51 protein-coding genes (2 of these 51 running past the window's edge) are annotated in these 57671 nt (G+C 28.6%); 38 read left to right on the top strand and 13 right to left on the bottom strand.

From position 1 onward, the window contains the following. The 37 genes from KQI68_RS04460 to KQI68_RS04280 form a co-directional block, all read left to right on the top strand. Positions 1-1782 carry the 3' portion of a penicillin-binding transpeptidase domain-containing protein gene (locus tag KQI68_RS04460; RefSeq protein WP_216548940.1) on the top strand. Its footprint begins 621 nt before the window's first position, so the window shows 1782 of its 2403 coding nt (coding positions 622-2403); the start codon falls outside the window, past its left edge; its stop codon occupies positions 1780-1782. Positions 1783-1794: 12 nt separating this feature from the next. Next, positions 1795-2745: a phospho-N-acetylmuramoyl-pentapeptide-transferase gene (gene mraY, locus KQI68_RS04455; RefSeq protein ID WP_216548939.1), complete on the top strand. Its 951-nt coding sequence runs from the start codon at positions 1795-1797 to the stop codon at positions 2743-2745. Positions 2746-2753: 8 nt separating this feature from the next. After that, positions 2754-4085 carry a UDP-N-acetylmuramoyl-L-alanine--D-glutamate ligase gene (gene murD / locus KQI68_RS04450; protein WP_216548938.1) on the top strand — a complete coding sequence of 444 codons (1332 nt, stop codon included), beginning with the start codon at positions 2754-2756 and terminating at the stop codon, positions 4083-4085. Then, positions 4075-5187 (top strand): FtsW/RodA/SpoVE family cell cycle protein, encoded by a 1113-nt coding sequence (locus KQI68_RS04445; RefSeq protein WP_216548937.1) that lies wholly within the window; start codon positions 4075-4077, stop codon positions 5185-5187. The genes murD and KQI68_RS04445 overlap by 11 nt, the downstream gene beginning before the upstream one ends. A gap of 169 nt (positions 5188-5356) precedes the next feature. Continuing rightward, positions 5357-6436 (top strand): undecaprenyldiphospho-muramoylpentapeptide beta-N-acetylglucosaminyltransferase, encoded by a 1080-nt coding sequence (gene murG / locus KQI68_RS04440; protein ID WP_216548936.1) that lies wholly within the window; start codon positions 5357-5359, stop codon positions 6434-6436. 4 nt (positions 6437-6440) lie between these two features. After that, the gene (locus KQI68_RS04435) at positions 6441-7280 is read left to right on the top strand and encodes a cell division protein FtsQ/DivIB (protein WP_216548935.1); all 840 of its coding nucleotides are present in this window, start codon (positions 6441-6443) and stop codon (positions 7278-7280) included. Positions 7281-7394: 114 nt separating this feature from the next. Continuing rightward, the gene (ftsZ, locus tag KQI68_RS04430; RefSeq protein WP_216548934.1) at positions 7395-8489 is read left to right on the top strand and encodes a cell division protein FtsZ; all 1095 of its coding nucleotides are present in this window, start codon (positions 7395-7397) and stop codon (positions 8487-8489) included. A gap of 195 nt (positions 8490-8684) precedes the next feature. After that, a complete protein-coding gene (gene rpsB, locus KQI68_RS04425) occupies positions 8685-9476 on the top strand; it encodes a 30S ribosomal protein S2 (protein ID WP_216548933.1) in 792 nt (263 codons plus the stop codon). A gap of 72 nt (positions 9477-9548) precedes the next feature. Then, positions 9549-10193 carry a translation elongation factor Ts gene (tsf, locus tag KQI68_RS04420; protein WP_216548932.1) on the top strand — a complete coding sequence of 215 codons (645 nt, stop codon included), beginning with the start codon at positions 9549-9551 and terminating at the stop codon, positions 10191-10193. Positions 10194-10209: 16 nt separating this feature from the next. Next, a complete protein-coding gene (pyrH, locus tag KQI68_RS04415) occupies positions 10210-10914 on the top strand; it encodes a UMP kinase (protein WP_216548931.1) in 705 nt (234 codons plus the stop codon). A gap of 9 nt (positions 10915-10923) precedes the next feature. Further along, a complete protein-coding gene (gene frr, locus KQI68_RS04410) occupies positions 10924-11481 on the top strand; it encodes a ribosome recycling factor (protein ID WP_216548930.1) in 558 nt (185 codons plus the stop codon). A 47-nt stretch (positions 11482-11528) separates the two neighbouring features. Further along, a complete protein-coding gene (gene uppS, locus KQI68_RS04405; protein ID WP_216548929.1) occupies positions 11529-12254 on the top strand; it encodes an undecaprenyl pyrophosphate synthase in 726 nt (241 codons plus the stop codon). Then, on the top strand, positions 12255-13037 hold the full coding sequence (locus KQI68_RS04400) for a phosphatidate cytidylyltransferase (protein WP_216548928.1): 783 nt from the start codon (positions 12255-12257) through the stop codon (positions 13035-13037). 11 nt (positions 13038-13048) lie between these two features. Next, on the top strand, positions 13049-14056 hold the full coding sequence (rseP, locus tag KQI68_RS04395) for an RIP metalloprotease RseP (protein ID WP_216548927.1): 1008 nt from the start codon (positions 13049-13051) through the stop codon (positions 14054-14056). Further along, entirely contained in the window at positions 14056-15111 is a 1056-nt protein-coding gene (ispG, locus tag KQI68_RS04390; protein WP_216548926.1) for a flavodoxin-dependent (E)-4-hydroxy-3-methylbut-2-enyl-diphosphate synthase, read from the top strand. The genes rseP and ispG overlap by 1 nt, the downstream gene beginning before the upstream one ends. Before the next feature lie 4 nt (positions 15112-15115). Further along, positions 15116-19363: a PolC-type DNA polymerase III gene (locus KQI68_RS04385; RefSeq protein WP_216548925.1), complete on the top strand. Its 4248-nt coding sequence runs from the start codon at positions 15116-15118 to the stop codon at positions 19361-19363. Between the two features lie 105 nt (positions 19364-19468). Continuing rightward, on the top strand, positions 19469-19930 hold the full coding sequence (locus KQI68_RS04380; protein ID WP_216548924.1) for a ribosome maturation factor RimP: 462 nt from the start codon (positions 19469-19471) through the stop codon (positions 19928-19930). 11 nt (positions 19931-19941) lie between these two features. Further along, positions 19942-21198 carry a transcription termination factor NusA gene (gene nusA, locus KQI68_RS04375; RefSeq protein ID WP_216548923.1) on the top strand — a complete coding sequence of 419 codons (1257 nt, stop codon included), beginning with the start codon at positions 19942-19944 and terminating at the stop codon, positions 21196-21198. Between the two features lie 29 nt (positions 21199-21227). Beyond that, positions 21228-21491 carry an RNase P modulator RnpM gene (gene rnpM / locus KQI68_RS04370; RefSeq protein WP_216548922.1) on the top strand — a complete coding sequence of 88 codons (264 nt, stop codon included), beginning with the start codon at positions 21228-21230 and terminating at the stop codon, positions 21489-21491. Positions 21492-21518: 27 nt separating this feature from the next. Then, positions 21519-23780: a translation initiation factor IF-2 gene (gene infB, locus KQI68_RS04365; protein ID WP_216548921.1), complete on the top strand. Its 2262-nt coding sequence runs from the start codon at positions 21519-21521 to the stop codon at positions 23778-23780. Beyond that, positions 23780-24142 carry a 30S ribosome-binding factor RbfA gene (rbfA, locus tag KQI68_RS04360; protein WP_216548920.1) on the top strand — a complete coding sequence of 121 codons (363 nt, stop codon included), beginning with the start codon at positions 23780-23782 and terminating at the stop codon, positions 24140-24142. Before infB ends, rbfA begins: the two co-directional genes overlap by 1 nt. Beyond that, on the top strand, positions 24120-25103 hold the full coding sequence (locus tag KQI68_RS04355) for a DHH family phosphoesterase (protein ID WP_216548919.1): 984 nt from the start codon (positions 24120-24122) through the stop codon (positions 25101-25103). The genes rbfA and KQI68_RS04355 overlap by 23 nt, the downstream gene beginning before the upstream one ends. A gap of 1 nt (position 25104) precedes the next feature. Further along, positions 25105-25992, top strand: a complete 888-nt coding sequence (gene truB, locus KQI68_RS04350; RefSeq protein WP_216548918.1) for a tRNA pseudouridine(55) synthase TruB — start codon at positions 25105-25107, stop codon at positions 25990-25992. Then, positions 25989-26897: a bifunctional riboflavin kinase/FAD synthetase gene (locus KQI68_RS04345; RefSeq protein ID WP_216548917.1), complete on the top strand. Its 909-nt coding sequence runs from the start codon at positions 25989-25991 to the stop codon at positions 26895-26897. Before truB ends, KQI68_RS04345 begins: the two co-directional genes overlap by 4 nt. Before the next feature lie 113 nt (positions 26898-27010). Beyond that, positions 27011-27277, top strand: a complete 267-nt coding sequence (gene rpsO, locus KQI68_RS04340) for a 30S ribosomal protein S15 (protein ID WP_216548916.1) — start codon at positions 27011-27013, stop codon at positions 27275-27277. 43 nt (positions 27278-27320) lie between these two features. Continuing rightward, complete coding sequence (locus KQI68_RS04335) at positions 27321-29432, top strand: polyribonucleotide nucleotidyltransferase (RefSeq protein WP_216548915.1); 2112 nt, start codon at positions 27321-27323, stop codon at positions 29430-29432. A gap of 56 nt (positions 29433-29488) precedes the next feature. Next, entirely contained in the window at positions 29489-29920 is a 432-nt protein-coding gene (gene dut, locus KQI68_RS04330; protein ID WP_216548914.1) for a dUTP diphosphatase, read from the top strand. A 39-nt stretch (positions 29921-29959) separates the two neighbouring features. Next, positions 29960-32317, top strand: a complete 2358-nt coding sequence (locus KQI68_RS04325) for an FtsK/SpoIIIE family DNA translocase (protein ID WP_216548913.1) — start codon at positions 29960-29962, stop codon at positions 32315-32317. Then, entirely contained in the window at positions 32310-33626 is a 1317-nt protein-coding gene (rimO, locus tag KQI68_RS04320; protein WP_216548912.1) for a 30S ribosomal protein S12 methylthiotransferase RimO, read from the top strand. The genes KQI68_RS04325 and rimO overlap by 8 nt, the downstream gene beginning before the upstream one ends. Further along, on the top strand, positions 33623-34156 hold the full coding sequence (gene pgsA, locus KQI68_RS04315; RefSeq protein WP_216548911.1) for a CDP-diacylglycerol--glycerol-3-phosphate 3-phosphatidyltransferase: 534 nt from the start codon (positions 33623-33625) through the stop codon (positions 34154-34156). Before rimO ends, pgsA begins: the two co-directional genes overlap by 4 nt. Before the next feature lie 8 nt (positions 34157-34164). After that, positions 34165-35391 (top strand): competence/damage-inducible protein A, encoded by a 1227-nt coding sequence (locus KQI68_RS04310; protein ID WP_216548910.1) that lies wholly within the window; start codon positions 34165-34167, stop codon positions 35389-35391. Positions 35392-35400: 9 nt separating this feature from the next. After that, complete coding sequence (gene recA, locus KQI68_RS04305; protein ID WP_216548909.1) at positions 35401-36468, top strand: recombinase RecA; 1068 nt, start codon at positions 35401-35403, stop codon at positions 36466-36468. Positions 36469-36483: 15 nt separating this feature from the next. Next, the gene (locus tag KQI68_RS04300) at positions 36484-37461 is read left to right on the top strand and encodes a metallophosphoesterase family protein (RefSeq protein ID WP_216548908.1); all 978 of its coding nucleotides are present in this window, start codon (positions 36484-36486) and stop codon (positions 37459-37461) included. Next, positions 37458-38909, top strand: a complete 1452-nt coding sequence (locus tag KQI68_RS04295) for an AAA family ATPase (RefSeq protein WP_216548907.1) — start codon at positions 37458-37460, stop codon at positions 38907-38909. The genes KQI68_RS04300 and KQI68_RS04295 overlap by 4 nt, the downstream gene beginning before the upstream one ends. Beyond that, positions 38910-39143 carry a hypothetical protein gene (locus tag KQI68_RS04290; RefSeq protein WP_216548906.1) on the top strand — a complete coding sequence of 78 codons (234 nt, stop codon included), beginning with the start codon at positions 38910-38912 and terminating at the stop codon, positions 39141-39143. A gap of 4 nt (positions 39144-39147) precedes the next feature. Further along, positions 39148-39795, top strand: a complete 648-nt coding sequence (locus KQI68_RS04285; protein ID WP_216548905.1) for an ATPase — start codon at positions 39148-39150, stop codon at positions 39793-39795. Between the two features lie 128 nt (positions 39796-39923). Then, positions 39924-40241 carry a YerC/YecD family TrpR-related protein gene (locus KQI68_RS04280; protein WP_216548904.1) on the top strand — a complete coding sequence of 106 codons (318 nt, stop codon included), beginning with the start codon at positions 39924-39926 and terminating at the stop codon, positions 40239-40241. Between the two features lie 9 nt (positions 40242-40250). Here KQI68_RS04280 and KQI68_RS04275 read toward each other — a convergent pair whose 3' ends face one another. The 4 genes from KQI68_RS04275 to KQI68_RS04260 form a co-directional block, all read right to left on the bottom strand. Further along, positions 40251-41972, bottom strand: a complete 1722-nt coding sequence (locus tag KQI68_RS04275) for an Rqc2 family fibronectin-binding protein (protein WP_216548903.1) — start codon at positions 41970-41972, stop codon at positions 40251-40253. A 451-nt stretch (positions 41973-42423) separates the two neighbouring features. Continuing rightward, entirely contained in the window at positions 42424-43401 is a 978-nt protein-coding gene (locus KQI68_RS04270; protein WP_216548902.1) for a tyrosine recombinase XerC, read from the bottom strand. Positions 43402-43457: 56 nt separating this feature from the next. Continuing rightward, a complete protein-coding gene (gene rny / locus KQI68_RS04265; protein WP_246541256.1) occupies positions 43458-44984 on the bottom strand; it encodes a ribonuclease Y in 1527 nt (508 codons plus the stop codon). Between the two features lie 132 nt (positions 44985-45116). Beyond that, complete coding sequence (locus KQI68_RS04260; protein WP_216548900.1) at positions 45117-45413, bottom strand: LysM peptidoglycan-binding domain-containing protein; 297 nt, start codon at positions 45411-45413, stop codon at positions 45117-45119. Positions 45414-45602: 189 nt separating this feature from the next. Between KQI68_RS04260 and lexA the strand changes: the two genes are divergently transcribed. Next, on the top strand, positions 45603-46223 hold the full coding sequence (gene lexA / locus KQI68_RS04255; RefSeq protein WP_216548899.1) for a transcriptional repressor LexA: 621 nt from the start codon (positions 45603-45605) through the stop codon (positions 46221-46223). A gap of 63 nt (positions 46224-46286) precedes the next feature. Here the strand turns inward: lexA and KQI68_RS04250 are convergent, their stop codons facing one another. From KQI68_RS04250 to KQI68_RS04210, 9 genes are all read right to left on the bottom strand, one after another. After that, entirely contained in the window at positions 46287-47582 is a 1296-nt protein-coding gene (locus KQI68_RS04250) for a methionine gamma-lyase family protein (RefSeq protein WP_216548898.1), read from the bottom strand. Beyond that, on the bottom strand, positions 47569-48483 hold the full coding sequence (miaA, locus tag KQI68_RS04245) for a tRNA (adenosine(37)-N6)-dimethylallyltransferase MiaA (RefSeq protein WP_216548897.1): 915 nt from the start codon (positions 48481-48483) through the stop codon (positions 47569-47571). Before miaA ends, KQI68_RS04250 begins: the two co-directional genes overlap by 14 nt. Beyond that, positions 48484-50346 carry a DNA mismatch repair endonuclease MutL gene (gene mutL / locus KQI68_RS04240; protein ID WP_216548896.1) on the bottom strand — a complete coding sequence of 621 codons (1863 nt, stop codon included), beginning with the start codon at positions 50344-50346 and terminating at the stop codon, positions 48484-48486. Further along, a complete protein-coding gene (gene mutS, locus KQI68_RS04235) occupies positions 50343-52961 on the bottom strand; it encodes a DNA mismatch repair protein MutS (protein ID WP_216548895.1) in 2619 nt (872 codons plus the stop codon). Before mutS ends, mutL begins: the two co-directional genes overlap by 4 nt. After that, positions 52951-54354 carry a tRNA (N6-isopentenyl adenosine(37)-C2)-methylthiotransferase MiaB gene (gene miaB / locus KQI68_RS04230; RefSeq protein WP_425516609.1) on the bottom strand — a complete coding sequence of 468 codons (1404 nt, stop codon included), beginning with the start codon at positions 54352-54354 and terminating at the stop codon, positions 52951-52953. Before miaB ends, mutS begins: the two co-directional genes overlap by 11 nt. A gap of 67 nt (positions 54355-54421) precedes the next feature. Beyond that, entirely contained in the window at positions 54422-55807 is a 1386-nt protein-coding gene (locus KQI68_RS04225; protein WP_216548893.1) for an NAD(P)/FAD-dependent oxidoreductase, read from the bottom strand. Between the two features lie 13 nt (positions 55808-55820). Next, positions 55821-56717 carry an RluA family pseudouridine synthase gene (locus tag KQI68_RS04220; RefSeq protein ID WP_216548892.1) on the bottom strand — a complete coding sequence of 299 codons (897 nt, stop codon included), beginning with the start codon at positions 56715-56717 and terminating at the stop codon, positions 55821-55823. Beyond that, a complete protein-coding gene (gene lspA / locus KQI68_RS04215) occupies positions 56704-57183 on the bottom strand; it encodes a signal peptidase II (RefSeq protein WP_216548891.1) in 480 nt (159 codons plus the stop codon). Before lspA ends, KQI68_RS04220 begins: the two co-directional genes overlap by 14 nt. Before the next feature lie 8 nt (positions 57184-57191). Further along, positions 57192-57671, bottom strand: partial view of a YlmH family RNA-binding protein gene (locus KQI68_RS04210; protein WP_216548890.1) — the 3' portion only. Its footprint extends 309 nt past the window's final position; the window shows 480 of its 789 coding nt (coding positions 310-789); the start codon falls outside the window, past its right edge; its stop codon occupies positions 57192-57194.

Here is a 57671-nt window from a genome sequence, read left to right as displayed (position 1 = left end):
ATTGGTTTTACCAACGATGAAAACATGGGACAATATGGAATAGAGGCAAGTTATGATGAGGAACTTACAGGAATTCCTGGAAAAAACGTGTCATTAAAAGACAATGCATCTAATAAAATTCCATTAACAGACGAAGAAACCTATGCTCCCAAAGAAGGCTATTCAATAGTTTTATCTATTGATGCAAATATTCAACAATTTGCAGAGACTGCTGCTGAAAATGCAAAGAAAGAAAACAAAGCCGATAAAGTTTCTATAATTGTCCAGGATACAATGACTGGCGAAATAATTGCCATGACAACAAAAGATGACTACAACTTGAATGATCCTAAGAAGCCAATTAATGAAGAGCAAGAAAAAAATTGGGACGAATATACTGACGAAGAAAAAACTAAAATTTGGTATGATAATTGGAGAGATTTTAATATAAATGATCAGTATGAACCAGGTTCTACATTTAAAGTTATCACAACTGCTGCAGCAATTGAACAAAATGTAGCACAACCCGATAGTATTTTTACTTGTAATGGAAGTATGAGGGTAGGAGATAGAACCTTAACTTGTACATCTCATACTAGAGGACCAAAGACTTTAGCAAAAGCCATTGAAGAGTCTTGTAATATGACTCTAATTCAAGTGGGGAATGAACTTGGTAAAGAGGAACTTTTGAGATATATTAAAGCATTTGGATTTGGCAAAAAGACTGGAATAGAATTATATGGAGAGTCTACAGGAATAATTCCTAGGAGTGCAGATGAAATTAGTGCAGTAAATCTTGCAACTATGTCTTACGGACACTCCATCGCGGTTTCTCCAATTCAACTTGTAAATGCTGTGAGTGCAATTTGTAATGGTGGCTATTTAAACAAACCAACGATTTTTAAAGAAGCAATTGATGCAAATGGAAATATAATTGAAAAGAATAAAACTCAACTTAGAAGAAGAGTAATATCACAAGAAACTTCTGAAAAAATGAAGTACATGATGAAAAAAGTTGTAGAAAATGGTACTGGTAAGCTTGCAGCTGTAGACGGTTACCAAGTTGGAGGAAAATCAGGTACTGCAAATATTGCAACACCAACAGGGTATTTAGATGCATATAATTCTTCCTTTGTTGGAGTAGCGCCACTTAATGATCCTAGACTTACAGTTTTAGTAGTTATAAATAATCCTAAAAATGGAATTCTTGGTGGAGCTGTTGCTGCACCTGTAGTTTCAGAGGTATTAAATAAGTCTTTAAATTATTTAAAGATTCAAAAAACAGAAGAAATTAAATCTGAAGAAAATTATGTAACAGTTCCAGAAGTTGAGGGACTACTTTTAGAAGATGCTGGAAGAAAAATTTTAAATAACAAATTAAAATTTAACATCAACACTGATAAGGGTTTAGATTATGCAGTTGTTACAAATCAAAATCCTTCAGCGGGATCCTATGTACTTGAGGACTCAATTATAGATTTAGCGGTAAATGATAATTTAGGTGCTGAAAAAGTCATGCCTAATTTAAGTAAGATGACTAGAAAAGAAGTTGAATCTATTTTAAATTACATGAATTTGGAGTATAATATCAAAGGAAATGGCGACTTTATATCGCAAGCGCCTAAAGCTGGTACAAAGGTAGATAGTTCAACAAGAGTAACAGTTAATTATGCTAATAATGACGATAATTTGAAAAAAGAACCCACTGAAGAAAAAAATATTGTTTCAAATAATGAAGATAGAAGCACAAAAAATAATAATGTAAATAAAAATAAAGATAAAGATAAAGATAATAAAAATTAAGCTGGAGATATAATGATTTATTTTATAAATATAATAATTGGATTAATACTTTCTATAATCTTAGGGAGGGTATTTATTCCCTTACTTAGAAAATTACATGCGGGCCAAAGCATTAGAGAAGATGGGCCTAAATCACATTTAGTTAAAAGTGGAACACCTACCATAGGTGGAATAATTTTTCTTAGTTCTGTTTTGATTACCATATTAATTACAGGAAATTTTAAAATTTCCGTTTTTATGATTTTATTTTCTACTTTTGCCTTTGGGGCCATAGGTTTTATAGATGATTATATCAAAGTGGTTAAAAAGAGAAACTTAGGTTTAAGAGCTTATCAAAAATTATTTTTACAAATAATAGCTTCTGTAATCCTAATAATTTATCAGTCAAATTCAAAAAACATGTCAACTGATTTATATATTCCATTTCTAAAGGATTATATTAATATAGGATTACTCTACATTCCATTTATAATATTTGTTGTAGTTGGAACTGTTAATTCTGTTAATCTAACTGACGGGCTAGATGGTTTATCATCAAGTGTTACAATTATTTGTTTATTGTTTTTTACAATTTGCTCAGTTAAGTTTAATAGACCAGAGATTGCAATATTTTGTTTAGCTTTATCAGGAGCACTAATTGGATTTTTATTTTATAATAAATATCCAGCAAAAGTTTTTATGGGAGATACTGGTTCACTAGCTCTTGGAGGAGCAATATCAGCAATTGCAATTTTATTGAATATTCCACTAATTTTACCAATTGCTGGAGGAATTTATTTTATTGAAACTCTATCAGTTATTATTCAGGTAATTAGCTTCAAAACAACAGGGAAGAGAGTTTTCTTAATGTCACCACTTCATCATCATTTTGAACATAAAGGTTGGCATGAGACAAAGATAGTTGCAGTATTTTCAATTGTTGAAATTATTCTTTGCATAATTTCATATATAATTTTATTTTAGGTGATAGAATGTTAAAAAATAAAAATGTTCTAATTTTTGGATTTGGTATAACAGGAAAATCTGCTCTAAAGTTTTTAAACGACTTTCCATGCAAGATTTATGTTTATGATAAAAATTTAGATTTAGAAAATATAGAAACTGAAGAAGATTTTATAATATTTAAAGAAGAAGATTTAAAAAATATTGATTTAATAGTAAAGAGTCCTGGAATTTATCCTGATCATGAAATTTTAGAAAAAGCTAGAGAATTAAATATTAATATTATTTCCGATATTGAGCTTGCATATAGAAATTTAAAGACAGATAAGATAGTTGCTATAACAGGAACTAATGGAAAGACCACTACAACTACATTAGTTGGAGATATTTTACAGAGAAAAAATAAAACTTATGTAGTAGGTAATATTGGTAAGGGAATTCTTGAAATTACTAATGAAGCTAGCATTGATGACTTCGTAGTAATTGAAGCTTCATCCTTCCAACTTGAAGATACAATTGAGTTTAAACCAAATATAGCACTTCTTACATATGTAACTAGTGATCACTTAGATTGGCATAAAAGTGTTGAAAATTATGTAAATGCTAAGTTTAAAATTTTTGCAAATCAAGATGAAAATGATTATGCAATTTTAAATTACGAAGATAAAGATTTGGCAGCAAAACACAATATTAGGAGCAAAATTTATTATTTCTCAACAGAAGATGTCAATGAAAATGGTGCATATTTAAAAGATAATAAAATATTTTTTAGAGATGAAGGAGAAATTTCTGAAATAATTGATACAAATGAAATTAAAATCCCAGGAATTCACAACATAAAAAATATAATGGGATCAATAATTATCGCTAAATTATTTGGAATTGAAGACGAAATAATTAGAAATAGCATATCTAATTTTACTGGTGTTGAGCACAGAATTGAATTTGTAAGAAATATAAATGGAATTAAATATTATAATGATTCTAAAGGAACAAATCCTGACTCAACTGAAGTTGCAATACAAGCTATGGACGGAGAAGTAATATTAATTGCTGGAGGATATGACAAGGGAGCTAATTTTGATGAATTGATTGAAAAGTCAAAGGAAAAATTAGATTCTGTTGTTTTATTTGGTGAAACAGCTGATAAGATTGCAAGCTCTTGTAAGAAAAATGGAATCGAGTTTTTTGTAGTGGAAAATTTACAAAAGGCAATTGAGCTTGTTAATAATTTTGCAAAAAAAGGAGAAGATGTTTTATTCTCTCCAGCTTGTGCATCATGGGATATGTACAATGATTATGAAGAAAGAGGAAGACATTTCAAAAATCTAGTCAGAGAGTTGAAAAATAATGAAGCTTAAAAATAGGATTCAAAATGTTGATCTAGTGCTACTTGTGGCTACAATTTTATTAATTATTATTGGCCTTGTAGCAGTTACATCTGCATCTTTTCCAACAGCAAAAAAATATAATTTTAGCAGTTTGCACTATTTAATTAGGCAATCTGCATTTTTAATAATTGGAATAATTGCTACATTCTTTATACTTAGAATACCTAAAGGGGTAATCTATAAAAATATAACTTGGATATTTCCTATAAGTATTTTATTAATAATCTTATTATGGACACCACTTGGCAAAGGTGTAAAAGGTCAAGTTAGATGGCTTGAAGTCCCTATATTAAAATTTAGATTCCAACCATCTGATATTTTAAAAATTTCAGCAATTGTATTTTTTGCAAAATATTTATCAAAAAATATCAAAAGATTGAAAGAAATGCCAGTATTTTTAGGTGCAATTGCAATAATGGGAATTTCAGTTGGACCAATAATGATAAAGGACTTTTCCACTGCAGTGGTAATTGGTTTTGCAATGTTTGTAATGCTTGTAGCAGCAGGTCTTAATAAAAAGCAATTTTTGATAATTTTAGTTTTAGGAGTTATTCTTGTAGCTTTAGTATTATTTGATCCAGATAATAGATTTAGATTGTTCAGAATTTTTGGACTATTTTCAGATTCAACTGATTATCAATCTGCAGATTTATATCAAGCAAGACAATCATTGTATGCTTTTGCTCTAGGAGGATATTCTGGAGTAGGATTATTTAGATCAAGGCAAAAATACACAAACCTTCCAGAAGCTTATACAGATTTTATTTTTTCTGTAATAGCAGAAGAATTTGGATTTATAGGAAGTTTATTTATTGTAATTTTATTTATGACATATATTTATAGAGGATTTATTATTGCATATAAAGCTACTAATTTTTTTGATAAGTTTGTAGCAGTAGGGCTTTCAAGTTATATCGGTATACAAGCATTCTTTAATATGGGAGTAGGTGTTAAACTTCTTCCTGTTACTGGAATTACACTTCCATTTATATCTTATGGAGGTACTGCTCTTGTAATTGCAATTATTTCTACAGCAATGTTATTAAAAATCTCAAAACAAAGCAGAGTTTAAAATATAAAAAGCACAATTTATTTTGTGCTTTTTTTGGATTCAATATAAAAACAATTGTATATAAAATGAAAGTATAACTTAGTATGTAGCTATTTGTCATTTGAACTAAAACTGTGTATAATACCTAATAGTAACATTAATAATGATATTAATAAAGGGGATTTAGTAAATGAAATATATTTTATCAGGTGGGGGGACTGGTGGACATATTTATCCAGCTCTCGCAATTGGTGATGAATTAAAAAAAGAAGACAAAGATGCAGAGATTCTCTATGTTGGGAAAAAAGGATCTTTAGAGGAAGAGCTTGCAAATAAATACGGATATGAATTCAGAGGAATTGATATATCAGGTCTTCCAAGAAGAAAGCTAAACAGAGATACAGTTATTACCTTTTTTAATTTATTAAAGGGAATTAATGAATGTAGCAAAATTATAAATGAATTTAAACCTGATATTGTAATCGGAACAGGTGGATATGTATGTGCGCCAATTGTATTTAAAGCTCAACAAAAAAAGATTAAGACGGCAATTCAAGAACAAAATGCTTATCCTGGAAAGACTAATAAAATACTAGCTAGAAAAGCAGATTACGTTTTTATAAACTTTTTAGAAGCAAAAAAATATTTGAACAATAAAAATATTATATTTACTGGAAATCCTATTAGAGAAGTATTCTCACATATAGATAAAGAAAAATCTAGAGAGCAATTAGGTATTAAAAATGAAGAAAAATTTGTATTCTCCTTTGGAGGTAGTGGAGGACAAGAATCCACAAATGATGCAATAATAGAAATAATAAACTCTGGAGAAGATATACCATTTAAATTAACTCATGTTACGGGAAGAGATCATTACGAAGACTTTATGAAAAGAGTAAAAGAAATACCTGAAAATGTAGAGATACTTGATTATACACATAGAGTTTCAGATTATCTATCAAGTGCTGATTTAGTCATAGCTTCTTCTTCAGCTATGACTCTTGCAGAAATTTCAGCAGTTGGAATAGCATCAATTTTGATTCCAAAGGCATACACTGCAGGAAATCATCAATTTTTTAACGCAAAAAGCTACAGTAATATGGGAGCAAGTTCTGTCATTGAAGAAAAGGACTTTAATGGCAAAGCTCTTCTTGAAAGCATAAATAAGATTTTAAATAATGACAAAGAAAGAAGTTTGATGGCTGACAACTCTAAGAAAATGGCAAGTCCTGACGCCGTTTCTAAAATTGTAGAAATATTATTAAAGTGATTTTATGGAAAAGCATAGAAAACCTAGAAGAAAACTAAATAAAAGAAAGAGATATTTTAGAATCTTCTCGAGATTTTTTATGCTTTTTCTTTTTACTTACCTAATTATATTTGCATTGAGAAATTCAAATATTTTTAATATTTCAAATGTAATAGTAGAAGGTAATAATAAAGTTAGCATAAGTGAAATAAAAAAGGCTGCGGGAATCGAGAGAGGCAATAAATATTTTGAAGTTGCTAAAAAAGATAGAATTTCAAATATAAAAAACATTCCTTACATAAAAGATGCAGATATTAAATACAGTCTTGGTGGAGATGTGAAGATAATTGTTAAAGAAAGAACGCCTTACTATCAAATTGAATCAAGTGAGTATTTATTAGTTGATGAGGAATTTAGAATTCTTGAAAATAGCGATTCAAAATCAGAAAATTTAATTAATCTCATTGGATTAAATGTTGAAGATCCTCAACCTGGAAAATATATTTTAAATTTCAAAGAAGATGAAGAAAAGAAAAATCTCTTAATAGAACTAAAAAATCCAGATTACAAACTTCAAGGAAATATAAAAGATATAGAGCTTCTTGACTCAATAGCAACTTTTGTAACAATAGATGGAATAAAAATTGAATTTGGATCTTATTCAAATATTTCTTATAAATTAAAAATGCTTTCTCTTATTCTTGAAGATATTAAAAATACGGATAAGAATGCATTAACAATTCAAATGGAAAAGGGAGAAAATCCAATTTTAATAACTGATGACAGTGAAAAAAATAAATCATCAGATGATAAAAATGATGACAAAGATAAAAGATATGTAGAAAAGTCAAAAGAAAATGTTTAAAATAAGCTTATGTCATATTTAGAAGCTTTATATATTGACTATTTGGCTAATTTTCTATAAAATAAGAGTAATAGATATAAAAATAATTAAATTTAGTATATGAGGAGGATGTTTATGTTGGAATTCGATATGGACCAAGATGATTTCGCCAAAATCAAAGTTATCGGAGTTGGCGGAGGCGGAAACAATGCTGTAAATAGAATGATTAATGCCGGTGTTAAAGGTGTTGAATTCTTAGTTTGTAATACTGACAAGCAAGCTTTAAAAAATTCACTTGCTGAAGAAAAAATACAAATTGGAGAAAAAGCTACTAAAGGACTTGGTGCTGGAGCTAACCCAGAAGTTGGAGAAGAAGCAGCAGAAGAATCTAGAGACGAAATAAGAGAAGCCCTTGAAGGTGCTGACATGGTATTTATTACAGCAGGAATGGGTGGTGGAACTGGTACAGGAGCAGCTCCTATTATAGCTGATGTTGCTAAAGAATTAGGATTACTTACTGTAGGTGTAGTTACTAAACCATTTACATTTGAAGGACGTAAAAGAGCTCAATCTGCTGAAAAGGGAATAAATGCTCTTAAAGGGAAAGTTGACACACTTGTTATAATTCCAAATGATAGACTTCTAAGCATTGCTGATAAAAAGACTAGCTTCTCACAAGCTTTTGAAATGGCTGACGATATCTTAAAACAAGGTATCCAAGGTATATCTGATTTAATTTCAGTTCCAAACTTAATCAACCTTGACTTTGCCGATGTTAAGACAATTATGTATGACAAAGGCGTTGCACATATGGGTATAGGTCTTGCATCAGGTGATGATAGAGCAACAGAAGCAGCAAAGCTTGCAATTAATTCTCCTCTATTAGAAACGTCAATTGAAGGTGCTAAGTCAGTACTTCTTAACATCACTGCAGGTTCTGATCTAGGAATCTTTGAAGTTAATGAAGCAGCTGATTTAATTAGAGACTGTGTATCTGAAGATGCAAATATCATCTTTGGTGCAGGAATTGATGAATCACTTAAAGATCAAGTTAAGATTACAGTTATAGCAACTGAATTTGATCAATATAAAGATGATAAAAAGAAAAAAGATAATAAGTTCGAGGCTAATAATACTAGAACTCCCATTTCAGAAAATAGAAATGAAGTTGAAGAAGATAATGGAGAACTTAAAATCCCATCTTTTTTAAGAATTAATAGAAATAAATAATTATTTAAGCGGTGTTTAAAGCACCGCTTTTTAAATATATAACTGTGTTAAAAGTATTTATTGAAAAATATTTTTCGCTATGATATACTTTTATCCGGTAACTAATACACACATTTTTGGATAATAAGAGAGTTGCTTATATAGTCCTCTTATTAGGTGAAGAAAATGGAGGAAAAAAACACGGAGGTGGCTTAAATGTCAGTAATATCAATGAAAAACTTATTAGAAGCCGGTGTACACTTTGGACACCAAACTAGAAGATGGAATCCTAAAATGAAGAAATTCATCTTCACAGAAAGAAACGGAATTTATATCATAGATCTTCAAAAAACAGTAAAAAAAGTTGAAGAAGCTTATGATTTTGTAAGAGAAGTTGCAGCAAATAATGGAGAAATCTTATTTGTAGGAACTAAAAAACAAGCTCAAGATGCAATTGAAAAAGAAGCAACTAAATGTGGAATGCCATACATTAACCAAAGATGGTTAGGTGGTCTTTTAACAAACTATAAAACTATCAAAAATAGAATTGATAGACTTTATAAGTTATATGAAATGGAAGAAAATGGAACTTTCGATGTTCTTCCTAAAAAAGAAGTTGCTCAACTTCTTCACGAAAGAGAAAAATTAGAAAAATTCCTTGGTGGAATTAAGGATATGAAGGGTATGCCACAAGCTCTATTTGTAGTAGATCCTAAAAAAGAAAAGATTGCAGTTAAAGAAGCACATATCCTAGGAATTCCTGTAATTGGAATTGTTGATACTAATTGTGATCCTGATGAATTAGATATACCTATTCCTGGAAATGATGATGCTATTAGAGCAGTTAAATTAATCACTGAAACTATTGCTAATGCAGTTATCGAGGGCAATCAAGGTAATCAAATTGAAGATGATGAAAAAGTAAATGATTATGATGAATCTGAACAAGAAGTTTCAGTAGAAGAATCTGAAGAAGAAAACTCTGAAGAAGAAACTACAGAAGAGTAAGATATATTTTGAGAGTTCTAAAGTAATCCTTTATAACTCTCTTTTTTTAAAATAAATGAGGAGTGGATTAATATGGCAATTACAGCAGCACTTATTAAAGAATTAAGAGAAAAAACTGGCGCAGGAATGATGGATTGTAAAAAGGCTTTACAAGAAACTGATGGCAATATGGATAAAGCCATTGACTTTCTAAGAGAAAAGGGACTGGCTTCTGCAGCAAAAAAATCTTCTAGAATAGCATCAGAAGGTATTGTTGAAGCTTATATTCACGGTGGAAGAATTGGAGTTCTTGTAGAAGTTAACTCCGAAACTGACTTTGTTGCAAAAAATGAGGATTTTAAAGCTTTTGTTAAAGATGTAGCTATGCAAATTGCAGCAGTAGCTCCTAAATATGTAACTCGTGATGAAGTTCCAGAAGAAGAATTACAACACGAAAGAGAAGTTTTAACTGAACAAGCTAGAGGAGAAAACAAACCAGAGCACATTATTGAAAAAATGGTTGAAGGTAGACTTGAAAAATTCTATGAAGAAATTGTTCTACTTGATCAAAACTTCATCAAAGATCCAGACAAAAAAGTTGGAGAACTTCTTAATGATTTAATTGCTAAAATTGGTGAAAATATCAAAATTAGAAGATTTGTTAGATACGAAGTTGGAGAAGGTCTAGAAAAAAGAGAAGAAGACTTTGCAGCAGAAGTAGCAGCACAAATTAAATAATTATTAGGAGGAGTAAATGCCAAGCTATAAAAGAATTGTTTTAAAACTTAGTGGTGAAGCATTAGCAGGATCTAATTCTGTAGGAATTGATATGGAGTATATTAATTTAATTGCCACACAAGTTAAAAAAATATATGATCTAGGCGTGGAAACAGGAATAGTAGTTGGAGGCGGAAACTTCTGGAGAGGTCGAGACGAAAACAACATTGACAGAGCTACTTCAGATTATATGGGTATGCTTGGAACTGTTATGAATGCTTTGGCTTTACAAGATTCTTTAGAAAAATTAGGCGTTATTACTCGTGTTCAAACTGCTATTGAAATGAAGCAAGTTGCTGAACCTTATATAAGAAGACGTGCTATTAGACACTTAGAAAAGGGACGTGTTGTTATATTTTCAGCAGGAGTTGGAAATCCTTATTTTTCAACTGATACTGCAGCTGCTCTTAGAGCGGCAGAAATTGACGCAGATGTGATTTTACTTGCTAAAAAAGGCGTTGATGGAATTTATGATTCCGACCCTAAATTCAATGAGAATGCAAAAAAATACGATAATTTAAGTTATAGGGAAATTTTGAATAAAAATTTAAAAATTATGGATGCAACAGCAACTACACTTTGTATGGACAACAACATTCCATTAATTGTTTTTGGAATTGATGAGGAAGATGCAATGTATAAAGTTGTATGCGGCGAAGACATAGGTACTAATGTAAAATAGGAGGATATTATGATATCTGATCTAAAAAAGAATACTGAAAGTAGAATGAAAAAGTCCGTTAGCTCACTTACTGAAACACTTCAATCTATAAGAGCTGGACGTGCTAATACAAGTTTACTTGATAGAGTAACTGTTGATTATTATGGTCAACAAACTCCACTTAACCAAGTTGCTTCTTTATCGGCACCTGAACCAAGACTTTTAGCAATTCAACCATGGGATGTAAACTTAATTCAAGATATTGAAAAGGCTATTTTAAAATCTGATTTAGGTATAACTCCTTCTAATGATGGAAAGATTATTAGACTTGTTATTCCTCAACTAACAGAAGAAAGAAGAAAAGATTTAGCTAAAACTGTTGGTAAAAATGCAGAAGATGCTAAGGTTTCTGTTAGAAATATTAGAAGAGATGCAATGGAGGAAATTAAAAAAGCTGAAAAATCTAAAGAAATTTCTGAAGATGACAAAGTTTCTTACGAAGAAGATATTCAAAAATTAACTGATAAATACATTAAAGAAATTGATGAAGTTCAAGAAGCAAAAGAAAAAGAACTTATGGAAATTTAAATTTTAGCCTTAGATTCGCTCTAAGGCTTTATTTTTTAAGGAGATTTATGAATTATTACGATAAATTAGATTTTGAAAATATTCCATCTCATATTGGAATAATAATGGATGGTAATGGAAGATGGGCAAAAAAGAGAAACTTACCAAGGACTTTTGGTCATAAAGAAGGCACTAAAAGAGTAATAGATATAGTAGAAACTGCCTATAAATTAAATATTAAATCCTTAACTTTATATGCTTTTTCAACAGAAAATTGGAAAAGACCAGAAGATGAAATTTCAAAACTTATGGATTTATTAGCTTATTATATAAAAAATCAACTAGAAAAAATTATTAAAAATAATATAAAAATTAATGTATTGGGAGATTATACTAAATTCCCAAGCTCAATTGTAAAGTTAATAGATAATGCATTGCAGCGAACTGAATCAAATGATAAAATGATATTAAATATTGCACTTAACTATGGAGGACAAACTGAAATAGTTGATGCAACTAAAAAAATTGTTAAAGATATTGGAGATAATAAAATAAGTATAGATGATATCAATACAGAAACTTTCAAGGACTATCTTTATACTAAGGGACAATCTGATTTAGATTTACTTATCAGACCTAGTGGAGAATTTAGAGTTTCAAATTTTTTATTATATCAATTAGCTTATAGTGAATTTTATTTTTCAGACATTCTATGGCCAGATTTTAATGAAAATGAATTCTATAAGGCTATTTATGATTATCAAAACCGCAATAGGAGATTTGGAGGTTTGTAATTGTCAGATTTATATAAAAGAGTTATTACAGGCGTTATTGGAATTTTACTAATTATTTTTATAATTTATCTTGGACTTAGTGCTATTAAAATTTCTATTTTTATATTAACCCTTGAAGCAATTAGAGAACTACATAATGCCTTTATGAAAAAGAATATTAAATTATATTTGCCGACATTATTAATTGGTGCTTTGGCAACATTTTTATTTTCTTATTATGAAATTAAATTAATATATGCAGTTATATTATTTTTTATAATGAATTCTATTTGTCTAATAGTTTCTATAAATTACAGTATAGAAGAATATATGTATACTAATTTTTCTTATTTTTATACAGTATTTTTATTAAATCTTTTAGGAAATATTGACGACATTTATTTAATAATTGCAGCGTTTATTATTTCTTTTTCCACAGATACTTTCGCTTATTTTATCGGATCAATGTTTGGAAAACACAAACTAATCGAAAGAGTAAGTCCCAATAAATCTGTAGAGGGTGCAATAGGTGGAACAATTTCTGCAATTATAATTACATCAATTTATTTTATAATGTTAAATAGATACAATTCAAGCTATTTTATAAACCTGTATTCTGTAATTATAATACTGGCAGCATCAATTTCTGGACAATTTGGAGATTTATTTGCTTCCAAAATAAAAAGATATACAGGTATAAAAGACTATTCTAAACTTCTACCAGGTCATGGTGGCATTTTAGATAGATTTGATTCACTTATTTTTATTAGCCCTTTTGTATATCTTTTGTATTTCTTTATTTAGATGGAGGAATAATGATAACTTTAATAAGTTCCTTAATGGTTTTTCTACTTGTTGTTATGATTCATGAATTTGGTCACTTTTCGATGGCTAAATTATCTGGAATACAAGTAAATGAATTTTCCATTGGAATGGGACCTAAAATTTTGCAAAAAGAAACAGATGAAACTAAATATAGTTTAAGAGCCCTACCTATTGGCGGATATGTGGCGATGGAAGGAGAAGAAGAACATTCTGAAAATCCAAGGTCTTTTAATAATGCAAGTATATTAAAGAGAATGGCAGTTGTACTTGCAGGAGCATCAATGAATTTTATTTTGGGATTTTTGGCATTTACTTTAATATTTTCTATAATAGGATATCCTTCTAATTTTGTTAATGAAGTAATTGCTGGTTCGCCTGCGGAAATTGCTGGAATTAGAAGTGGAGATATAATTTTAGAAACATCAAATCAAAAAGTAAAAGATTTGCATGATTTAAATCAAATAATTCAAAATGCTAAAAATAATAGTATTGAATTAAAAATTAAAAGAGATGATGAAATTATTAATCTAAAATTAACTCCTGAATTTTCAAAAGAAAACAATAGATACTTAATAGGAATTAATACTGAACTCAAACATTCTATTTTCAAATCTATTCAGTATGGTTTTACAAGAACAATCGATATGATAAAAGTAATTCTTCAGAGCTTAAAAATGATGTTTTCAGGTTCTTTTAAAATGGAATATTTATCAGGACCTGTTGGAGTTGTTCAAGTTATTGGACAAGAATCATCTAAAGGATTTCTAAATTTCTTGCAAATTCTAGGGCTTATTTCTATAAATCTAGGAGTATTTAATTTATTACCGATACCTGCACTTGATGGTGGAAAGTTTTTCTTTTTATTAATTGAAGCTATTATAGGAAGACCCATTGATGAAAGAATAGAACAAAGAATAACACTAATAGGAATTTCACTTCTCATAAGTTTAATGATTTATGTTACAATTTTTAATGATATTGGAAGGTTGTTCAAATAATGATTAATAGAAAATTAACGAAAAAAGTAAAAGTTGGCAATGTTGAAGTCGGAGGTAATTCTCCTATTACAGTTCAATCAATGACTAATACAAATACTAAAGATGTAAAATCTACTGTTTCACAAATTAAAAGACTTGAAGAAGCAGGATGTGAAATCATTAGAATGGCAGTTAATGATTTAGAAGATGCAAAAGCTCTAAGAGAGATTAAAAAAGAGATTAGAATCCCAATTATTTCAGACATCCAATTTGATTATAAACTTGCTTTAGCTGCATGTGAAAATGATAGTGATGCAATTAGACTAAATCCAGGAAACATTGGAGCAGAGTGGAAAATTAAAGAGGTTGTAGAAGCTTGCAAGTTTTACAATTTACCAATTAGGGTTGGAGTAAATTCTGGATCTATTAAGCAGGAATTTTTAGACAAGTACAATGGAGTTAATGAAAACTCAATTACTTACAGTGGACTTGAAGAAGTTGAAATCTTAGAAAAATATAATTTTAAAGATATTGCAGTTTCTCTTAAAGCATCGAATGTCAATTTAACAATAGCAAGTTATAGAAAATTTTCAGAACTATCTGATTATCCACTTCATTTAGGAGTTACAGAAGCTGGGACAAATTATAAGGGGACTATTAAATCTGCAATTGGAATAGGAACTTTATTAGCAGAAGGTATTGGAGACACTATTAGGGTTTCTTTAACCTCTGATCCTGTAGATGAAGTTATTGCAGGAAGAGAAATTTTGAAATCTTTAGGACTTAAGACAGAAGGCATTGACATGATTTCATGTCCAACTTGTGCAAGAACTAAAGTTGATTTAATTGAGATAGTTAAAAAGGCAGAAGATAAATTTGAAAAATTAAATGATAATTTAACTATTGCAATTATGGGTTGTGCTGTTAACGGGCCTGGTGAGGCAAGAGAAGCTGATTATGGTATAGCCTGTGGAAATAAAGAAGGCTTAATATTTAAAAAAGGTGAAATTATAAAAAAAGTACCTGAAGAAGTGCTTTTAGAAGAATTACTACAAGTAATTGAAAACGACAGGTGATATTATGATTTTATTAAAGGATATTCTAAATAAACTTAGTATCAATAATTTAAAAATAGATGATAAAGTTGAAATTAAATCTATAAAAAGAAACAAATCTAAAATGGAAGTTCTTATAAAAATTGATTCTAAAACACATTTAGATGATTTTAAAAAAAATGAGATCTGTAAAATTTTCTCAAATAATTTCAATGATTATAAAATTAATATTGAATTTTTAGAATCTTCTCTTTATGAAAGTGAAGATTCTTTAATTTATGAGGAGATACTAAAATACAATCCTTCATCAAAAGCTTGGATAAATGATTTAGAGATAAGTAAAGATTTAAATCTTAAGAAATTAATTTTAAAAATCCCTTCACAAGAAGCTTTTTATAGCTTAACTAGAAATGGATTTAAAAATCATCTAATAGAAAAGCTTAAAATATTTGGAGAATACAATGTAGAGATATTATGCGAAAATGAATCACAAAATGAAACTTGTATAGATGATTATTTAGTTGAAATTGAAAAAGAAGAGCAAGATATCTATATAAGACAAAAGACTGAAGCTCAAAAAAATATTTCAAAAGCTAAAACTGAAAGTGAAAATAATGAAATTTCAAGTTATGGTAGAAAAGATATTGACAATATTACAAATCTAGCTCAAATGGATTTAAATTCTCAAAAAATTACTGTTGAAGTTGATATCTTTAATGTAGAATGTAGAGAACTTAAAAACAAAAATTTTCTAGTATCTCTTTCAGTAACTGATTATACATCTTCTACTTTGGCTAAAATATTTTTAAAACCAGAAAAGTGCAAAGAGTTCTTAAATAGCTTTAAAAATGGAGATCACGTTCTTATCACTGGAAAAGTTAGTTATGATAATTATTCGAGATGCGAAACTATTATGATTGGCTATATAGAAAAACGAGAAAAATTATATAAGTTAGATAATGATGAGGAAAAAAGAGTTGAATTTAGAATTCATTCGAAAATGTCGCAAATGTCGGGTGTTACTTCTTTTGATGATTTTGCAAATAGAGCAAATATGTGGGGGAATAAAGCTTTAGCTATTACCGATACAAATGATGTGCAGGGATTTCCTGAAGCAATGGATGCAGCTAAAAAATATGGATTAAAAATTTTATATGGAGCCGATATTAATTTTGTAGACGACACAGAAAAGATTGTGACATATTATGATTCAAATAAGGAATATAATACTTATGTAGTTTTTGATATTGAAACAACTGGACTTTCTTCTAGAAATGATAAAATTACAGAAATTGGTGCTGTTAAAATTGAAAATGGAATTATCACTGATAGATTTTCAGAACTTATAAATCCTGAAATACCAATTCCTGAAGTAGTTGTTAATTTAACTGGAATAAGTAATGAACTTGTAAGTGATAAACCGACAATTGAAGATATAATACCAAAATTTTATGAGTTTTCAAAAGATGCAGTTTTAGTAGCTCACAATGCTAAGTTCGATATTTCTTTTATAAGAAGAGAATATAAAAATAATAATTTAGAATTCAATCATCCAATTTTAGATACATTAGTTATGGCTAGAGCATTATTATGTGATTTAAAGAGATTTAACCTTGGAACTCTTTGTAAAAATTTAGGGATTTCATTAGTAGGTGCACATAGAGCAGTAAATGATGCAGAAGCTACAGCGGCAATGTTTATAAAACTAATTGAAAAGTTTAAAAAAGATAAAGAATTTAATTTTGATAATTTAAACGAAGAAATTAAAAACATACATTCAGAACGTTTATTTGAAAATTCATTATTATTAATAGTCAAAAATATTACTGGTCTAACTAATTTATACAAATTAATTTCGGCTTCGCATATGAAATTTTATAATTTTACTGCAAAAGTTCCTAGAACACTTTTAGATAATTATAGAGAAGGAATATTAATTGGATCTGGAAATTCTTCATCTGAACTCTTTGATGCTATTTTTAGAAATGTACCACAAGAGGAGTTAGAAAGAATAGCAAATTATTATGATTTCTTAGAAATCCAACCTGTAATGGATAATATATTATCAATTCAAGATGGAAAATATACAATCGAAGATATAAAAGATATAAATAAAAAGATTGTCGAAATTGGAGAAAAATTAAATATTCCAGTTATAGCGGACTCAGACACATATTATCTTGATGAAATTGATGATATAAAAAGAAGGATAGTTCTAAATGGAAAGCCTGGACGACCTGATTCGAGAGCTTTCAGAGAACAAAAATTGTATTTTAAGACGACTGAAGAAATGCTAAAAGAATTTTCTTATTTAGGTGAAGAAAAAAGCTACGAAGTAGTTGTTGAAAATACTAATAAAATTGCAGAATCTTTAGATGATATAAAACCGATTCCTGATGGAACTTTTCCACCAGTTATTGAAGGGTCAGATGAAGATTTGAAACAAATGACTTTTAAAAAAGCTCATGAAATTTATGGAGAAAATCTTCCACAAATTGTTGAAGAAAGATTACAAAAGGAACTTGATTCGATTATTTCAAATGGATATGCTGTTCTTTATATAATTGCTCAAAAACTTGTTAAAAAATCCAATGATGATGGATTTTTAGTTGGATCAAGAGGTTCTGTAGGATCATCATTTGTAGCAACTATGTCAGGTATTACTGAAGTTAATCCACTTCCGCCTCACTATGTTTGCCCAAATTGCAAACATTCAGAATTTACTGAAGATTTGAAATATGGTTCAGGTGTGGACATGCCAGAAAAAGATTGTCCAGAATGCGGAACTCCACTTAGAAAAGATGGACACAATATTCCTTTTGAAGTATTCCTTGGATTTTATGGAGATAAAGAACCTGATATTGATTTAAACTTTGCGGGTGAATATCAACCTGAGGCTCACAAATACACAGAAGAACTTTTTGGAGAAGGATATGTATTTAGAGCAGGTACTATAGGAACTATAGCTGAAAAAACTGCTTATGGTTATGTGAAGAAGTACTTTGAAAATAAGAACATCTCACCAGTAGAAGTCGATAGACTTTCAAAATCTATAATTGGAGTTAAAAGGACAAGTGGTCAGCATCCTGGCGGTGTAATGATTGTACCAAAGAGCAAAAGTATTTTCGATTTTACACCAATTCAATATCCAGCAGATGATCCAAGTTCAGGAGTAATTACAACTCATTTTGATTATAACTTTATACATGGAAAGATTTTAAAACTTGATATCCTAGGTCATGATGGGCCTACAATTATAAAAATGCTTGAAGATTTCACTGGAACAAATGCAAATGATGTAAAGCTAGACGACAAGGAAACTCTTTCGATTTTTAATAGTTCTGATGCTCTTAATTTAGACAAGGAAATTTTTGATACAGACACAGGAACTTTAGGTATACCTGAATTTGGTACAGGATTTGTAATCAGCATGCTTAAAGAAACTAAACCTAAGAACTTTGCAGATTTAGTGAGAATTTCAGGTTTATCACATGGTACAGACGTATGGCTTTCTAATGCACAAGAACTTGTGAACTCTGGAAGGGCAGAGCTATCAGATGTTATTGCAACAAGAGAAGACATAATGGTTTATCTAATAAATGCTGGTGCTGAAAATAAAATGGCATTTGATACAATGGAAAAAGTTAGAAAAGGTAAAGGTCTAACTCCTGAACAAGAAGAGATTATGAATAATTTAGATCTTCCTGAGTGGTATATAGACTCCTGTAAAAAGATAAAGTATATGTTCCCTAAAGCTCATGCCGTTGCTTATGTAATGCTTTCCTTTAGAATTGCCTATTATAAATTAAATTATCCATTGGCATTTTATGCAACTCACTTCAGTATTAAACTAAGTGATTTTAATGGAGAAATAATTTTAGAAGGACCAAGATTTTTGAAGAATAGGCTTGAAGCATTATCACAAATTGAAAAGCCTACACAAAAGGACAAGGGAGAAATAAATGTAAATAGAGTTGCACTTGAAATGTATGCTAGAGGTTTTGAATTCTTAGCGCCAGATTTGTACAAATCAAAAGCATCTAAGTTTACTATAGAAGATGGAAAAATAAGAATGCCTTTAAGAGCTATTCCTGGCATAGGAGAAAACTGTGCAAATTTAATTGAAGAAGAAGCTGAAAAATCAAAGTTCTTATCAATTGAAGATTTTTCTAAGAGAACTAAATCTGGTAATTCTGTTATCTCAATTTTGCAAAAAAATGGACTTTTAAATAATTTAGATGAAACAAATCAAATTTCTTTATTTAACCTATGAGAACTTGTCAAATAGAGAAATTGTGATATAATTTTATATAGAAAGATATTTTAGAGGTAAAGAGTGGGGTTTCCCACTCTTTGTTTTTTAATAGTGAGGTGTTATGTGAATAAAAAAGAATTAAAAAAAGAAATTTACCCACTAGCAGAAGAGGCTGCAAAAGAACTTGGTTATGAAATTGTAGATATTGAATTTCAAAATGGTTCTAAACACGATTTATTGTCAATATTTATCTTTAAAAAGGATGGAATTGATTTAGATGATTGTTCAGAGATGAGTAGAATGATCGAAAAGAAATTAGATGAATTAGATATTTTGAAAAATCCTTATTATCTTGAAATATCTTCACCTGGACTTGATAGACCTTTAAAGACAAAAGATGATTATAGACGAAATATTGGAAATGAAGTTGAAGTAAAACTTTATGCTCCAATGGATAATAAAAAAGAATTTAGTGCTGTTTTAAAAGATTATGATGATCAAAATATTTATTTAACATCTGAAGAAGAAGAGATTACTCTTCCTATTAAGTCAATATCTTCAATGAAACAAGCTATTAAATTTTAATGGAGGAATATATGAACCAAGAGTTTATAGATGCATTAGATGAAATAGAAAAAGAAAAAGGTATTTCTAAAGAAATAGTTTTTGAGGCTTTAGAGTCAGCTCTTGTATCTAGTTATAGAAAAAATTACGGAACATCACAAAATGTTATTGTAAATATGAATAGAGAAACTGGAGAAATTAAGCTTTATGCATCTAAAGAAATTGTAGAAGAAGTTGAAGATGAACAACTTCAAATATCTTTAGAAAATGCAAAACAAATTGACAAAGACTATGAACTTGGAGATGTATATAATGTTGAAATTCATCCAAAAAATTTTGGAAGAATTGCAGCACAAACTGCAAAACAAGTGGTAATTCAAAGAATTAAAGATGCCCAAAGAGATGTAGTTTTTGACGAGTATGTCGAAAGAGAAAAGGAAATTATAACTGGAGTAGTTCAAAGGACTTCACATAGTAATGTATATGTTGATTTGGGAAAAACTGAAGCAGTTCTACCTTTTAGTGAACAGATAAAAGGTGAAAGCTATGAACATGGAGATAGATATAAGATGCTTATCCTCTCAGTTGCAAAGTCTACAAAGGGACCGCAAATTGTTCTTTCAAGATCTCATCCAGATTTAGTAAAGAGATTATTTGAACTAGAAGTTCCAGAAGTCACTGAAGGCATCGTTGAAATTTATTCTATTTCTAGAGAAGCTGGATCAAGAACTAAAATCGCAGTATTTTCTAGAGACGAGGAAGTTGATCCTTTAGGAGCTTGTGTGGGATACAAGGGTCAAAGAGTAAACTCTATAGTTGATGAACTACACAATGAAAAAATTGACATTGTCATTTATGAAAAAGAAATAGATAAATTTATAGCAAATTCGCTAAGCCCTTCAAAGGTTGAAAAAGTATTTATTAATGAGGAAGAAAAATCAGCACTTGCAATAGTTCCTGATTATCAACTTTCTCTAGCAATAGGAAAAGAAGGACAAAATGTAAGACTTGCAGCTAAGCTTACAGGTTGGAAAATAGATATAAAATCAGTTGAGCAATTTGAAAACTACCTTGAAGAAGAAGGAATTACAGAAGATGAGCTTGCTGAAGAATTTTCTAAAAAGAAAAATACAGAAGAAAATCTTGAATTAGATGAAAATGTAGAATTTATTGAAGAGAATCTAGATAATGAAGAAATCTCTACAGAAGAAGAATCTACGGATTTAGAACAAGATTTTGAAATTGAAGAAACTGAAAATGAAGAAGTTTCTGAAGAACTTGAAGATTAATAAATATTCTTAATTTAATGGAGTGAATAATGACTAAAATTAGGAAAATACCTATGAGAACTTGCATAGGTTGCAGAGAGCAGAAACCAAAAAAAGATTTAATTAGAGTAGTAAAAAATAAAGAAGATGAAATCTTTATAGATAAAACTGGAAAGGCAAATGGAAGAGGAGCTTATATATGTAATGACAAGAATTGTTTAGAAAAAGCTGTAAAATCAAAGGCTTTAAATAGAGCATTTTCTACAGAAATTAGTAAAGAAACATATGAAGAACTAATACAGTCAGTAGATTAATAAGCTTCTTTTTAGGAGGTGTTCAATTTGTCAAAAATTAGAGTGCACGCGTTGGCAAAAGAACTGGGAATTAGCAGTAAGGAACTTTTAAATAAGTTAAATGAACTTGAAATACCAGTTAAAAATCACATGTCAACTTTAGAAGAATCTTATGAAGAAAGAGTTAGAAAATTATATTCTAAAAATTCTTCTAAAGATGAATCTCCAAGAAAGAATGAAAAATCTAAAAATATAGATACTAAAGAAGACACTAAGAATAAAAAATCTAACAATAATAGAGATAGCAACAAAAATAATAATAGAGATAAAAAACATAACCAAAATCATAACAATTCTAAAAAAGATCATCAAAATAAAAATGATGATAATAAAAACAATAAAAATCACAATAAGAATAAAAATAATAATAAATCTTCTAATGAAAAAGAAGATAATAAAAAACAAAATTCTTATAACAGAGATTTAACTAAGAAAAAACCAAAAAAGAGAGTTAAGTCTAAACATAAAACTGAAGACACTAATAAGGGGGATGATCCTATAACAGTAATAGCACCAATCACAGTAAAAGATTTTGCAGATCAATTGGGAGTTTCTGTTTCAACAGTTATAACAAAATTAATAGGTCTAGGAGTAATGGCAAATCAAAATCAAACAATTGATGAAGATACATGCATACTTTTAGCAGATGAATTGGGTGTAGAGATAGAAATTGAAGAACCTCAATTAGATGAATCAGTTGAAGAAGAATATGGATTATTAAAAGAAGATAAAGAAAGAGATCTTAAAGCTAGACCACCTGTCGTAACAGTTATGGGGCACGTAGACCATGGTAAGACATCTTTACTTGATTCTATTAAGAAAACTCATGTTACAGACTCTGAGGCTGGAGGTATCACTCAACATATTGGAGCTTATACAGTTAATTTAAGTGGTAGAAAGATTACTTTCTTAGATACCCCAGGTCACGAAGCTTTTACTTCAATGAGACTTAGAGGTGCACAGACTACTGATATAGCTATTCTTGTTGTAGCAGCTGATGATGGAGTTATGCCACAAACAGTTGAAGCAATCTCTCACGCAAGATCAGCTGATGTTCCAATTATTGTAGCAATTACAAAAATCGACAAACCAGAAGCAAACCCAGAAAGAGTTAAACAAGAATTAATGAACGAAAATCTTGTTTCTGAAGAATGGGGTGGAGATACTATAATGGTTGGAGTTTCTTCTAAAACTAGAGAAGGTATTGATGACTTATTAGAAATGATCCTTCTTGTTGCTGAAATGAGAGAATTAAAAGCTAACCCTAATAGACGAGCTATTGGTAACATAATTGAAGCAAATTTAGATAAATCAAAGGGACCTATGGCTACTGTTTTAATTAAAAATGGAACACTTAGATTTGGTGATTCTATAGTTTCAGGAACTTGCTCTGGTAGAGTTAGAGCTATGGAAGATGACAAAGGAAAGCAAGTTAAAAAAGCTGGACCTTCTATGCCAGTTGTAATACTTGGACTCAACGATGTCCCAAATGCCGGAGATACTATTTATGCAGTTAAAGACGATAAAACTGCAAAAGCGATAGCTGATAAAAATACAGAAATTTCTAGAGAAAAAAGACTTAGCCAAACAACTAAGATAAGTCTTGACAATCTATTTGAAAAGATTAGTGAAGAAGACGTAAAAGAACTTAACATTGTTGTAAAAGCTGATGTTAAGGGATCTGTTGAAGCCTTGATTCAATCGCTTCTTAAACTTTCAAATGAAGAAGTTAAGATTTCTGTAATTCACTCTGGTGTAGGTGGAATTAATGAATCTGACGTTACCCTTGCTTCTGCATCAAATGCAATTGTTATTGGATTTAACGTAAGACCTAATATCAATGCAATTGATCTTGCAAAGGAAGAAGAGGTTGAAATCAGAACTTATAGAGTTATCTATGAAATTATCAATGATATCGAGCAAGCGGCTAAAGGTCTACTAGATCCAGATATTATTGAAGAAATTCTTGGAAGATGTGAAGTTAGACAAACATTTAAACTTCCAAACAACCAAATGGTTGCAGGAGTTTATGTATTAAGTGGTAAAATTTTAAGAAATTCTAAAGTCAAAGTGCTTAGAGATGATATTGTTATTCATGAAGGAGATATTTCCTCACTTAAGAGATTTAAAGATGATGCGAAGGAACTTGCTACTGGATACGAAGGCGGACTTATGGTTGACGGATTTAATGATGTCAAAGAAGGCGACTTACTTGAGTCATATATTTTAAAGGAAGTTAAGAGATCATAATGAATAATAAGAGAATTAATAGAATTTCAGAAGAAGTTAAAAAAGCAATTTCCAATATTTTACAAAATGGAATTAAAGATCCTAGAGTTCCTGATTTAACTAGCATTTCTCATGTTGATGTCACTAATGACTTATCTTTTGCTAAAGTCTATGTATCAGTATTAGGAAATGACCACGACAGAGAAGAAGCAGTTGAAGGACTTAATTCTGCAAAGGGCTTTATAAAAAAAGAGCTTGCAAAACAAGTTAAACTTAGAGCTATGCCAGAATTAATATTTATAAAAGATGATTCCATTGAAAGAGCTTTAGAAATGAATAAATTAATTGAAGAGGTAAATCATGGAAATGATAAACTTGACTAATCTAGCTTTTGAATTTAAGAAACTAATTGAAGAAAGTGAAAAAATTGCTATTGCATCACATTTAAACCCAGATGGAGACAATCTGGGTTCTGTGATTGCAATGAAAAACTTGTTAAAAAAATATGGAAAAACTCCAATTTTTTTATTAGATGATTTAATTCCATCTTCGTTTAAATTTCTACCAAATATAGAAGAGAATAAAAGCCCAGAAGAAGTTAAAGATATAAATTTTGACTTATTTATAACTCTTGATTGTTCTGATACTAATAGAATGGGAGATAATCTAAAAGAGATTTTTGAAAAAAGCTCTAAGACTATTAATATTGATCATCATAAGACTAATGAAAATTTTGCTGATTTAAATATTGTTGACTCTAATTCTCCTGCAACTTGTGAACTTCTTTATAGAGTTTTTGAAAGTATTGATTTTGAATTAAATAAGGATATAGCAACTTCTCTTTATACAGGACTATCTACTGATACTGGGTCATTTAAATACGATTCTGTAAATTCTGAAACTTTTAGGATTGCATCAGAACTTGTAAAATACGATATAAGTTTAAATGATATTGCTGTAAATGTATATCAAAGTAGATCTATTGAAAAGACAAATCTATTAATTAGAGCGTTAAATTCAATAAAATATTTTTGCGACAATAAAATTGCTGTAGCAATAGTAACTAATAAAGATATGGAAGAAACTAATGCTGAAAAAGGCGATGCTGATGGTATTGTAGAATTTGTAAGAGATACTGATGGAGTTGAGCTTGCAGTTCTTTTAAAAGAAAAAGAAGATTGCATTAGACTTTCACTGCGATCAAAATCAGAAATTAACTGTACAAAAATAGCTTCACAATTTGATGGTGGAGGTCATGTTAGAGCTTCAGGTGGGACAATTCATCATAAAGATTTTGATAAAGCAATTGATGATATAGTAAAAGCAGCAAAAGAAGAGTTGTAAAATGAAGGGCCTAATAGTTTTTGATAAGCCAAAAGGCATAACTTCACATGACTTAGTCTATATTGTCAGAAAAAAATTAAATATAAAAAAAGTTGGTCATACTGGAACGTTAGATCCTATGGCAACTGGTGTATTAGTAATATGTGTAGGGGAAGCTACAAAAGTAAGTGAATATATTCTATCAAGTGATAAAGAATATTTTGCAGGTATTAAACTTGGGATTTTGACTGATTCATATGATATGGAAGGAAATATTTTAGAGAAAGAAGATGTAAAAGTTTTTAAAGATGAAATATTAAAAGTCTTGGAAAAATTTACGGGAAACCTCACTCAAGTCCCTCCGAAGTATTCAGCGATTAAAGTAAATGGAAAAAAACTTTATGAATACGCAAGAGAGGGCAAAGAAGTTGAAGTCAAATCAAGAAATGTAGAAATATATAATAATGAATTAGTTGATTTTAATGGAAAAGATGAGTTTACTATTAATGTAGATGTATCAAAGGGGACTTATATAAGATCTCTTGCTTATGATATTGGAAAAGAGCTAAATACTAATGCAACTCTTAGTTCTTTAAGAAGAACAAGAACAGGAGAATTCAAAATAGAAGATGCTGTTACAGTTGATGAATTTAATGATATGAGTATTGAAGAAATAACTTCTTTAATGATTCCTATGGATAAAGCCTTACTTGATTTAAAGGAAATTTCAATTAACAAAAATTATAAAAAATTCATATTAAATGGCAGGTTTTATAAATTAAATAAAAAATATCCTGATGAAAAATACAGAGTATATTGCGACGGAGAGTTTTTAGGAATTGGGGAAATTAGAATTATAGATAATGAATATTTTCTTAAAATGAAGAAAAATTTAACAGGTGGTTTATGAAAATAATAAAAATAGATTTAGATTATAAAGCTACAGAAGAGTCAATTATAGCACTTGGGAATTTTGATGGAGTCCATAGAGGTCATATTGAACTTATAAAAATAGCTGTTGAAAATGCAAAAAAATTAAATAAAAAATCAAGTCTATTAATATTTGAAGAACACACTGATAATATTATAAAAATGGGCAAGAAAAACATTATAACAACCAATGATACAAAGTTTAAAATTCTAGAAGAACTTGGAGTTGATTTAGTCTATCTCATTAAATTTACTAAGGAATTTATGTCATATAGTCCAATGGAATTTTTAAAAGACTTTTTAATAGAAAATTTAAAAATTATTGGAGTTGTAGTTGGATATGACTATACTTTTGGTTACAAAAAATCAGGAGACACTAAATTTTTATTAGATAATAAAGATTTGTTTGAAAGTGTTAGTGTAATCGAACAAATAAGTTTTAATGGCGAAAAAATTTCCTCGACATTAATCAGAAATTTAATTGTAGATGGAAATATTAAAGATGCAAATTATTTATTGAGTAGACCATATAAATTAATTGGAAAAGTTATTCATGCAAAGGGTTTAGGCAAGAAAATGGGTTATCCTACTGCTAATTTAGAATTAATTGATAATTTTGTGATACCTAAATACGGAGTCTACGACAGCAATATTTATGTGAATGGCAAAAAATTCAAAGCTTCCACAAATATTGGAACAAACCCAACTGTTGAACATGATGGTATAAAAATCGAAGCTCATATATTAGACTTTGACGAAGATATATATGGAGAGATAGTTGAACTTGAATTAATAGATTTTATTAGACCAGAATTAAAGTTTGATAATGTCAAAGAATTATTTGATCAAATTGCAAAAGATGTAGAGGTAACTAAGAATAGATAATCTTTACACATATATTTTTTTGTGATAAAATAGGACAAGTAACTTAGCTAGTCATAGTTTGACGCTCCTCGACGCTTACTCTGATTAGCCAAATTAAAATTTAGGAGGAAAATATGTTAGAAGGAAACATTAAAAAAATTATTATCGAAGAATTTCAAACTCATGAAGGAGATACTGGATCTCCAGAAGTACAAATCGCTATTCTTACTAGAAGAATCAACGATTTAAACGAACACCTTAGAATCCATAAGAAAGATCACCACTCAAGAAGAGGTCTTTTAAAGATGGTTGGTAAGAGAAGAAATTTATTAAGATATTTAAAAAATAATGATATAGAAAGATATCGTACACTTATCAAAAAACTACAAATTAGAGGATAATAGGAGCGGTAAATCCGCTCTTTCTTTTTAGAAGGAGGTAATAATGGAAAAAATTTTCACTATGCAATTGGCAGGTTCTACCTTAAAAATTACAATTGGAAAAGTAGCAGAGCAAGCTAATGGGGCTTGTCTAGTTCAATATGGTGATACTGTCGTGCTAGTAACAGCTACCGCATCTTCAAAGCCTAGAGAAGGAATTGACTTTTTCCCTCTAAGTGTTGACTATGAAGAAAAAATGTATTCAGTAGGTAAGATTCCTGGCGGATTCATTAAGAGAGAAGGTAGACCAAGTGAGAAGGCAACACTTTCAGCAAGACTAATCGACAGACCTTTAAGACCTCTATTTCCTGAAGGATATAGAAATGACGTCCATATTGTAGCTACAGTTTTAAGTGTCGATCAAGATCATTCTCCAGAGATTGCTGCTATGATAGGCTCATCAATAGCTTTATCAATTTCTGATATTCCTTTCGATGGACCCACTGGTTCTGTTGAAGTAGGATACATTGATGGAAAATATATTATAAATCCAAATGAAGAAGAATCTAATAAATCTGATATCAGTCTTTCTTTAGCTGGAACTAAATCAGCAATAATGATGGTTGAAGCTGGAGCGAACGAAGTTACTGAAAAAGAAATGCTTGATGCAATTCTTACAGGGCATGAAACTATTAAAGAAATCTGTAGTTTTATTGAAGAAATAACTAATGAAGTTGGAAAAGAGAAAGCTGAATATGAAGTATTTAAACCAAATCAAGAAATTGTTGATAAAGTTAAAGAATATGGAAAAGATTTATTAGTTGATGCAATTAGACAAAAAGATAAAATTGTAAGAAATGAAAAAACTGAAGAAGCTAAAGCAAATATAAGAGAGCACTTCGAAGAACTATGTGAAGAATATTCAAAAGATATAGAAGCAGCTATTGAAGAAATAGAAATTCATGAAGTAAGAAGAGGAATAATTGAAGAAGAAAGAAGACCTGATGACAGATCTTTAACTGAAATCAGACCACTTTCTTCGGAAGTATCAGTGCTTCCTAGAACTCATGGATCAGGACTTTTTACAAGAGGCCAAACTCAAGTACTATCAATTGCTACCCTTGGAGCATTATCTGAAGAACAAGTTATTGATGGACTTGGTGATGACAAACCTAAGAGATATATTCATCACTATAATTTCCCTGGTTTTTCAGTTGGAGATACAAAACCATCGAGATCACCTGGAAGACGTGAAATTGGTCATGGTGCATTAGCTGAAAGAGCTTTACTTCCAGTAATTCCTGATAGAGAAGTTTTCCCATATACTATTAGAGTTGTATCAGAAGTTTTATCATCTAATGGTTCTTCCTCTCAAGCATCAGTATGTGGCTCAACTCTTGCATTAATGGATGGAGGAGTTCCAATTAAAGCACCTGTTGCTGGTATAGCCATGGGTCTTATTGAAGAAGATGGAATTATAAAAATTCTTACTGATATTCAAGGACTTGAAGACCACTTCGGAGATATGGACTTTAAAGTTGCAGGTACTAGAGAAGGTATTACTGCAATTCAAATGGATATCAAGGTTGAAGGTATTTCAAAAGAAATACTAGAAGTTGCGCTTGAAAGAGCAAAAGCTGCAAGATTTGAAATTCTAGATCATATGGCAACTACTATTGAAAAACCAAGAGAAAAATTATCTAAATACGCTCCAATTATTCACTTGATGACTATTGATCCAGAAAGAATCGGAGAAGTAATAGGTGCTGGTGGAAAGATTATCAATAAGATAATTGAACAAACTGGAGTTAAAATTGATATAGATGATGATGGTCAAATTTCAATTCTTTCAGAAAGTGATGAAAAAGCAAGAGAAGCTATTGAAATCATTGAATCAATTGTAAAAGAAGTTGAAGTTGGCGACGTATATAATGCTAAAGTTAAGAAGATTGTTAAATTTGGAGCATTTTTAGAGCTCAAGAAGGGAACTGAAGGCTTACTTCACATTTCAGAAATTGCTCATGAAAGAACTAATAATGTTGAAGATGTTTTAAAAGTTGGGGATACAGTTCAAGTTAAAGTTATTGAAGTTTCTGAAGAAAATGGAAAAATTTCACTTTCTAGAAAAGCATTATTACCAAAAAAAGATAAAGAAGAAAAAGAACAAGATAAATAATAAATTTTAAATCGCATTAATAATATTTTAATGCGATTTTTTAAAATGGAGGATTTATGGAATTAAAAGTTATAAATAAAAGTAAACACGAACTTCCAAGGTTTGCCACAGAAGGCTCATCAGGAATGGATTTAAGAGCAAATTTAGAAGAAGATATCATAATGAAACCTCTTGATAGAGTTCTAATACCTACAGGACTTTTTTTTGAATTTGAAAAAGGATACGAAGCTCAAGTAAGAGCAAGATCAGGTCTTGCATTAAAAAAAGGCTTGGGTCTACCAAATGGTATTGGCACAATTGATTCTGACTACAGGGGAGAGTTAAAAGTTCTATTAATAAATTGGAGTAAAGAAGATGTCAAAATTTCTGATGGAGAAAGAATTGCCCAATTAGTTTTCATGAAAATAGAAACGCCTAAAATAGTTGAAGTTGATGAGCTAAATGATACAGAAAGAAGCGATGGAGGCTTCGGTCATACTGGTCTTTAAGCTTACAAATTGATATAATATTATTGAGGTGTGGACTTCGTGATAAATAATAAAAGAAAAAGCAAAAAAACTACAAATAAAAAAAACACAAAGACAAAATCAAATAGAGAAGTCAGAACTTCAGAATTGGCTGTAAAAAAAGAAATCGTTGGATTATTTTTAATGGTTTTAGGAATAATTTCTTTTATATCTCTTTATAGTCAAAAGATGGGCATTATAGGAACATTAATTTATAAATTATTTTCTGTAATAGCGGGTTCTGCAAATTTTTTAATTCCAATTTTGTTAATTATTTGGGGAATATTATTTAATCTTCAAGCTACTAAATATCACATGAAGAGATATATAATTTGCACTTTAGTTATTTTTTTGTGTATTTTAATATTTTTAGATGGATCAAAGGAACTTGACATGACTTTAATTGACAGAATTACAAAGTCAATTGAATATATGGATATAACAAGAAGTGGTGGAATTATAGGAGCTATCTTTGGATTCTTTTCTTATAAACTATTAGGTTCTCTTGGTACTTATATAGTTTTAATTGCGATTATTTTTATTTCAATTTATTTTATGTTAAAAATAAATATGGATCAAATCATTATGTTTGCCGAAGATGTTGGCGAGTATATCGATGACAAGAAAAAATCTTATGAAATTAAAAAATTAGAAAGAGAAGAAAAACAAAGAAAAAAAGAATTAAACAAAGCTAAAAAAGAAAATAAGAAAAAGGATAAAAAAGCTCCAAAGGAAAACTTAGTTGTTAAAGATTACACTGAAGAAAATATAGATAATAATTTAGAAATTGAAGAAATTCCTGAAGAAATTGAATTTAATTTTCCTGAAACTGAAGACATCGAAGATGCAGATGAGACTTTGAAAACTTCAATTGTTGAAACTGAAGAAGTTGAGGAAGACACAATAAAAGAAGATATTGAAAGTAAGTCTCAAGAAGAATTTATTTATACTTATCCAGATACTGCTCTATTAGATAGAATAAAATCTAAAGGAAAATTTTCAAAAGATACTATAATAAATAATGGTAAGATTATAGAAAGTACTATGCAAAACTTTGGAATTGAATCAAAGGTTGTTGCTATAAATAGAGGCCCTGTAATAACTTCTTATGAACTTAAACCAGCACCAGGCATTAAACTTTCAAGAATTGTAGGACTTAGTGATAATATTGCAATGGCTCTTGCAAGTTCTGATCTTAGAATTGAAGCTCCAATTCCAGGTAAGACAGTAGTAGGAATAGAAGTGCCAAATAAAGAAAAAGATGCAGTTGGACTTAAAGAATTATTAGAATCAGATGAATTTAGAACAATTAACTCTGATATACCATTGACTCTTGGAAAAGATGTTGAAGGCAATATTATAATTTCTGGTATGGAAGATATGCCTCATATGTTAATAGCTGGTGCTACAGGTTCAGGTAAATCAGTTTGTATTAATTCAATTATTACAAGTGTTATTTACAAATCATCGCCAAGTGAAGTTAAACTTATGCTTATAGACCCAAAAGTGGTTGAATTAAGCGTTTATAATGGAATACCACATCTTCTTATAGACGTTGTAACAAATCCTAAAAAGGCTGCTTTTGCTCTTAATTGGGCAGTGGATGAAATGGAAAAAAGATATGAACTTTTTGCTGAAAATCATGTAAGGGATTTAAAGGGATACAACAAGAAGATGGTATCTCTTGGAAAAGTAGAAGAAAAACTTCCAAAAATATTAATAATAGTAGACGAACTTGCAGATCTTATGATGGTTGCTTCTAAAGAAGTTGAAGAATATATTGCAAGACTTGCACAAAAGGCAAGAGCTGCAGGAATGCACTTAATTTTAGCTACTCAAAGACCTTCAGTTGATGTAATAACTGGTACTATAAAGGCAAATATTCCATCAAGAATTGCATTTTCAGTTGCATCTTCAGTGGATTCAAGAACAATTCTTGATATGGGAGGAGCTGAAAAACTTTTAGGAAAGGGAGACATGCTTTTTTATCCAAGTAAATTTCCAAAACCTAAGAGAGTTCAAGGTGCTCTAATAAGTGATGGAGAAGTAGAGAGAATAGTGGATTTTGTAAAAAATAATAACGAAGTTAAGAAAAATGTTGAATCAAAAATTGAACAAGCTATTGAAGATAAAAAAGTAAAAATAAGTGAAGAAAGAGATCCGTTATTTAATGAAGCTGTTGAGCTGGTAATTAATGATGAACAAGCTTCTATTTCTTATATTCAAAGAAAGTTAAAAGTTGGTTATTCAAGAGCAGGTAGAATTGTGGATCAGATGGAGGAAATGGGTATAATAGGTCCACACGAGGGATCTAAACCAAGAAAACTCTTAAAAACTAGGGAAGAAGTAAAAGAAATTTTAGGTGATGAAAATGAATAATGTTCATATTGTAACATTGGGATGTTCGAAAAATGATGTGGATTCTTCTATTATGTACTCGCTGCTTGATAGAGATAAATATAAAATGGTTGAGAATGCCAATGATGCTGACATTTTAATAGTTAATACTTGTGGCTTTATAGATGCAGCTAAGGAAGAATCAATTGATACAATTTTAGAATCAGTAGAGTATAAAAAATCTGGGAATTGTAAAAAAGTTCTACTTTCTGGATGTTTAGCTCAAAGATATCCAGAAGAGCTAATAAAAGAAATACCTGAAGTTGATGGCATAATAGGAACTGGAAATATAAATTATATAAATGAATTGCTTGATAGAAGTTTGGCTGGCGATTTATTTATTAAAACAGATAATATTAACAGCCAATATATTGAAGGACTAAAAAAAGAAAAAGTAAATATAACAGAATATGTAAAAATTTCTGAAGGTTGCAATAACAACTGTTCATATTGTATTATTCCTAGTCTTCGTGGCAGAAATAGATCTAGAAAAATTGAAGATATTTATGAAGTAATTAAATATCTTGTAGATAATGGAACTAGGGAAATTATTTTAATAGCACAAAATACAACAGATTATGGAATAGATCTTTATTCAAAATATTCACTTACAAGATTAATTCAAGAAATCTCTAAAATTGAAGATTTAAAATGGATTAGAGTTCTTTATTTATATCCGGATAATTTCACAGATGAATTAATTGAAGAATTTAAAAACAATCCAAAATTATTAAATTATGTGGATGTTCCCCTTCAACATTTTTCAAATAATGTCTTAAATAATATGAATAGAAATACTGATGAAACTCAAATTTTAAAAATTCTACAAAGACTTAGAAAAGAAATTCCAGATATAGTTATAAGAACTACTTTTATAGTTGGTTTTCCTGGAGAGACTGATGAAGATTTTAGAGAATTATTAAACTTTATTAAAGAAATAAAATTCGATAAATTAGGAGTATTTAAATATTCTAAAGAAGAGGGAACAAGAGCATATAATATGGAAAATCAAATTCCTGAAGGTATTAAAGAAGAAAGACAAAACGAAATAATGGAAACTCAGAATGAGATTTCAAATGAACTTTTGTCTAACAATATCGGAAAAACTTTAGAAGTCTTAATTGAAGAAAAAATAGACGAAGAAAATTATACAGGAAGAACTTATATGGATTCACCAGAAATAGACGGTATAACATATGTTAGATCAAGTAAAGAACTTGAAATTGGTGATTTTATAAAAGTTGAGATAGTTGATAATTTAGATTACGATTTAATAGGAGATGTAAAATGAATACTCCAAATAAATTAACATTAATTAGAACTTTAATGGTACCTATATTTATAATTTTTATGTATCTTGATTTTGAAGGATCAAGATTTATAGCAACTGCAATATTTGCCATAGCATCATTTACAGACTTTCTTGATGGCTACCTTGCAAGAAGAGATAATTTAGTGACTAATTTTGGAAAATTTGCAGATCCTTTAGCTGATAAAATTTTAGTATGTTCGGCAATGATTATGCTAGTTTCTTACAATGAGATACCAGCATGGGCTGTAATAATTATAATTGCAAGAGAATTTACTATTACAGGATTTAGAATTATTGCTGCTTCTGAAAATATAACTATAGCAGCAAGTCCATTAGGTAAGTTTAAAACCGTGACACAACTCATATCTAACATACTTCTTTTGACTGGAATTGAAACACTAAGACCAGCTGGGATTGGAATTTTTTATCTATCAGTTTTATTTACTGCAATTTCTGGAATAGATTATTTGATTAAGAACAAAAAAGTATTGGATTTAGAAAATATTTAAGGTGATTTATGAAGGCATCAATAATAACTGTAGGAACAGAAATTTTAATAGGATCAATTTTAAATACAAATTCAAAATATATTTCATCTAAACTAACTGATGCAGGCGTAGATGTTATTAGACAATCTTCTGTTGACGATAATATGGATGATATTGTTAAGGAAATTGAAACATCTGTAGAAAAATCTGATTTAATTATTTTGACAGGGGGTCTTGGGCCAACTGATGATGATATAACAAGAGAAGCTGTAGCAAAGTACTTAAATCGAGAAATTTATTTAGACGAAAATGAAAAGAGAAAAATGGAAGAAAGGTTTTTGAAATTAAAAAAAACTTTCACCAAAAACAATTTAAAACAGATTATGTTAATTGAAGGATCTGAAAAAATTAATAACAATTGGGGAGTAGCATTAGGAGAAGTGGTTTCCCTTGATAACAAGAAAATTTTACTACTTCCTGGACCACCAAGTGAAATGGAGCCAATGTTTGATTCTTATTTAATTGAAAATATAAATAGTGATGAATTTATAATAATCAAATCTATTGATGTTATAGGAATTGGAGAATCAGCGATAGAAGATAAAATCAGAAAAATGAAATTTGATAAATCTTTAAGCATTAATACTTTTGCTATGAGCACTCATACAGAAGTTAAAATTATAGGAAAGAGCAGTGATAAAGAAAAGCTTGAGATTTCTATAAAAGATGCAATGGATAAACTATATGAAGAATTTAGAAATCATATATTTTCTGAGAGTAATGAAGATGTAGCTGAAAAAATTGTAGATATTTTAAAAAATAATAATCTTAAACTTTCTTTTGCTGAATCAATTACAGGAGGAATGTTAGCTTCTGCTATAACTGATATTAGCGGAGCTTCAAGTGTATTAGAAACTTCTATAGTAACTTATTCTAATGATTCAAAACATAAAAATTTAAATGTTTCAGAAGGAACTTTAAAAAGTCATGGGGCTATAAGCGAAGAAACTGTTCTTGAAATGGCAAGAGGATTAAAAGAAAAAACAAATTGTGATATAGCAATTTCAACATCAGGCGAAGCTGGCCCAAATCCATCAGAAACAGAAGTTGGAACTGTTTATACTTGTATTTATTTTTCAGATGAAGACAATGACATTAATCATTATTTCTTATCTGGAAACAGAAATAAAATTAGAAAGCAAACTGTCTATAGAGTATTATCAAAATTACTCTATATTTTAAGAAGAAAATTTTAAGGAGTAAAAATGAAAGATACAAATAATTTTGATGAAAAGCAGGAAGCTCTTAATAAAGTTTTATCAAGAATAGAAAAACAATTTGGTGAGGGAGCAGTTATGAGACTTGGTGAAGATGTCAAATTAGACATTGAATCTATTCCTACAGGATCTCTTGCTCTTGATATCGCTCTTGGAATTGGTGGTATTCCTAAGGGAAGAATTATTGAAATTTATGGACCTGAGTCTTCAGGTAAGACAACTCTTGCTCTTCACATGTTAGCTGAATCTCAAAGATTAGGCGGAACAGGTGCTTTTGTTGATGCTGAACATGCTCTTGATGCAGGATATGCGAAAAATCTTGGTGTAGATATTGAAAACCTAGTTATTTCTCAACCAGATACAGGAGAACAAGCTTTAGAAATAACAGAAGCATTGGTAAGATCAAATGCTGTTGATTTAATTGTAATTGACTCTGTGGCTGCGCTTGTACCTAAGGCTGAAATTGATGGAGAGATGGGGGCTACACAAATTGGACTTCAAGCTCGCTTGATGTCTCAAGCTCTTCGTAAATTAACAGGAGCTATTAATAAATCTAAATGTACAGTTGTATTTATAAATCAACTTAGAGAAAAAGTTGGTATTATGTTTGGTAACCCAGAAACTACAACTGGTGGTAGAGCGCTTAAATTTTATTCATCTGTTAGACTTGATATTAGAAAATCTGAAAATATTAAAAAAGGCGACGATATTATAGGTAACAGAGTTAGGGTAAAAGTTGTTAAAAACAAGATTGCTCCACCTTTTAAACAAGCTGAATTTGACATTATGTATGGTGAAGGAATTTCTAAAGTTGGAAATATTCTTGATGTTGCAGCTGATGCAGAAATTGTTAAAAAAGCTGGTGCCTGGTATTCTTATGGAGAAACAAGACTTGGACAAGGTAGAGAAAATTCAAAAGAATTCTTAGAAGAAAATCCAGAAATGCTAAAAGAAATTGAAGAAAAAGTTAGAGTTCACTTTAACTTAAATGGAGAAGAAACTCCTGAAGAAGATAATGAAAATGTAACTAGTGAGGAAAACTTTTTAGAAGATTAATGAGGTTGTGATTACTTGAAGCTACTATACTTTACAGACACTCATATTAGAGGAACTAGTCCTAAAAATCGTTTAGATGATTATAGTGAAACTTTAAAAACAAAGCTTAGAGAAATTGGCGATATTATAAAAGAGGAAAATATTGACTTTGTTCTTCATGGTGGAGATTTATTTGATAGGCCTGATGTGTCTGTTAGTATTGTATCTGAGTTTGCAAAAATATTTCAAAGTTATAAAGTTCCCATTTATATAGTTAGTGGGAACCATGACATATTCGGACATAATCCAGATACTCTTGATAGAACAATGTTAGGACTCCTATGCAATTTAGGTATTCTAAATCTTGTAAATTATAAAAAAATTATTCTTGAGAAAGACTTTAAAGTTCAATTAACTGCTTCACCTTATATTTATTCTATGGATGAAAAAAGCAATAGAGAAAATTATATTGTTAGAAATGTAGATAGTGATTGTAAATATTCTATTCATATGACACATGGATTTTTAATAGATAAACCCTTTGTCAAAGAAGTTTCACATACATTACTTGAAGATATTAAGGACACAAAAGCAGATATTACACTTGCAGGTCATTATCACTTTGGATTTAAAACGACTAAAATAGATGGTAAATATTTTATTAATCCCGGTGCACTAATTAGAATTTCAAATTCCTTAACCGAAATGAAAAGAAAGCCTAAAATAAATATTATTACACTTGATGATGAAATAAAAATAGAAGACAGATATTTAAAATGTGCAAAACCAGGTGAAGAAGTACTTGATAGGACTGAAATGGAGAGACATCAATTTAAGGGAATAAAGATGGCTGAATTTAAAGAAAGTCTTGATGCAACTTCAAATTTTAACAGCATGGATATTTTTAATTTGTTACTAAAGATTTCTGAAAGTGAAAATATTTCTGATGAAGTTAAAAAAGAATCACTTAAAAGAGTTGAAAAAGCTCAGATTGATGGGGCTGATTATATATGATCTATATAGATAAAATTGAACTTCATAATTTTCAATCTCATAAAGATACAGTTATTGAATTTGATAGGGGATTAAATGTAATCCTTGGCAATTCAGATTCTGGTAAGACTGCTATTTTAAGAGCTATAAAATGGGCATTATACAATGAACCTAGGGGAGATTATTTTATAAGACAGGGAGAGAAAAATGTTTCTGTTAAGATAACTTTTTCTAACGGTGCAGTTGTTGAGAGAAGTAAAACTCCTTCTAAAAATGCCTATTATTTACAAAAGCCATCTGGTGAAGAAATGAGATTTGAAGGTTTTGGTACAGAAGTACCTAAAGAAATAGTTGAGATTACAAATATGTATAAAACTGTTTTAGATAGCTCAAATACTAAAACTATATTAAATATATCTGAGCAATTAGATGGTCCGTTTTTATTAAATGAGCAGCCTTCAGTTAGAGCTTCAGCAATTGGTAGGTTAATTGGTGTAAATTATATTGACGATGCGTTAAGAGAAGTTGTAAGAGATAATAAAAGAATAAATCAAGATATTGACTTATTAAATAAACAGAAAGAAGGGTATAAAGAAAAATTAAAATCCTTTGAATATATAAAAGATTATAAAGATTCTTATTCTAAAATTTTAAATATTAGAAATGAAATTTCTAAATTAAGTGATAAACTTGATAAATTAAAAAATTTAAATGATAGATATAAAGAAAATAGAGATAATATTTCTAAAACAGAAGTATTACATAATAATTTAAAATCCATAGATGAAGTTGAGAAATTATATTCAAATTTAGAAAATAAATCTCTTAAATTTTTAAATATTAGCAATATATTTAATAGATTTAATAAAATTAATATAGGATTAAATTCGGTAAATTATACTCTAAAAAGTTTGCAAAACCTAAATACCTTGGAAGATAAAATTAAATCTGCTGAAACTTTAAATCATAAACTAATAAATTATAAAAGACTTTCAAATAATTTTATAACTAATGAAAATCTTTTAAAAAGAAATGAAGATGTATTAAAAAATTATAGAAATTTAAATGAAATTGAAAATAAACTAAACAATATATCTTTAAAAATAGAAGTTTTTAATAAAAATTTAAATTTAAATAATAGTATTAAAAAGGTAAATTCATCTTTAAAAATTGGATATGACTATTTAGAAAAATTTAAAAATAATGAAAAAATTGAAATGAATTTAAATAAAATAAATTCTTTATCTTCAAGATTGGATTTAGTGAAAAGAATTAATGATAATATTTTAAAACTTGAAAATGATTATAAAGAAACAAGAAATATGCACAAGGATATTAATATTAAAATAAAATCTCTTTCAAATAAATACGAAGATTTAATAATTAAAAAAGGAATTTGTCCATTTTGTTATAGTGAAATAAATAATGAATCATTGGAACATATAAAATACCATTTGAGGAATGATTAAATGAATTACGAAGAAAATTTAAAGAATTTAAAGGAAGAACTAGATAGAGCAAAAAGCTTAAAATATAAAGCTGAAGCAAGACTAGAACAATTAAATGCCCAAAAAAAGGATATACTTGAAGAAATAGAAAAACTTGGAGTAAAACCAGAAGATTTAGAAAGCGAAATAAATAATTTAAAGGATGAAATTGACAAATTATTTAATGAAGCTGAGGAATTAATGCCTAGGTTGTGATAAATTGAATTTAAATGATTTAGATTTAAAATTACAAGAATTAAATAATAAAATAGTATCTGAAGAGGGAAAAATTCAAATTTTAGAAGAACAACTAAAAAACATAGAAACAAATCTTTCTGAAAAAGAAAAATGCAGCGATATCTTATTGCAAGTATCCTTATTGTTTCAAAAAACTTCAGAGTTTGCTAGAGAGCAATCTAAAAGACAAATTGAAGATACTGTTACTAAGTGCTTACAATTTATATTTGAGACAGATATTGAGTTTATCATAGAACTATCTGAATCAAGATCAGTTCCAGTAGCTGAATTCTTTGTTCAAAGTAATTATAGTGAAGGTTATAGCGTTAAAACTCAACCTGAAATTTCACGAGGTGGGGGAGTTGTAGATGTTATTTCTTTAGCTCTTAGAATTGCATTTATGCAATTAAATCAACCTGAACTTCTTGGACCATTAATTCTAGATGAACCTGGAAAACATGTAAGTAATGATTATATTTTTAATTTAGGAGAATTTTTAAAAAAGTCATCAATGATTTTTAATAGACAAATCATAATGGTAACTCACAATCCCCATTTGTCACAAATATGCGACAAGTCATTTCAAGTTACTATTAGAAATGGCGTGAGTGAAGTAAAGATCTATGAATAATCTATTTATTTAGGCTTTAATTAATCTTGACTTTAATAGATAAAATTGTTAATATATTAATGAAAATGCGACAACTAAAAAGTCTCAAGATATAATTTAATATTAGATTAGGCAAGGAGGCCGAATAGATGATTTACAAATCAAAAATTAAAAATGAACAAGTTGACGATTTATTCGAAGCTATACTACTTTTAGATAATCTAGAAGAATGTTATAGATTTTTTGAAGATATCTGCACGGTTAAAGAAGTTCAAGCGATCGCTCAAAGACTTCAAGTAGTTAAACTTTTAGTAAAAAATAAGACTTATCATGAAATTGAAAGTGAGACTGGAGCATCTACTGCAACTATTTCTAGAATTAATAGATCTCTTAACTATGGAGCAGATGGATACAAACTTATTTTACAAAAGCTAAATATAATAGATGAAGACGAAGAAAAAGAATAAAGGAATCCTTTATTCTTTTTTTATATTTATAGTTTTGTAGTTTGTATAATTTACTAATCCTGGTTTCTTTGAAGGATGTCTTTTTATATTAGCCTTAAATGTGTAATCCACAGGAATATTTGATGAAGTAGAAATGGAACTGTATTTCGCAGCAAGTCTTGCAGCTTCAATTAATGCTTTATCTGTAAAATTTCTATTATCATCTTTTAATATTACATGGGATCCTGGTGCATCCTTTACATGAAACCAAAGATCTTTTTTATTTGCAAATTTTAGCGTCAAATAATCATTTTGCTTATTATTTTTTCCTACATAAATTTTAAAACCATCATCAGTTTCAAAAATTAGATAGTTTTCTTCGGTGTTTTTCTTTCTCTTTAATTTTCTATTTCTCTTTTTAATGTAACCTTGCTTTTCAAGTTCTTCATAGATTTCATCAAAGTCGTCAGGGCTCTCAGCCATATCAATATTTAATAAAATTGAATTTAGATAATTTAATTCAGCTTTTCCTAAATCTATCTGTTCTTCAAGATATATAGAAGCATTTTTTAACTTGGAATATTTTTTATAATATTTGGAAGCATTGCGAGGTCCGTCAAGAGTTGGATCTAAGGGTATTTCAACTTCTTTCATATTATCATAAAAATTTTCAACAAGGACTTTCTCGTCACCTTTATTGATTTTATAGAAATTAGAAGATAGTAAATCTGCATAAATCTTAAATTTCTCACGATTTAGTGCTACATTAAGTTCATTTGATTGATTGGCAATCTTTCTAGAAATTTTTTTAATATCCTTATTAATAATTTTCTTTAAATTTGAACTTTTTGAACTTATTGAATCCCTAATACTCTTTGAGTTATAAAATTCTTCAATTATTTCTGAAATACTTTCATGAAACTCTTTTTCATTATTATTAAGATTTTGAAGATCTATTGAATAAAAATCCTTAAATATTTCATTTTTATAAATCTTAATAGGAGAGAAGGAGTAGGTTTTTATTAAACTAAAAATTTCATCAAAAGATTTAGAAAATATAGATAACTCATTATCCTCTAAATCTTTAATATTAATATTTAAATCAAGACCACTTCTATAAGATATTTCTTCGCACATTTGTGGACTAATTCCAGTAAAGGAATCTAATAAAAATCTCTTAATATTTACATTATCTGGATATTTTATTATTAGATCCGTTATATCTATATCATCGCATGGATCAATTCCATTTGAAATATCTTTTGGATTATAAGTTAGCCCAGGTAAAATTTCACGCACACTTGAAACATTAAAATTTATTCTCTTAAGTGCATCAATAATTCTATTATCATTATTATCAATTAATATAATATTAGAATATTTTCCCATTAATTCAACAATTATTCCTTTACTTGTATCTAGGCCTAATTCGTCTCTTGAATTAATGTTAATTTTAATTATTCTATCCATTAAATACTGTTCAATACTTATAATTTGACCATTTTCTAAATGTTTTCTAAGAAGCATACAAAATGCTGGTGGATTTTGAGGATTGTCAAATTCAAGCACAGAGAAATGTATTCTAGGATTTCCAGAAAGTGATATAAAAAGTCTATACTTTTTTCCTTGTGCTCTTATGTTGATTAATATTTCATTGTTATTATTTTGGTAGATTTTGTCAATTCTACCATTTAATATTTCATTATTAAATTCATAAACTAAATTTTTTACTACAGTACCGTCTAAAGACATTTGATCACCTTTAGATATTATAACACAATAATTGGGAACAAAATATCTAAACATATATTCAGAACAAATGTATAATATATAAAATAATTATAGAAGGGTTATGAATACATTAAAGTAAAAAAGTATGAAAAGAAATAATAATAATTTTAACATTAAGACTAAATATTTTTTAAAACAATATTTAATATAATGAGGAATTTCTATGAAGGAAGAATAAAAACCTAATTTTGGGGGTGTTTTGGAAGTAATTATTTAAATGAATTTGGGAAAATCTAAAAATTTAATAGATCATAGAAAAAGACAAAAAAACAAGAAAAAGCAAAAATCTTTAAAAATAAAACAAAAATAGTCACAAAATTATTATTTTGTGACTATTTTTGTGTATTAAATTTAATTTTCTCTCTATTCTCCACCTAAAATTACTATTTAAATTAGAAAAAATAATTATGTTTTATTCTTCTTCCTCCTCACTAGCATTTAGATTTGATAAAGGATTTGATTCAACCATTTTCCTAAGAGATTTTTTATTTACATGAGTATATATTTCTGTAGTATTTACTGATTCGTGTCCTAATATCTCTTGAAGTGATCTTATATCTGCATTACCATACTCATACATTAATGTTGCTGCTGTATGTCTTAATTTATGAACTGAATATTTTGTAGTATCTAACCCAGAATTTTTCATATGTTTTTCAATCATATGTTGTATAGATCTATTGCTCATCCTATTTTCTCTCATTGATAAAAATAGTGCGTCATCTTTGACCTGAGGTCTAAGTTTTAAGTAATCATCTATTGCTCGAATACAAGCTTCGTTTAAATATATAGTCCTTTCTTTATTTCCCTTACCTACAACTGTCAAAGTATTTCCATTTTCAATATGTGATAAATTAATTCCAGAAAGTTCAGAAAGTCTCATTCCACAATTTAAAAATAATGTAGCTATTGCATAATCTCTTTTTTTGTAAATGGGTTTTGATTTTGAGTTTTCTATAGTTTTTAAAAGATTTTTGCTTTGCTCCAGAGTTAAGTATACTGGAAGAGTTTTTTCAATTTTAGGCATATCAATATCTACTACAGGATTTTTATCAATTACATCGATTTTAGTAAATAGATAATTGTAAAAACTTCTAATCGAAGATAGCTTTCTAAATTTACCCCTATTTCCTATTTTTCTCTCTTTCTCGAGAAATGCATTATAGGCATAAATATCTTGCTTTGTAACTGATTCTAGCAATTCTGGTGTGATGTCTTCAATAATTATATCTTCAAAATCAGTTCCGTCTTCTATTAACCCTTTTCTTTTTTTTACAAATCTAACAAAAATTCTTAAGTCGTAATAATACTCTTTAATAGTATTATCAGAAAGTCCTTTTGTAGATTTTTGATAATCAAGGAAATCGTCAATTAAATTTGAACTTATCAATTTCTCACCTACTTATATAAAAATAAAAGCCTGACATACAGTCAGGCTCTATTACATTATTTAGCATATTCAACTGCTCTAGTTTCTCTAATGACATTTACCTTAATTTGACCTGGGAAATCTAGTTCAGCTTCTATTCTCTTAACAATATCTCTAGCGGTAATTGTTATTTCTGCTTCAGATATTTTTTCAGGTTTTACAATAATTCGAACTTCACGTCCTGCTTGAACTGCATAAGATTTTTCAATTCCATCAAATTCATTTGCAATTTCTTCAAGCTTTTCAAGTCTTTGGATATAGGATTCAACTGTTTCTCTTCTAGCTCCAGGTCTTGCAGCAGAAATTGCATCTGCAGCTTGAACTAAGATAGATTCTACGCAATTAGGTTCTACATCACCATGATGTGATTGAATTGCGTTAATTACATATTCAGATTCATTGTATTTTCTGGCAATTTCAACGCCTACATCAACATGTGGTAAATCAACATTTCTATCTATAGATTTTCCAATATCATGAAGAAGACCTCCACGTTTAGCAAGTTTGACATCTGCTCCTAGTTCTTTGGCTAAAAGACCAGCAATTTCAGAAACCTCTACAGAGTGTTTTAAATTATTTTGTCCGTAGCTTGTTCTATATTTTAATCTACCTAAATATTTAATAATTTCAGGATGAAGTCCGTGCACTCCAGCATCATAAGCTGCTTGCTCTCCAGATTCCTTAATAATAGTTTCGACTTCTGATCTAGCCTTTTCAACAGTTTCTTCTATTTTTGTTGGATGGATTCTTCCATCATTAACAAGTTTTTCAAGAGCAACTCTTGCTATTTCACGTCTTATTGGGTCAAAGCAAGATAATACAACCGCTTCTGGAGTATCATCGATTATTAAGTCTACACCTGTTATAGATTCAATGGCACGAATATTTCTACCTTCTCTACCAATAATTCTACCTTTCATCTCATCGTTAGGTAAATTAACAACAGCTACAGTAGATTCAGCTACTTGATCAGCTGCACATCTTTGGATAGCTTGTGAAATTATATTTCTTGCGTATTTACTAGATTCTTCTTTAATTCTGTTTTCGTTTTCTTTAATAATTAGTGCTGATTCATTAGTTATTTCTTTTCTAAGTTCATTTAAAAGAATATCCTTACCTTCTTCTTTAGTAAGTCCAGCTACTTTTTGCAGTTCTTCTTCTCTCTGTTTAACTAAATCATCTGCGGCTTCTTCTTTTTCTCTCAAGCCTTCTAATTTTCTAGTAAGTTTTTCATCTTTTTTCTCTACCTGTGAAGATTTCTTATCAAGAAGTTTTTCCTTATCAAGAAGTCTGTCTTCCATTTCTTTAATTTCAGCTCTTCTAGATTTTGCTTCATTTTCTTGCTCCGTTCTTAGCTTTTGAATTTCTTCTTTAGCTTCAACAAGTAAAACTTTCTTTTGTGTTTGAGCCTGATTTTCAGCTTCATATACTAGTTTTTGAGCTATCTGTTCAGCATTATTAATCTTTCCTTCTGAAATATATTTTCTAACAGCATAGCCTATGGCTAAGCCAATAATTACAGATAATAAAATATATAAAACCATCATACACCTCCTATTCAATTTTCATGTTTCAAATTTTAAAATCATAAATCAATGGATAAAAAAATTATCCTTAAATAATTGTATATCTTTTAATAATATAAGTCAAATTAAATATAGGTGTATTAAGTTCAACTATTTACTTTTATAAATAGGAATTGCAATTTTATAACCAGGTTTCAAGCTTTCGGAATTCAAATTATTAATTCTTTCAATATCACTTATGAATTTCATTTTATTACTATAATTATAATTATTTGCTATAGTCCAAAATGTATCTCCTGATTTTACTGTATATATAACAAAGGATTTTTCATTATTTTTAATTGGATTAATATTATTTTCTCCAGTTACAATTAGCCCTAAATTAAATATTAATATTGTAAATAAAAATAATAAAACTTTTGTCTTATAAATTCTAACTTTTTTCATGATTCACCTCTAAAAAATAAAAGTTCTAAACAATTGTGTCGAACATACATATCAAATACAAGTTCTAAACATATGTTACAACTCTTGTTCTTTTTTGTCAATAGATTTTCCAGACATTTTTAAACAAGAGTTTGAAATAGTTGTTCATATATGATATTATTAAATAAAATTAGAAAAGGAGGTATAAATATGTACGAGGATTTAAACCAAAGAGATTTAGAAATTATTTTTTTCATTAAAAGGTTTATTGAATCTAAGGGTTACCCGCCTACTGTTCGTGAAATTTGTACTGGTTGTAATATTAAATCGACTTCAACTGTCTATTATGCATTGGAAAAACTTGAGAGCAAAAATTATATAAGAAAAGATGCTTCCAAGACTAGAGCTATAGAAATTGTTCCACAAGACGATGATGACTTAATTCCAAAGAAAAAGACTGTTGATATCCCTGTACTTGGTAAGGTAACTGCTGGTGCACCAATTCTTGCAGTTCAAAATATAGAAGATACTACTCCCCTACCTCTTGACTTTGTTTCTGACAAAGAAGTTTTTATTTTAAGAGTTTCTGGAGAAAGTATGATTAATGCTGGAATTTTTGACGATGATTATGTAATTATTGAAAAGACAAATACTGCAAAAAACGGTGATAAGGTTTTAGCACTTATTGAAGATGAAGCTACAATAAAGACTTTCTACAAAGAAAGTGATGGTTATAGATTACAACCAGAAAATGATAATATGGAGCCAATGTATTTTAAAGAAATTTCAATACTTGGTAAAATTATAGGACTATATAGAAAATTTATTTAATTTAATTATTTTGATCAAGCTAATTAAAAAACTTGCTACTTTAATTTGTAGCAAGTTCTTTTTTTAATAATTTATTTCTATTAATTTGTTTTTATCAAGGGCATTTAACAAGTTTATTAGTGCAAATTTAATGTGGTAATAAGAAAGCCCACCTTGGAAATATACATAATAAGGTTCTCTCATAGGTCCGTCTGCTGAAAGTTCAATTGAAGAGCCTTCTATAAAATCACCTGCAGCCATTATTACTTGATCGTCATATCCTGGCATATCCCATGGAATTGGAGTAAATTGTGAATCAACTGGAGATGAAAACTGAATATATTTACAAAATGTTTCAAGAATTTCTGAATCTCCAAGTTTTATGGCAGTTACAATATCGCTCCTCTTATCAGTGCTTGAAGGAATTGATGAAAATCCTAAATCTTCAAAACATTTTGCAAATAATGTTGCGCCTTTTAACGCATCTTCAACAATTTTAGGCGATAAAAATAAGCCTTGTAAAATTTGTCTTGTCATACCAAAAGTAAGTCCACAGTCTTTACCTATTCCAGGTGCTGTTAAAATATTTGCAGATTTTTCAATTAGTTTAGAATCTCCAGTAATATAGCCACCAGTATAAGCAAGACCACCGCCTGGGTTTTTTATAAGTGATCCAGCCATAATATCTATTCCAATTTCGCTAGGTTCAATAATTTCTGTAAATTCCCCGTAACAATTATCAACAAATATTTTTATATCTGGATTTATTTTTCTAACTTCATCTACTGCCTCTTTTAATTCAGATACTGTGAATGCTCTTCTATTTGAATATCCAGTTGATCTTTGTAAAATTGCTAGAGTTGTATTATCTTTGATGTAATTTTTTATATTAGATATATCAATTTTATTATCTTCTAATAATGGAACTTCAGAATACTCTAGTCCAGAATTTATTAGTGAGTCTTCACTATTACCTCTTAAACCTATTACTTTTTGAAGTGTGTCATAAGGAGTAGATGTTATAGAAACAAAATGATCCCCATGTTTTAAAACTGATTTTAAAGCGATAGTTATTGCATGAGTCCCAGATACAATATTAGGTCTAACTAAACTATCTTCAGTTTTAAATATTCTAGAAAATATTCTTTCAACTTTATCTCTTCCTATATCTCCATATCCATATCCAGTGGTCCAGTTAAAGTCAGTGGATTTTAAATCTTCTTCTTGCATTGCTTTTAAGATTTTAACTTGATTGTATTGTGAAACATCGCTAAATTCTTTAAACCTTTTAAGCAACTCCTCTTCCCTTTGATTTACAAAATTTATTACTTTTTCTTTAATTCCATATTCTTCTTCAAATAATCTATTATATTCTGCCAATTTTTTCTCCTATATAGCTCTCTATATCACTAATTAATGTATTTGCTTCTCTATCAAACCACTTGATTCTCTTGTCAGCTCTAAACCAAGTAAGCTGTCTTTTTGCATATCTTCTAGAATTTCTTTTTATTAGCTCAATCATTTCATCATAATCTATATCTTTATCTAAATAAGAAATAACTTCTTTGTATCCTATGGCTTTAAGGGATTGGGTATTTTTATCTATTCCGGTTTCAAGAATATTTTTAACTTCTTCGACAAGACCTTTTTCAATCATCTTGTCAACTCTATGATTTATCTTATTATATAGCTTTTCTCTATCCATATTAAGCCCTATATATATAAGATTATATTGATTATTTTCTTCTCGAAAGTTATTACCTTTTGTTGTTCCATTTTTATTTATTTCAAGAGCTCTAATGATTCTCTGTCCATTATTTTTGTGAATTTTTTCAGCCATTTCTTCATCTAATTCAACCAATTTATCATAAAGAAATTCCGAGCCCTTTTCTTCAAGTAAATTATTTAAATAATCTCTATAATCCCAATCAACTTCAGTTTTTGCAAAATCTAAATTATAAACTATTGAATTAATATAAAGGCCTGTTCCCCCCACTAAAAAGGGAATTTTGCCCCTATTATTAATCTCAGTTATTAAGTTGTTTACTTGATTTTTAAAGTCTGAAACAGAAAAATTGTCCCAAGGTTCTACAATATCTATCATATGATGAGGGATTTCTGTTAAATCAATATTGATTTTTGCTGTTCCAATATCTAAATTTTTATAAATTTGCATTGAATCAGCTGAAATTATTTCACCATTAAATTTTCGAGCAAGTTCTAAAGATAACTCCGTCTTTCCTATTCCTGTTGGACCTGTAATTATAATTAAATTTTCCATTTATTCCCTCAAAAATAATTTTGCAATAGTTGAAATTGAAACTTCTATAATAGTTGGTCTTCCGTGAGGACAAGTATAAGGATTGTCACAATTTTTAAGACTCTTTATTAATTCTTCAATCTCCAAGTTAGAAAGTTTATCGCCTGATTTGACTGAGGCTTTACAAGCTTTTTTCATAATTTTATATAAATCAGCTTCATAATTTGATGAAATATTTTTGTCTAATGAATCTATAATATCTCTAATAAAATCAACATAAGTTGGTAGACCGAATATCATTGGAACTTCTCTTAAAACAACCTCATTATCTCCAAAGTTTTCAATTTTAAATCCTAGCTTTTCAAAAATTTCTAAATAATTCTGAAGTTTATCAAATTCCAATTGATTGAGCTGAATTATTTCAGGTTTTAAAAGTATCTGAGAGTTAATACTTTTATTTAGATACATATCTAAGTATTTTTCATAATTTACTCTCTCATGAGCTGCGTGTTGATCAACTATATAACAAATTCCATCCCTTTGATTTTCTAACAGTATATAAGTTTTAAAAAGAACTCCTACAATTCTTGTATTAAATAATCTCTCGTCAATTTTACTTTCATTTAAGTGTTTTAAGAAATTAATATCTTCATTTTCATTGAATTCTTGGTTTTCACTTTTAACAATATTTTCATCATTATAGTAATAAATATTTTTATCTTCTCTTTCTAATACTGAAGAATAATCAGTTACACTTTCTTCGATATTAAATGATTTATCTTCATAGGCACTATTATAAGAATTAGATATTTTTTTATCTTCTAAATCGTCTGAGTTAAAAATATCAAAAACATTTAAAACTTCTTTTTCCTCTTTAAAATCAATTTCTCTAATGCTTCTATTAGGGTAAATTACATCTTCTACGATTTCTGAGAGTATAGCAAGTATCATTCTTTCATCAGAAATTTTAACTTCATTTTTCTTTGGATGAATATTTACATCAATTAGCGAGGGGTCAATTACTATATAAAGCACAAAGCATGGATATCTATTTAAAGGAATTAAAGAATGATACTTACTTTCTATAGCTTTTGAAATATTAAGGTTTCTAATATATCTTCCATTAATAAAAATATACTGACTATCTCTATTTGATCTAAATAATTTATTATTTGAAAAGTAACCTTTTATATCATAAGTTTCAGATTTAAATTTGCCTTCATTTAGAGAAGATGCAATTTCAGATCCAAGGATACTGTAAATTCTATTTATTGTATTTGAATCTTTATTAGTATCGATAATAATTTTTCCATCTTTAATTAATGTGAATTTTACATAGATGTTACTAAGGGCAATTTTTTGAACTAGGTCAATAATATTATTTATTTCAGTTTTATCTTTTTTTAAAAATTTTTTTCTGACAGGAGTATTGTAAAATACATCAGTAACAATAAAAGTAGTACCCTTAGGCATTCCTATTTTATTCTTTTTTATAATCTTTCCATTTTCAATTAGAATTGAAGTTCCAGCTAAGTCATTATTTGTTTTAGTCATGAGCTTTATTTTAGAGATATTTGCAATACTTGCAAGAGCTTCTCCCCTAAATCCTAGAGTTCTAATTTTTTGCAAATCATCTATAGTTTCAAGCTTTGATGTAGAATGTCTAAGAAATGCAATTTCTAAATCTTCTTCATTAAATCCACATCCATTGTCAGTAATTTTAATGAAGTCAGTACTGCTTCCCTTAATTTCAATTATTATATTGTCAGCTTTAGCATCTATAGAATTTTCAACAAGTTCTTTGACAATAGAAGCAGGATTTTCAATTATTTCTCCGGCAGCAATTTTTGAAATTGTTGATTCATCTAAAAGCTTTATACTCATTTTACATCCCTCAATTTTTCTATGATTTCATTTAAAATATTAAAAGCTTGAAGTGGATTTACCTCTAATATATCAATATTTTTGATTTTATCCACTAGTTTATTTAATTCAGTATTTTCTTTAGTTGGATGATTATCTATATTATTCGAATTATCAATATTAATACTTATGTTTTTATTTTCGTCTTCAATAATATCAAGTATAAATTTTGCTCGATTTATTATACTTTCATCGATTCCTGCAAGTCTAGCAACATCAATACCATAAGAATTATTTGTAAATCCTTTAATAATTTTTCTTAAAAATATAATATCATCGTCCTGTTTATCGACTGCTATCGTTAAGTTAGTAATAGTATCGTATTTATCTTCAAGATGAACTAATTCGTGGTAATGAGTTGCAAAAAGTGTCTTAGCTTTAATATTTTCTGCGATATACTCAATAATAGCATTGGCAATAGCCAGTCCATCGAAAGTACTTGTTCCTCTTCCCACTTCATCCAGTATCAATAAGGATTTTTCAGTTGAATTGTCAATAATATTCGCAACTTCTTGCATCTCAACCATAAAAGTTGATTGACCTTTTGCTAGATTATCGCTTGCTCCTATTCTTGTAAAGATTCTATCTACTATTGAAATATTTGCACTATCACAAGGCACAAAAGAGCCTATATGAGCCATTATTGTGATAAGAGCAACTTGTCTCATATATGTAGATTTACCAGCCATATTAGGGCCAGTTATTATGTGAATCATATTTTCTTTATTATCGATAAATGTATCATTAGGTACAAAGAAGTCATCTTTTAAATAAGACTCTACAATTGGATGTCTTCCATTTTTAATTTCAATAAATCCTTCTTCATTTATATTAGGTCTCACATAATTATTTGATATAGCAACTTTTGAAAGTGAAATAAGTGAGTCAAGTTCAGATAATTTATTAGCTAAAATTTGTATTTTGTAAATTTCATCTTTTATACTATTTTTGAGATTGTTGTAAATATGAGATTGTAAATCTAATGCTCTATCTTTTGAGCCAATTATTTTATCTTCAGTTTCTTTTAGCTTTAAAGAAAAATATCTTTCAGATCCGACCAATGTTTGTTTTCTAATATACTCATCGGGTACGCTATCTAAATTAGACTTAGTAACCTCAATAAAGAATCCTAAGATTTTATTGTGTTTAACTTTTAGATTTTTAATTCCAGTTTTTTGTCTTTCTTTGTTTTCAAAATCTAAAAGCCAATTTTTACCTTCTGTTGCTATTTCAAAGAGCTCATCTAGTTCTTTAGAATATTCTCTTTTTATAATTCTATTTTCTTCAATTACGACTGGAGGATTGTCAATTAATATTTCATCAATGTTTTGAGAAATTTCACTTAAGTTAATAATATTTCTAGAAAATTCTTTTAATCTATCATTTTCATTTTCTAAAATATCTTTAATTTCAATGGAATTATTGATAGTGTTCTTCAAAGAATAGATTTCTCTTGGATTAATAGTACCGTTTGAAATCTTGACAACAAGTCTTTCTATATCATAAACTTCTTTTAATAATTTATCTAACTTGTATTGAAGTAATAGGTTCTTAGTGAAAGATTCGATTAAATCTTGTCTTTCTATAATTTTTTCACGATTAATAAGAGGACTTTCAACCCATTTTTTTAGTTTTCTTGATCCCATTGAAGTATTACATCTATCTAAGATTTCTAGTAATGATTCTTTCTTACTAAATGTATTAAGACCTTTAGTGAGTTCTAGAGTTCTTTTAGAATTTTCATCTAACACTAAAAACTTAAAATTATCATAATAATTTAATTTATTAATATGACTTAGATTAACTTTTTGTGTGATTATCAGATATTGTAAGAGTTTTTTTAAAGATGTAATGTCGCTAAAATTATTATTTTTTATTACTTTTTTTAAATTATCTTTAAACTCGGTGCTGAAAAAATCATTAAAATCTTTAAAAATATCAGCATTTTTAATATTTTCTGGTTCATAAGAATTTATAAAAATATTATTTGACTCTAAAATTTTGTGAATTTCTATATTTTCATTATTATTAATTAAAACTTCATTAGGGCTTATTCTATAAATTTCATTTTTTATAAAATTTATAAGTTCTTCTTTAGATAAGAAAGTTTTTTCTGTAAAGTATATTTCTCCAGTTGAATAATCTGAATAAGTTAAATTTAAATAATAACCATCTATATAAATTGCCAAGAGATAATTATTTATATCTTTTCTAATATATTCATTATCTATAAAAGTTCCAGGAGTTATAATTTGAGTGACCTCTCTTTTTACTATACCCTTTGCTTCTTTAGGGTCTTCGACTTGATCACAAATTGCAACTTTATATCCTTTATCTATTAGTTTTGAAATATAACCTGATGCAACATGGTATGGAACACCACACATAGGTGCCTTTTCTTCAAGCCCAGCACTTCTTCTAGTTAAAGTTAGTTCAAGTTCTCGAGATGCCGTAATCGCATCATCAAAAAACATTTCATAAAAATCACCCAATCTAAAAAATAAAATAGCATCTGGGTTTTCATCTTTAACTTCAAGATATTGTTGCATCATTGGGGTTAATTTTTCACGATTCAATTTTCTCACCTGCTAATGAAAAACTATTTGCATTATTAATTTTAACTTTAAGGATTTTACCTATATCGTCTTTGCTACCTTTAAAATTAACTAACTTAAATTCATCAGTTCTACCACTTACATTTTCGTTATCTTTCTTAGAGACATCTTCAACTAATACATCTACAGTTTTATCTATAAAAGCTTTATTTTTCTTTTCTTGAATAGGATAAAGTACATCTAGCAATCTCTCGAATCTCTCATGCTTAACTTTATCAGGCACTTGATCAGGCCTATTTGCGGCAGGAGTATTTTCTCTAATTGAATATATAAAAGTAAAGGAAGTATCATATTCAACTTTTTTTGCTAAATCCAAAGTATCTGCAAAATCCTCCTCTGTTTCTCCAGGAAAACCTACCATTAAATCAGTAGAAAGTGCGATATCTGGATTTACAGACTTTATTTTATCTATTTTTCTTAGATAATCTTCTTTTGTGTATTTTCTATTCATTAATTTTAAAACCCTTGAAGACCCTGCTTGAACAGGAAGGTGTAAGAAATTAGATAACTTATCAAGATTTTTGAAAGAATAAATCAATTCATCTGATATATCTTTAGGATGAGATGTCATAAATCTAATTCTTTCGATCCCTTTTATTTCATTTATTTCTTCAAGCAGATTATAAAATGCATATCCATTTTCAAAGTTTTTACCATAAGAATTTACATTTTGACCTAGAAGTGTCACTTCTTTTGTTCCATTTTTAGCGAGATTTTCAATTTCTCTTAAAATTTCTCCAGGTCTTCTACTAGTTTCTCTACCTCTAGTGTAAGGAACTATACAATATGAACAGAAGTTGTTGCATCCATACATTATATTCACATAAGATTTAAATGAATATAATCTATTTGCACCTAATTCATCATCTATACTAACTGGATTATCTTCGATATCAATTGACAATTTTTTGCCATTATAGGATGAATAAATTAATTCAGGTAGCTTCCAAATATTGTTTGTACCAAAAATAATATCTACATTGGGAAATTTTTCTATTACATAATCTCTTGATTCTTTTCTTTGCATCATGCAGCCACAAACTGCAATTTTTAAATTTTTCTTTCTGTTTTTTAAGTTTTTAAGATTGCCAAGCTGACCATAGACTTTGTCCTCTGCAGAATGTCTTACAGAACAAGTATTAACGATTATAAAATCAGCTTCTTCAATTTCATTTACAAAGCTGTAGCCCATCTTTTCTAGAAGCCAGGTGATTTTTTCTGAATCATGTTCATTCATTTGGCATCCATGAGTTATGACTAAGGCTTTTTTGTCGTCTATATTTTCTTTAATATTTGCTATATATTCATTGACATTAGTCTTTATATCTTTAATTAAATCATTATTTTCCATCAAATTCCTCGTTTCATTCATATTATTATACATGAAAAGTTGGGTCTATATCAATAAAAGAGTATGCTATTTACATACTCTTACTTAAAATTTCATTTAGATATCTTGCAACATAAACTCCGCAAGCAGAGGCTTGTGATAATGAATGTGTTGAGCCAGCTCCATCTCCTACTACAAATAAGCCTTCTACTGAAGTTTCAAAATTATTATCTGTTTCCACCTTTGAGTTATAGAATTTGACCTCAACTCCATAAAGCAAAGTATCATCATTTGCAGTACCTGGAGCTATCTTATCAAGTGCATAAATCATTTCGATAATAGAGTCTAATTGTCTTTTAGGTATTACAAGTGATAAATCACCTGGTGTTGCCTTTAATGTTGGTTCTGTAAAACATTTTGCCATTCTTCTTTTATCAGATCTTCTTCCCTTTTTTAAATCTCCAAATCTTTGAAGGAGGACTCCGCCACCTAGCATATTGCTTAGTTTAGCAATAGATTCGCCGTATTCATTAGAATCTTTAAATGGTTCAGTGAAAGTATTGCTTACAAGAAGAGCAAAATTCGTATTTTCAGAATGAAGACTTTCATCTGAGTAGGAATGACCATTTACAGTAATTATTCCATTTGTATTTTCAGCTACAACCTGACCATAGGGATTCATACAAAAAGTTCTTACTAAATCATTGTATTCCTTTGTTTGATAAACAATTTTTGATTCATAGACTGCATCTGTAATGTGTTTAAAAACTTCAGCAGGTAGTTCAACTCTCACTCCTATATCAACCTGATTAGAAAATAATTTAATATTAAATTTATCGCAAATTTTCGAAATCCATTTAGATCCACTTCTACCTGATGCGAGAACTAATTTGTCGCAAGTAAAAGTTTCTCCCTTATCACTAATTAATTTGAATTCTTTATCTTTTTCGATATCTACAATTGTTGTGTTAAATAAAACATCGACTTTATCTTTAGTCCATTCATAGATTTTTTCTAAGATTTTAACATTTCTATCTGTTCCAAAATGCCTAACTTTAGCATCTAGTAAATGAAGGTCGTGCTTTAATGCAACTGTTTTTAAATCTGAATTTTTTGTTTGGTATAATTTAGATTCACCACCATCAAATTTACATAATACTGAATCTACATATTCCATTAATTCAAGAGATTTTTTTCTTCCAATGTAATCATGCATATTGCCACCAAATTCAGTAGTAATATTGTATTTACCATCGGATAAGGTTCCAGCTCCACCGTAACCATTCATAATATTACAAGGATTGCAATTAATACAATTGTCTACTTTTCCAGTTTTTATTGGGCACTGTCTTTTATAAATAGTATTGCCCTTATCAATTACTAGAACTTTTAAATCTGTATTCAATTTTTTAAATTCATAAGATGCGAAAACTCCACTAGCTCCAGCACCTACAACAATAACATCGTACTTATTCAATATACTCATACTCCTAGACAATATATTTATTTATAAAATCTTCAAATCTTTTTGGAAACTTATCTTTTATTTCTAATTTTTCTCCAGTTATTGGATGATTAAAGGTAAGTTTATATGCATGTAATAATTGCTTATCAATTTTAAATTTATTTTTATAGCCATATACTAAATCTCCAACTATTGGATGATTGTAATAAGAAAGATGAACTCTAATTTGATGAGTTCTTCCAGTGTGTAAATCTACACTTAGAAGAGCAAATTTATCAAAGTTTTTTAAAACTTCTACACTTGTTCTTGCTTCTTTAGAATTTTCTGAAATTACTTTCATTTTAATTCTATTATTAGGGTCTCTTCCAATAGGTTCATTTATTTCAAAATTTTCATAGATATTACCATGAACTATTGCGAGATAATTTTTTTTAATCTCTCTATTTTTAAACATTTCAATAAGCTTGTAATAGGCTTCATCCTTTTTTGCAATAACCATAAGTCCACTTGTGTCTTTATCAAGTCTATGAACAATTCCAGGTCTATCTTCATCAATGGGATTTGAAAGTTCTTTAAATTTATATAGCAGACCATTAACTAAAGTATTAGATTTATTTCCAGCTCCAGGATGAACTACTAAATCTTGTGGTTTAGATATTACTACTAAATAATCATCTTCAAAAAGAACATCAAAATCAATTTTTTCAGGTTTTAAGACTATCTCATCTTCATATGATACAGTGATTTTGTCATTTTCCTTTAATTTGTAACCTGCTTTTACAATTTTATTATTTAGTTTAATATTGCCATTTTCGATATGTTTTTTAACTTGTGATCTATTAATTGGAAGTTTTTCTTCTAAAAATCTATCTAGTCTTATATCAATATCATTTGAAGAAACTATAAAATTATTTTGATACATTTTTATTTTCCCTTGGAGGATTATCATGTAGTATTATGCCGATAGAAATGAGAATTGTTCCAACAACAATAAAAACATCTGCAAAATTAAAAATTGCAAAATTATATCCAAAAAATTTCATGCTAATAAAATCAATTACATAGTGAAGTCTAATTCTATCTATGAAATTTCCAATAGTTCCACCAATTAATAAACTTATACTGATTAAATAAATTTTAGGAATTCTTCTATAATTTTTAATTAAAAATATAAGTAAAATTATTAAAACGATGACTGTAATTATAGCAAAAAGAGTTCTTGAATTTTGAAGTATGCCAAAAGCTGCTCCTCTATTTTCAATATAATAGAGTCTTAAAAAATCTTTAATTAAAACTATTTCGCTTTCGCCTTGTAAATTAGTTTTAACTAGATATTTTGAAAACTGATCTATTAAAACTAATATTATGCTAAAAATGGCAACAAACATAATTCCTCCTATTTATTTAATCTTATTTCGATTACAAAATTGCCCTTTTTTGTATTCCCTTTGACTTCAAATACTCTAAATCTTCCATATCTTCTCACAGAGACTAAATCTCCCTCTTCAAGTTCAAAATGAGGTCTAGTTTCCACTGAAAAGTTTACCTTAACTAATTCCTGGGAGATATATTTCTTTACATTAGATCTAGATAAATTAAAAATTTTTGCAATTAAATTATCTAATCTAAAAGAGTTGGCAATAATTTTTTTGAAATTGTATTCCTTTTCTGGCAGATCTAATTCATCTTCACTATTTGTTAATTCTAAATTAATATTGTATTTGGAAATTTTATTTAAATTTATTTCTACAAAGTTTGCAATTTCTCTTTTAACAAAAAAATAAGTGAATTTTTTCCCAACCAAAATATCACCTATTTTTCTTCTGTCAATGCTAAGGCCAATTAGAGAACCTAGCACATCACCATGTTTAATTTT

Source organism: Peptoniphilus ovalis (assembly GCF_018919265.1).
Lineage (GTDB): Bacteria > Bacillota > Clostridia > Tissierellales > Peptoniphilaceae > Peptoniphilus_A > Peptoniphilus_A ovalis.
Note: the sequence above shows the minus strand (reverse complement) of the source record. Positions and strands in the feature narration are given on the sequence as shown.

Bases quoted from the DNA above. Each gene is read 5' to 3' on its own strand.
- mraY (WP_216548939.1), top strand. From the start codon at position 1,795: ATGATTTATTTTATAAATATAATAATTGGATTAATACTTTCTATAATC.
- murD (WP_216548938.1), top strand. From the start codon at position 2,754: ATGTTAAAAAATAAAAATGTTCTAATTTTTGGATTTGGTATAACAGGA.
- KQI68_RS04445 (WP_216548937.1), top strand. From the start codon at position 4,075: ATGAAGCTTAAAAATAGGATTCAAAATGTTGATCTAGTGCTACTTGTG.
- murG (WP_216548936.1), top strand. From the start codon at position 5,357: ATGAAATATATTTTATCAGGTGGGGGGACTGGTGGACATATTTATCCA.
- KQI68_RS04435 (WP_216548935.1), top strand. From the start codon at position 6,441: ATGGAAAAGCATAGAAAACCTAGAAGAAAACTAAATAAAAGAAAGAGA.
- ftsZ (WP_216548934.1), top strand. From the start codon at position 7,395: ATGTTGGAATTCGATATGGACCAAGATGATTTCGCCAAAATCAAAGTT.
- rpsB (WP_216548933.1), top strand. From the start codon at position 8,685: ATGTCAGTAATATCAATGAAAAACTTATTAGAAGCCGGTGTACACTTT.
- tsf (WP_216548932.1), top strand. From the start codon at position 9,549: ATGGCAATTACAGCAGCACTTATTAAAGAATTAAGAGAAAAAACTGGC.
- pyrH (WP_216548931.1), top strand. From the start codon at position 10,210: ATGCCAAGCTATAAAAGAATTGTTTTAAAACTTAGTGGTGAAGCATTA.
- frr (WP_216548930.1), top strand. From the start codon at position 10,924: ATGATATCTGATCTAAAAAAGAATACTGAAAGTAGAATGAAAAAGTCC.
- uppS (WP_216548929.1), top strand. From the start codon at position 11,529: ATGAATTATTACGATAAATTAGATTTTGAAAATATTCCATCTCATATT.
- rseP (WP_216548927.1), top strand. From the start codon at position 13,049: ATGATAACTTTAATAAGTTCCTTAATGGTTTTTCTACTTGTTGTTATG.
- ispG (WP_216548926.1), top strand. From the start codon at position 14,056: ATGATTAATAGAAAATTAACGAAAAAAGTAAAAGTTGGCAATGTTGAA.
- KQI68_RS04385 (WP_216548925.1), top strand. From the start codon at position 15,116: ATGATTTTATTAAAGGATATTCTAAATAAACTTAGTATCAATAATTTA.
- nusA (WP_216548923.1), top strand. From the start codon at position 19,942: ATGAACCAAGAGTTTATAGATGCATTAGATGAAATAGAAAAAGAAAAA.
- rnpM (WP_216548922.1), top strand. From the start codon at position 21,228: ATGACTAAAATTAGGAAAATACCTATGAGAACTTGCATAGGTTGCAGA.
- rbfA (WP_216548920.1), top strand. From the start codon at position 23,780: ATGAATAATAAGAGAATTAATAGAATTTCAGAAGAAGTTAAAAAAGCA.
- KQI68_RS04355 (WP_216548919.1), top strand. From the start codon at position 24,120: ATGGAAATGATAAACTTGACTAATCTAGCTTTTGAATTTAAGAAACTA.
- truB (WP_216548918.1), top strand. From the start codon at position 25,105: ATGAAGGGCCTAATAGTTTTTGATAAGCCAAAAGGCATAACTTCACAT.
- KQI68_RS04345 (WP_216548917.1), top strand. From the start codon at position 25,989: ATGAAAATAATAAAAATAGATTTAGATTATAAAGCTACAGAAGAGTCA.
- rpsO (WP_216548916.1), top strand. From the start codon at position 27,011: ATGTTAGAAGGAAACATTAAAAAAATTATTATCGAAGAATTTCAAACT.
- KQI68_RS04335 (WP_216548915.1), top strand. From the start codon at position 27,321: ATGGAAAAAATTTTCACTATGCAATTGGCAGGTTCTACCTTAAAAATT.
- dut (WP_216548914.1), top strand. From the start codon at position 29,489: ATGGAATTAAAAGTTATAAATAAAAGTAAACACGAACTTCCAAGGTTT.
- rimO (WP_216548912.1), top strand. From the start codon at position 32,310: ATGAATAATGTTCATATTGTAACATTGGGATGTTCGAAAAATGATGTG.
- pgsA (WP_216548911.1), top strand. From the start codon at position 33,623: ATGAATACTCCAAATAAATTAACATTAATTAGAACTTTAATGGTACCT.
- KQI68_RS04310 (WP_216548910.1), top strand. From the start codon at position 34,165: ATGAAGGCATCAATAATAACTGTAGGAACAGAAATTTTAATAGGATCA.
- recA (WP_216548909.1), top strand. From the start codon at position 35,401: ATGAAAGATACAAATAATTTTGATGAAAAGCAGGAAGCTCTTAATAAA.
- KQI68_RS04295 (WP_216548907.1), top strand. From the start codon at position 37,458: ATGATCTATATAGATAAAATTGAACTTCATAATTTTCAATCTCATAAA.
- KQI68_RS04290 (WP_216548906.1), top strand. From the start codon at position 38,910: ATGAATTACGAAGAAAATTTAAAGAATTTAAAGGAAGAACTAGATAGA.
- KQI68_RS04280 (WP_216548904.1), top strand. From the start codon at position 39,924: ATGATTTACAAATCAAAAATTAAAAATGAACAAGTTGACGATTTATTC.
- KQI68_RS04275 (WP_216548903.1), bottom strand. From the start codon at position 41,972: ATGTCTTTAGACGGTACTGTAGTAAAAAATTTAGTTTATGAATTTAAT.
- rny (WP_246541256.1), bottom strand. From the start codon at position 44,984: ATGGTTTTATATATTTTATTATCTGTAATTATTGGCTTAGCCATAGGC.
- KQI68_RS04260 (WP_216548900.1), bottom strand. From the start codon at position 45,413: ATGAAAAAAGTTAGAATTTATAAGACAAAAGTTTTATTATTTTTATTT.
- lexA (WP_216548899.1), top strand. From the start codon at position 45,603: ATGTACGAGGATTTAAACCAAAGAGATTTAGAAATTATTTTTTTCATT.
- miaA (WP_216548897.1), bottom strand. From the start codon at position 48,483: ATGGAAAATTTAATTATAATTACAGGTCCAACAGGAATAGGAAAGACG.
- mutL (WP_216548896.1), bottom strand. From the start codon at position 50,346: ATGAGTATAAAGCTTTTAGATGAATCAACAATTTCAAAAATTGCTGCC.
- KQI68_RS04220 (WP_216548892.1), bottom strand. From the start codon at position 56,717: ATGTATCAAAATAATTTTATAGTTTCTTCAAATGATATTGATATAAGA.
- lspA (WP_216548891.1), bottom strand. From the start codon at position 57,183: ATGTTTGTTGCCATTTTTAGCATAATATTAGTTTTAATAGATCAGTTT.